This window comes from Streptomyces sp. NPDC047014, from assembly GCF_040644195.1.
GTDB lineage: Bacteria > Actinomycetota > Actinomycetes > Streptomycetales > Streptomycetaceae > Streptomyces.
Genome location: NZ_JBEYVX010000006.1, coordinates 167,896 through 213,875, shown reverse-complemented (window position 1 = coordinate 213,875; position 45,980 = coordinate 167,896). Strand labels below are relative to the sequence as shown.

The 45,980-nt window shown below is 73.6% G+C and carries 42 protein-coding genes and 1 riboswitch (1 of these 43 running past the window's edge); of the genes, 17 read left to right on the top strand and 25 right to left on the bottom strand.

Annotated elements, in window-relative coordinates; translation table 11 throughout:
• Window positions 1-316 precede the first annotated feature (316 nt).
• Window positions 317-1,822 carry a hypothetical protein gene (locus ABZ873_RS06615; protein WP_360866158.1) on the bottom strand — a complete coding sequence of 502 codons (1,506 nt, stop codon included), beginning with the start codon at window positions 1,820-1,822 and terminating at the stop codon, window positions 317-319.
• Window positions 1,823-1,948: 126 nt separating this feature from the next.
• Between ABZ873_RS06615 and ABZ873_RS06610 the strand changes: the two genes are divergently transcribed.
• The 3 genes from ABZ873_RS06610 to ABZ873_RS06600 are packed head-to-tail and all read left to right on the top strand — an operon-like array spanning window position 1,949 to window position 4,198.
• Window positions 1,949-2,716, top strand: a complete 768-nt coding sequence (locus tag ABZ873_RS06610) for a 5-oxoprolinase subunit PxpA (RefSeq protein WP_360866180.1) — start codon at window positions 1,949-1,951, stop codon at window positions 2,714-2,716.
• The gene (locus ABZ873_RS06605; RefSeq protein WP_360866155.1) at window positions 2,713-3,339 is read left to right on the top strand and encodes an allophanate hydrolase subunit 1; all 627 of its coding nucleotides are present in this window, start codon (window positions 2,713-2,715) and stop codon (window positions 3,337-3,339) included. The genes ABZ873_RS06610 and ABZ873_RS06605 overlap by 4 nt, the downstream gene beginning before the upstream one ends.
• Window positions 3,332-4,198: a biotin-dependent carboxyltransferase family protein gene (locus ABZ873_RS06600; RefSeq protein ID WP_360866152.1), complete on the top strand. Its 867-nt coding sequence runs from the start codon at window positions 3,332-3,334 to the stop codon at window positions 4,196-4,198. The genes ABZ873_RS06605 and ABZ873_RS06600 overlap by 8 nt, the downstream gene beginning before the upstream one ends.
• Window positions 4,199-4,276: 78 nt before the next feature.
• Here ABZ873_RS06600 and ABZ873_RS06595 read toward each other — a convergent pair whose 3' ends face one another.
• Window positions 4,277-5,674, bottom strand: a complete 1,398-nt coding sequence (locus ABZ873_RS06595) for a HEAT repeat domain-containing protein (protein ID WP_360866149.1) — start codon at window positions 5,672-5,674, stop codon at window positions 4,277-4,279.
• Window positions 5,675-5,994: 320 nt separating this feature from the next.
• Window positions 5,995-6,417 carry an ankyrin repeat domain-containing protein gene (locus ABZ873_RS06590; RefSeq protein ID WP_360866146.1) on the bottom strand — a complete coding sequence of 141 codons (423 nt, stop codon included), beginning with the start codon at window positions 6,415-6,417 and terminating at the stop codon, window positions 5,995-5,997.
• Window positions 6,418-6,718: 301 nt separating this feature from the next.
• Here ABZ873_RS06590 and ABZ873_RS06585 point away from each other — a divergent pair, with 301 nt between their 5' ends.
• Window positions 6,719-6,913: a hypothetical protein gene (locus ABZ873_RS06585; protein ID WP_360866143.1), complete on the top strand. Its 195-nt coding sequence runs from the start codon at window positions 6,719-6,721 to the stop codon at window positions 6,911-6,913.
• 126 nt (window positions 6,914-7,039) lie between these two features.
• Window positions 7,040-8,650, top strand: coding sequence for a hypothetical protein (locus ABZ873_RS06580; protein ID WP_360866140.1), 1,611 nt, complete (start codon window positions 7,040-7,042; stop codon window positions 8,648-8,650).
• Between the two features lie 20 nt (window positions 8,651-8,670).
• On the opposite strand, the gene ABZ873_RS06575 is transcribed toward ABZ873_RS06580, so the two are convergent.
• Window positions 8,671-10,173 (bottom strand): PLP-dependent aminotransferase family protein, encoded by a 1,503-nt coding sequence (locus ABZ873_RS06575; RefSeq protein WP_360866137.1) that lies wholly within the window; start codon window positions 10,171-10,173, stop codon window positions 8,671-8,673.
• Between the two features lie 182 nt (window positions 10,174-10,355).
• Here ABZ873_RS06575 and ABZ873_RS06570 point away from each other — a divergent pair, with 182 nt between their 5' ends.
• The 3 genes from ABZ873_RS06570 to ABZ873_RS06560 all read left to right on the top strand — a co-directional run bounded on the left by ABZ873_RS06570 (window position 10,356) and on the right by ABZ873_RS06560 (window position 13,286).
• Complete coding sequence (locus tag ABZ873_RS06570; protein WP_360866134.1) at window positions 10,356-11,126, top strand: glycerophosphodiester phosphodiesterase family protein; 771 nt, start codon at window positions 10,356-10,358, stop codon at window positions 11,124-11,126.
• Window positions 11,127-11,193: 67 nt separating this feature from the next.
• A complete protein-coding gene (locus tag ABZ873_RS06565; RefSeq protein WP_360866131.1) occupies window positions 11,194-12,597 on the top strand; it encodes an MFS transporter in 1,404 nt (467 codons plus the stop codon).
• Window positions 12,598-12,911: 314 nt separating this feature from the next.
• Window positions 12,912-13,286, top strand: coding sequence for an RNA polymerase-binding protein RbpA (locus tag ABZ873_RS06560; RefSeq protein ID WP_007262928.1), 375 nt, complete (start codon window positions 12,912-12,914; stop codon window positions 13,284-13,286).
• A 99-nt stretch (window positions 13,287-13,385) separates the two neighbouring features.
• On the opposite strand, the gene fxsA is transcribed toward ABZ873_RS06560, so the two are convergent.
• The 4 genes from fxsA to ABZ873_RS06540 all read right to left on the bottom strand — a co-directional run bounded on the left by fxsA (window position 13,386) and on the right by ABZ873_RS06540 (window position 17,355).
• The gene (fxsA, locus tag ABZ873_RS06555; protein WP_360866127.1) at window positions 13,386-13,979 is read right to left on the bottom strand and encodes an FxsA family membrane protein; all 594 of its coding nucleotides are present in this window, start codon (window positions 13,977-13,979) and stop codon (window positions 13,386-13,388) included.
• 60 nt (window positions 13,980-14,039) lie between these two features.
• The gene (locus ABZ873_RS06550; protein ID WP_360866124.1) at window positions 14,040-14,885 is read right to left on the bottom strand and encodes a polyprenol monophosphomannose synthase; all 846 of its coding nucleotides are present in this window, start codon (window positions 14,883-14,885) and stop codon (window positions 14,040-14,042) included.
• Window positions 14,886-15,215: 330 nt separating this feature from the next.
• Window positions 15,216-16,844 carry an amidohydrolase gene (locus ABZ873_RS06545; RefSeq protein WP_360866122.1) on the bottom strand — a complete coding sequence of 543 codons (1,629 nt, stop codon included), beginning with the start codon at window positions 16,842-16,844 and terminating at the stop codon, window positions 15,216-15,218.
• Window positions 16,845-16,914: 70 nt separating this feature from the next.
• Window positions 16,915-17,355: an Lrp/AsnC family transcriptional regulator gene (locus ABZ873_RS06540; protein WP_030774701.1), complete on the bottom strand. Its 441-nt coding sequence runs from the start codon at window positions 17,353-17,355 to the stop codon at window positions 16,915-16,917.
• Window positions 17,356-17,572: 217 nt separating this feature from the next.
• On the opposite strand from ABZ873_RS06540, the gene ABZ873_RS06535 reads away from it, so the two are divergent.
• Entirely contained in the window at window positions 17,573-18,043 is a 471-nt protein-coding gene (locus ABZ873_RS06535; protein ID WP_360866119.1) for a hypothetical protein, read from the top strand.
• A 93-nt stretch (window positions 18,044-18,136) separates the two neighbouring features.
• On the opposite strand, the gene ABZ873_RS06530 is transcribed toward ABZ873_RS06535, so the two are convergent.
• Window positions 18,137-19,228 carry a phosphotransferase family protein gene (locus ABZ873_RS06530; protein ID WP_360866116.1) on the bottom strand — a complete coding sequence of 364 codons (1,092 nt, stop codon included), beginning with the start codon at window positions 19,226-19,228 and terminating at the stop codon, window positions 18,137-18,139.
• A gap of 29 nt (window positions 19,229-19,257) precedes the next feature.
• A complete protein-coding gene (locus ABZ873_RS06525) occupies window positions 19,258-20,406 on the bottom strand; it encodes a hypothetical protein (RefSeq protein ID WP_360866114.1) in 1,149 nt (382 codons plus the stop codon).
• Window positions 20,407-21,391: 985 nt separating this feature from the next.
• Here ABZ873_RS06525 and ABZ873_RS06520 point away from each other — a divergent pair.
• Window positions 21,392-21,595, top strand: coding sequence for a hypothetical protein (locus ABZ873_RS06520; protein ID WP_360866111.1), 204 nt, complete (start codon window positions 21,392-21,394; stop codon window positions 21,593-21,595).
• 4 nt (window positions 21,596-21,599) lie between these two features.
• Here the strand turns inward: ABZ873_RS06520 and ABZ873_RS06515 are convergent, their stop codons facing one another.
• The 4 genes from ABZ873_RS06515 to ABZ873_RS06500 all read right to left on the bottom strand — a co-directional run bounded on the left by ABZ873_RS06515 (window position 21,600) and on the right by ABZ873_RS06500 (window position 25,338).
• Window positions 21,600-22,772, bottom strand: coding sequence for an acyl-CoA dehydrogenase family protein (locus ABZ873_RS06515; RefSeq protein WP_360866108.1), 1,173 nt, complete (start codon window positions 22,770-22,772; stop codon window positions 21,600-21,602).
• A 295-nt stretch (window positions 22,773-23,067) separates the two neighbouring features.
• Window positions 23,068-23,220, bottom strand: a complete 153-nt coding sequence (locus ABZ873_RS06510) for an SCO1431 family membrane protein (protein WP_360866105.1) — start codon at window positions 23,218-23,220, stop codon at window positions 23,068-23,070.
• Window positions 23,221-23,386: 166 nt separating this feature from the next.
• Entirely contained in the window at window positions 23,387-23,815 is a 429-nt protein-coding gene (locus ABZ873_RS06505; protein ID WP_360866102.1) for an SPW repeat protein, read from the bottom strand.
• Window positions 23,816-23,970: 155 nt separating this feature from the next.
• A complete protein-coding gene (locus ABZ873_RS06500) occupies window positions 23,971-25,338 on the bottom strand; it encodes a peptidase C39 family protein (protein ID WP_360866099.1) in 1,368 nt (455 codons plus the stop codon).
• A 199-nt stretch (window positions 25,339-25,537) separates the two neighbouring features.
• On the opposite strand from ABZ873_RS06500, the gene ABZ873_RS06495 reads away from it, so the two are divergent.
• Window positions 25,538-26,146: a hypothetical protein gene (locus tag ABZ873_RS06495; protein ID WP_360866176.1), complete on the top strand. Its 609-nt coding sequence runs from the start codon at window positions 25,538-25,540 to the stop codon at window positions 26,144-26,146.
• Between the two features lie 390 nt (window positions 26,147-26,536).
• Window positions 26,537-28,468: an AAA family ATPase gene (locus ABZ873_RS06490; RefSeq protein ID WP_360866096.1), complete on the top strand. Its 1,932-nt coding sequence runs from the start codon at window positions 26,537-26,539 to the stop codon at window positions 28,466-28,468.
• A gap of 119 nt (window positions 28,469-28,587) precedes the next feature.
• Here ABZ873_RS06490 and ABZ873_RS06485 read toward each other — a convergent pair whose 3' ends face one another.
• The 10 genes from ABZ873_RS06485 to ribD all read right to left on the bottom strand — a co-directional run bounded on the left by ABZ873_RS06485 (window position 28,588) and on the right by ribD (window position 37,409).
• Window positions 28,588-29,631: a hemolysin family protein gene (locus tag ABZ873_RS06485; protein ID WP_360866093.1), complete on the bottom strand. Its 1,044-nt coding sequence runs from the start codon at window positions 29,629-29,631 to the stop codon at window positions 28,588-28,590.
• Window positions 29,628-31,064: a hemolysin family protein gene (locus ABZ873_RS06480; protein WP_360866090.1), complete on the bottom strand. Its 1,437-nt coding sequence runs from the start codon at window positions 31,062-31,064 to the stop codon at window positions 29,628-29,630. The genes ABZ873_RS06485 and ABZ873_RS06480 overlap by 4 nt, the downstream gene beginning before the upstream one ends.
• Window positions 31,065-31,264: 200 nt before the next feature.
• Entirely contained in the window at window positions 31,265-31,729 is a 465-nt protein-coding gene (locus tag ABZ873_RS06475) for a PH domain-containing protein (RefSeq protein ID WP_360866088.1), read from the bottom strand.
• A 72-nt stretch (window positions 31,730-31,801) separates the two neighbouring features.
• A complete protein-coding gene (hisG, locus tag ABZ873_RS06470; protein ID WP_360866085.1) occupies window positions 31,802-32,650 on the bottom strand; it encodes an ATP phosphoribosyltransferase in 849 nt (282 codons plus the stop codon).
• Window positions 32,651-32,763: 113 nt separating this feature from the next.
• The gene (locus ABZ873_RS06465) at window positions 32,764-33,045 is read right to left on the bottom strand and encodes a phosphoribosyl-ATP diphosphatase (protein WP_360866082.1); all 282 of its coding nucleotides are present in this window, start codon (window positions 33,043-33,045) and stop codon (window positions 32,764-32,766) included.
• An 84-nt stretch (window positions 33,046-33,129) separates the two neighbouring features.
• Window positions 33,130-33,615 (bottom strand): 6,7-dimethyl-8-ribityllumazine synthase, encoded by a 486-nt coding sequence (gene ribH / locus ABZ873_RS06460; RefSeq protein WP_007262951.1) that lies wholly within the window; start codon window positions 33,613-33,615, stop codon window positions 33,130-33,132.
• 79 nt (window positions 33,616-33,694) lie between these two features.
• Complete coding sequence (locus ABZ873_RS06455; protein WP_360866079.1) at window positions 33,695-34,984, bottom strand: bifunctional 3,4-dihydroxy-2-butanone-4-phosphate synthase/GTP cyclohydrolase II; 1,290 nt, start codon at window positions 34,982-34,984, stop codon at window positions 33,695-33,697.
• Window positions 34,981-35,634, bottom strand: a complete 654-nt coding sequence (locus tag ABZ873_RS06450; protein ID WP_360866076.1) for a nicotinamide mononucleotide transporter family protein — start codon at window positions 35,632-35,634, stop codon at window positions 34,981-34,983. Before ABZ873_RS06450 ends, ABZ873_RS06455 begins: the two co-directional genes overlap by 4 nt.
• Window positions 35,631-36,254: a riboflavin synthase gene (locus ABZ873_RS06445; RefSeq protein ID WP_360866073.1), complete on the bottom strand. Its 624-nt coding sequence runs from the start codon at window positions 36,252-36,254 to the stop codon at window positions 35,631-35,633. Before ABZ873_RS06445 ends, ABZ873_RS06450 begins: the two co-directional genes overlap by 4 nt.
• Entirely contained in the window at window positions 36,255-37,409 is a 1,155-nt protein-coding gene (gene ribD / locus ABZ873_RS06440) for a bifunctional diaminohydroxyphosphoribosylaminopyrimidine deaminase/5-amino-6-(5-phosphoribosylamino)uracil reductase RibD (RefSeq protein ID WP_360866070.1), read from the bottom strand. It lies immediately after the preceding gene.
• A gap of 150 nt (window positions 37,410-37,559) precedes the next feature.
• A riboswitch (FMN riboswitch) is annotated at window positions 37,560-37,690 on the bottom strand.
• 380 nt (window positions 37,691-38,070) lie between these two features.
• Between ribD and ABZ873_RS06435 the strand changes: the two genes are divergently transcribed.
• Both ABZ873_RS06435 and ABZ873_RS06430 read left to right on the top strand, forming a co-directional pair.
• Complete coding sequence (locus ABZ873_RS06435) at window positions 38,071-40,434, top strand: chitinase C-terminal domain-containing protein (RefSeq protein WP_360866067.1); 2,364 nt, start codon at window positions 38,071-38,073, stop codon at window positions 40,432-40,434.
• A gap of 106 nt (window positions 40,435-40,540) precedes the next feature.
• Complete coding sequence (locus tag ABZ873_RS06430) at window positions 40,541-41,446, top strand: RNA polymerase sigma-70 factor (RefSeq protein ID WP_360866064.1); 906 nt, start codon at window positions 40,541-40,543, stop codon at window positions 41,444-41,446.
• Window positions 41,447-41,479: 33 nt separating this feature from the next.
• On the opposite strand, the gene ABZ873_RS06425 is transcribed toward ABZ873_RS06430, so the two are convergent.
• Complete coding sequence (locus tag ABZ873_RS06425) at window positions 41,480-42,622, bottom strand: ROK family transcriptional regulator (protein WP_360866061.1); 1,143 nt, start codon at window positions 42,620-42,622, stop codon at window positions 41,480-41,482.
• A gap of 74 nt (window positions 42,623-42,696) precedes the next feature.
• Between ABZ873_RS06425 and ABZ873_RS06420 the strand changes: the two genes are divergently transcribed.
• From ABZ873_RS06420 to ABZ873_RS06410, 3 genes are all read left to right on the top strand, one after another.
• Window positions 42,697-43,935 carry an MFS transporter gene (locus ABZ873_RS06420; RefSeq protein WP_360866058.1) on the top strand — a complete coding sequence of 413 codons (1,239 nt, stop codon included), beginning with the start codon at window positions 42,697-42,699 and terminating at the stop codon, window positions 43,933-43,935.
• A gap of 88 nt (window positions 43,936-44,023) precedes the next feature.
• On the top strand, window positions 44,024-45,421 hold the full coding sequence (locus ABZ873_RS06415; protein ID WP_360866055.1) for a solute carrier family 23 protein: 1,398 nt from the start codon (window positions 44,024-44,026) through the stop codon (window positions 45,419-45,421).
• Window positions 45,422-45,497: 76 nt separating this feature from the next.
• A protein-coding gene (locus tag ABZ873_RS06410; protein WP_360866052.1) for a DUF5995 family protein crosses the window boundary here: on the top strand, window positions 45,498-45,980 show its 5' portion. 159 nt of this gene lie beyond the right edge of the window; 483 of the gene's 642 nt are visible here — the first part of the coding sequence; its start codon is at window positions 45,498-45,500; its stop codon lies off the right edge, out of view.

The window sequence follows — 45,980 nt, the reverse complement described above, 5'->3', positions numbered from 1 at the left end:
CAGGGAACCCGGCTCCGCCGGGCACCGGGCTCCGCCCGGACCCGCGCCTCAAACGCCGGCGGGGCTGGATGGGACACCGGCGCCGCTGGCAGGAGCCGGGCCCGGTGCGGCATGGCCGGGGCTGGATGGGACACCGGCGCCGCTGGCAGGAGCCGGGCCCGGTGCGGCACGGCCGGGGCTGGATGGGGCGTCGGCGCCGCTGGAAGGAGCCGCCCTCGGTGCGGCATGGCCGGGGCTGAGTTCGGCCTCGGCGCCGCTGGGTCGGGCCCCGCCACGGCCGAGTCCGGCGTCGGCGCCGGTGAGCGGAGCGTGGCCCTCATGATGCCTCCGCTCTGTCCGCCGCCATGCCTGCCGCGTCCAGGAGGGCCGTGCCCACGATGAGGTCCGCGCCGCCGAATTCGGGGTCGTCCAGCTGCGTGCCGTCGTCCACCGCGAACAGGAGGCGTTCCTCGCCCTGGCGGTAGGCCGTGCCCACCGCCGGGCTCGCCGCGTGGACGGCCAGCAGGGCCACCAGGTACGGCAGTTCGGGGTCGCTGCGGCGGGCCTGCGCCAGGAGGCCCGACAGGCGGCGCGGGGCGTCGTGCGGGAGGGCCAGCAGCTCCGTCGCGGCGGCCAGCTGCTCCTCGCTGAACCGGCTGTCGTCCGGGGTGGCGATGAGGTCCGGCTCCGGCATCTCCGCGCCCAGGTGCTCGCGCTCCACGGGCGGGGTGAGCAGGATCTCCACCAGGTCGGCCACGCGTACCGAGACCGGCGTGCGCAGCCCCGTACCGGCGGCGAAGAAGGCGTCCGTGACCCGGCGGGCCTGTTCCACCGGCAGCGGCAGGACCGGCGCCACGAGCTGGCCGTAGAGGTCGATGCCGGAGCGCGGCGCCGGGGCGGCGAACGCCTGGCGGTCCTGCTCGGCCCGGAACAGCGGGCCCGCGTCCAGCAGCCGGGACTGGAGCTGGGTGTGGCGGCGGATGCAGTCCTTGACGATGTCGACCAGCTCGGCGGCGCGCCGCTTGTTCTCCGGGTCCTCCGCCTCGTCGCGCGCCTTGCGGATGTTGGTGAGGATCGCGTTCTCGTGCCGGTAGCGGTCGGCGACGTGCTCCAGGGCCTCGGCGATCATGTCGGGGACGGCCTGGAGCCAGTCCACCGCCCGGACGTTGCGCCGGGTGGCGTCGAGGGTGCGGCGCAGGGTCTCCGCGTACTGCACGGTCCGGTAGCGGGCCTGCTCGGCGGCCAGCTGGGCGTCGGCCAGCCTCCCGCGGCTGATCAGCACCTCCAGCTTGACCTCGGCGGCGATCTGCGCGCTGGTGACGTCGGTGTCGAGGGCGCCGACGAGGACGTTGACGGCCTCGTCGGTGGTGCGCAGGTAGACCACCCCGCCGTAGCCGGGGACCTCCTCGATCAGCTTGAAGTCGTAGTCGCGGCGCACGTAGACCCCGTCGGGGCCGAAGGTGCCGTAGATCGCGCGGAATCCGCGGTCCACGCTGCCGACGTTGACCAGGTTCTCCAGGACCCAGCGGGCCACCCGCTCGTGCTCGGCGGCCGGGCGGGAGGGGGCCTGGGCCGCGACGCGCGGCAGCAGCCTGGCCACTATCTGCTCGTGGTCGGCGCCGGTGTCGAAGTCCATGTTCAGCGTGACGAGGTCGATCGCGGCCAGCGCGACCTCCGCCATCGCGTAGACCCCGTACTCGCCCGCCAGATTGGCCTTGCGTACGTCGAGGTCGTGCAGCGGAGCGGTGCAGGCGAGGGCGCGCAGCCGCCGGGCCAGGCCCTCGTCGGCGGCCGGGCCCGGCGCCGGGGAGGGAAAGGTCTTGGCCGGGGCGGGGAGAGTCACGGACAAAGACTAGGCGCTGTCACGGACAACATCCCAAACGGCATGGTTCGGCCGGATCGTCCCGGCCGCCGCGGCGGCCCGCTGCTCTACGCTCGGCGCATGGATTCCATGATCGCATCCACTGCGGTGATCGACCTCAACGCCGATCTCGGCGAGGGATTCGGACGCTGGACACTCACGGACGACGAGGCGCTGCTGTCGGTCGTCACGAGCGCCAATGTCGCCTGCGGCTTCCACGCCGGGGACCCGTCCATCATGCGCCGGGTCTGCGAGCTGGCCGCCGCGCGGGGGGTGCGGATCGGCGCGCAGGTGTCCTACCGCGATCTGGCGGGCTTCGGGCGGCGCGCGATGGACGTGCCGCCGGACGAGCTCGCGGACGAGGTGGCCTACCAGATCGGCGCGCTGGAGGTGTTCGCGCGGGCGGCCGGCTCCCGGGTGTCGTACGTGAAACCGCACGGTGCGCTCTACAACCGGACCGTGCACGACGCCGCGCAGGCGGCCGCCGTGGTCGCGGGTGTCCGGCTCGCGGCCGGCTCCGGGGCCACCGGCGGGCTGCCCGTGCTGGGGCTGCCCGGCTCGCTGCTGCTGGCCGCCGCCGCGGAGGCGGGGCTCGCCCCCGTACCGGAGGCGTTCGCGGACCGCGCCTACACGCCCGCCGGGACGCTGGTGCCGCGCGGGGAGCCGGGCGCGGTGGTGCACGACCCGGACGCGGTCGTGGGGCGGGCGGTGGCCATGGCCGGCGCGGGCACGGTCACCGCGGCGGACGGGACCCCGGTGGCGGTGGCGGCGCGCTCGCTGTGCCTGCACGGGGACACCCCCGGCGCCGCCGGGCTCGCGCTGCGGGTCCGGGAGGCGCTGGGGGCCGCCGGGGTGCGGGTGGAGGCGTTCACGTGAGGACGCTGGTGGTGGGCGCGCGGGCGCTGCTGGTGGAGCTGGACACGGCGGAGGAGGTGGCCGCGCTCCACGCGGAACTGCTGCGCCGGCGGGCTTCCGGCGAGCTGGGGCCCGTAAGGGATCTGGTGCCGGCGGCGCGCACCGTGCTGCTGGACGGGGTACGGGACCCGGTCGCGCTCGGCGCGCGGATCGCGCGCTGGGAGGTGCCGCCGCTGGCCCGCGAGGAGGGGCCGCTGGTGAGCGTGCCGGTGCGCTTCGACGGGCCGGACCTGGCCGAGGTGGCACGGCTGTGGGGGGTGGGGCCGGAGGAGGTGGCGGGCTTCGTGACGGGGGCGGAGTTCCGGGTGGCGTTCTGCGGGTTCGCCCCGGGCTTCGGCTATCTGACGGGGCTGCCGGAGCGTTTCCGCGTACCGCGCCGGGATTCCCCGCGGACGGCGGTGCCGGCCGGCTCGCTGGCGCTGGCGGGCGCGTACGCGGGGGTGTACCCGCGCCCCTCCCCCGGCGGCTGGCAGCTGATCGGCTCCACGGACGTGGTGCTGTGGGATCCGGCGCGGGAGCCGGCGGCGCTGTTCGCGCCGGGGGTGCGGGTGCGGTTCGCGGAGGAGGACGGCGGGCGTGGCTGAGCTGCTGGTGGTGCGGGCGGGGGCGCTGACGACGGTCCAGGACCGGGGGCGGCCGGGCCACGCGCACCTGGGCGTCCCGCGCTCCGGCGCCCTGGACGCGGCGGCGTACGCGCTGGCCAATCGGCTGCTGGGCAATCCCCCGGACGCGGCGGCCCTGGAGACCACCCTGGACGGGGTCGGGCTGCGCGCCCTCGGCGCGGTGACCGTGGCGGTGACGGGGGCGCCCTGTTCCGTACGGGTCTCAGGGCGCCCGGCGGCCTGGGGCGCCCGGGTCGGGCTGCCGGCGGGGGCGGAGCTGGAGGTGGGCCCGGCGGAGTCGGGGCTGCGGAGCTATGTCGCGGTGCGGGGCGGCCTGGCCGTCCCGCCGGTGCTCGGCAGCCGCGCCACGGACCTGCTGTCGGGCCTCGGACCGCCGGTCCTGAGCGCGGGCGCGGTCCTCCCGGTGGGCCCGCCGGGCCCGGAGCCGTCCACCGCGGCGGATACGGCAGCCCTGCCCGGCCCGCCCGCGCAACTGGTGCTCCCGCTGCGCCTGGGCCCCCGGGCGGACTGGTTCACGCCCGCCTCGCTCGCCGCGCTCTGGAGGTCCCCCTTCCGGGTGTCCGACCGCTCCAACCGCATCGGCCTGCGCACGGAGTCCGGCCCCGCCCTGGTCCGCGCCCGCGCCGGGGAGCTGCCGAGCGAGGGCATGGTCCTGGGCGCGGTCCAGGTCCCCCCGGACGGCCTCCCGGTGCTCTTCCTGGCCGACCACCCGGTGACGGGCGGCTACCCGGTGGTCGGCGTCGTCCCCGAGGGCCCGGCCCTGGACGCGGCCGCCCAGTCCCGCCCCGGCACCCCGGTCCGCTTCACCCCCGCCCGCTGACCGCCGTACGGCGGCACGCCGCGCGCCCGGGTCCCCTCGTGGGGCCCGGGCGCGGGAGTGGGGTGGGGCGGCGGGGGGCTACACCGTCGGCTCCGGGGCGATGCGGCTGCGGACGGCGGACTGCACGTCCTCCTCCTCCGCCGGGTCCGTCGCGAGGCGGCGGAGGCGGGGGGCGACGCGGGCGTCGGCCGTTTCGGCGTGGCGGGCGGCGACCTCGCGGGTGGTCTCCTCGCAGTCCCAGAGGCATTCGACGGCGAAGCCCGCCGCGAAGGTCGGGTCCGTGCTGGCGAGGGCGCGGGCGGTACGGCCGCGCAGATGGGACGAGGACGTCTCGCGGTAGATGTGGCGCAGGACGGGCGCCGCGCAGCCGATGGCCAGCCGGCCGGCCCCGTCCACGAGGGCGAACAGGCGCGCGGTGTCGGGGCCGGAGCCGCGCACGGTGGAGCGCAGCGCGCCCAAGACCAGCCCGGCGTCCTCGGCTCCGCCCCGGGTGGCCAGGACGGCGGCGGCGGCCTCGCCGAGGGCGTCGGGGCGGTGGACCCAGCGCCGGGCCCGCTCGACGGCCTCGGGGCCGCACATGCGCTCGTACGCGGCGACGGCGGCCTCGTCGGCGGCGGCTTCGACGAGGTCCAGCACGGCCGGGTTCTCCGGCTCGGCGAGGACCAGGTGGTGCAGTGCGGTGGCGCGGGCGGCCTCGCCGTCGGCTCCGGCGGCGGCCGCGAGGATCGCGGCGCGGTCCTCGGGCTGGGCCACGGCGGCCAGGCAGCGGGCGGCGGGCACATGCAGCGGGGTGCCGCGGCGCAGGCCCTCGGCGGCCCAGTCGAAGACGGCCTGGACCCCCCAGCCGGGCCGGGGCCCGGTCGGGTTCAGCTGGCGCTGCCAGCGGTCGAAGGAGCCCTGCTGCCGGGCGGCGCGCAGACGCTCCGCGTACGGCGGCAGCTGCTCCCACAGGCACCACGGCCGGGGCTCGTAGGCGTCGCGGACCGCGGCGGCGAGCTCGGCCTCGCCCTCCGCGGTGGCGGGGAAGCGGGCCAGGACGGGGCCGGCGAGGGAGCGCAGCCCCTCGTCGTCGTCGCGCAGGGCGAGCTCGTCGAGGGCCCAGGCCCAGTTCGCCCCGGAGGCGGCGTAGCGGCGCAGCAGCATGAGCGCGTCGTCGCGGCCGTACGAGGCCAGGTGGCCCAGGACGGACAGGGCGAGGCCCGTGCGGTGGTCCGTGTCGTCGACGAGGTCGTCGGCGCTGAAGAGGTGGCTCTCGATCGCGGCCAGGGGGCCGTTGAGATCGAGGTAGAGCCGGGCGTAGTACAGCGAGCGGTTCTCGACCTGCCAGTCCTGGCGCGGGTCGCGGAGCACGCACTGATCGAGGGCCTGCAGGGCCTCCGGCCGGGGTGCCGCGAGCGCGTGCAGCGTGCCGTCGCCGCGGCCCCGCTGGAGGAGCCCGAGCAGGGTACCGCTCGGCGCTATGACTGGTTCGAACATGGGAATGGCCTCAAATCAAGCTGGGGACGCGACCGGGAATCGGGATTCACAGGGCCGTGTAACAGCATGTGAGGACGTCCGCCGTCTGGTTCCGCTCGATGTAGACCATTGCCTTCTCACTCTCGTCGGTGCTTCGTGACCAGGTGACCGGGCGGGGCCGGGACACCCTGCGTGTCCTGCCCCTCCTGCCCGGCCGCCGTGCTCGCGAATCGAATCCGACGCCATGATGACCCAGCCGGTTTGTGTGCCGCGACCACATTTACGGCCGCTGTGATCAACCTGTGAGGTCTCTGCCGGGCCGGGCCCGGCAAAAAAGCGGACTAGGCGGCTCCGAAGAGTTCCAGCAGGTCGGCCTTGGCGAACATGCGCGCCGTGTCCACGGCGGAGGGGGTTCCGGCGTGCGGGTCGGCGCCTCCGGCGAGCAGGGCGCGGATGACGGCCGTCTCGCCCTTGAAGACCGCGCCGGCGAGCGGGGTCTGGCCGCGGTCGTTGGCCCGGTCGGCCTCGGCGCCGCGGGCCAGGAGGGCCGTGACGGTGCCGGCGTGGCCGTGGTAGGCGGCGAGCATGACGAGGGTGTCGCCGCGGTCGTTGGTGAGGTTCGCGGGGACCCCGGCGTCGAGGTAGGCGGCGAGCTGCGCGCTCTCGCCCTGGCGGGCGAGGTCGAAGATCTTGGTGGCCAGTTCGATGACGTCCTCGTCGGGGGCGTCCGGGGTGCCCCCGGTGGGCTCGGTGTGCTCGCTCATCGCGCGTACCGCCTTTCACTCGCTGCTGGCATGAAGCTTCCCCGCGCCGTGCGGGCAGGGGTGCGCACGGCGCTGCGTCCGTACGGGTGAAGCGCCAGGGTAGCGCCCTGGCCTGCGGATGTCCGGGGCGGGCCGGGGCCGGGAGCCGTGGGCACAGGGGACCCGGGGCGCGCCACCCGGAGTGAGCCGGTCAAGTGAAAAACCCCAGGATTCACCCGTATGCACCTTTTTTCGCATTGATACTTCCTGTGAGCCTGGAACAACTGTTGGTGACTGTCCCCACCCACCAGGAGAAACCCTCATGGTCCTGTCCATCTCAGGCGTGGTCCTGCTCGGCATCATCTGCTTCCTCTTCTTCAAGAAGGACGGGATGAAGCTGATGCACGCGTCCGTCTGCGCGCTCTTCGGCTTCTTCCTCGCCGGCTCCGCCATCGCCCCGAGCATCACGGCGAGCACCGCGAGCCTGGCGAGCCTGCTCGGCGGGATCAAGCTTTAGGACCTGTCCGGCGGATCAGGGTCGGCCCCGGCCAAGATCCGCCGGACAGGCCCTGAGCCGGCCACAGCACAGCCACGCCAGCAGCACCCGGAACACCGCTCACCACCACAACTCCAGGAGACGCCCGTGGCCCGGCGCCCACTTCCCCGCATCCTCAGCAGCGGCACCGCGTCGCTGAACCGGGGCCGCGACCTCGCTCGCACGGCCGCCGACAACGCCACGGACGTCCTCCATCCGCTGCTCGTCATCGGACGCGGACTGCGCGTCCTGGCCGCGGCCGGGCGGCGCAGGTGGTCGGCCACCCCCAAGGACAAGCGCGGTCCCGCGCTGTTCCTGGCGGCCTCCTGCGTCCTCGTGGTCGCCCTCGTCCCCTACGGCCCGCTCCTCGCCATGATCACCCTCATGGCGGCGGCGGCCTGGCACGGCCGTGACCGCACCCCGGTGAAGACCGGCCCCAGCGAGAGCGAGGCCGAACGGCTCGGCTCCCTCTACGAGGCGCTCGTACCGTACTTCTCCATCGCGGAGGACCCGAGCCCGCTCTACGCCCACGGCGGCGAGTGGGACAAGGCGTTCAGCGACTACGCCTTCGACGACGCGGGCCGGATCACCCGGCTCCACATCCGCTACCCGGCCTACTTCACCGACGGTGAGGCCGCCTCCCGGGCCCGGATCGAGGCCCTGCTGCACGCCAAGTCCGGCCGCGGCCGCGAATACCACTTCACCTGGGACGAGGAGGGCAACCGGCTCGACCTCAGCGTGCTGGCCGCGCTGCCGACGGGCATCGCCGCGCAGCCCTTCGTCACCTCGCCGGGCGAGACCGTGCTCGGCTTCACCGACGCCGGCGCGGTGCAGCGCACCCTGCCCGTCCTGGACGGCGACGAGCCGCGCGACATGCCGCCCGTCATCTGGCGCACCGGCCCCCGCTCCACCGAACCCCACCTGCTCGCCGTCGGCCGGCCCGGCAGCGGCATCTCCACCCTGGTCCGCTCCCTGGCCCTCCAGGCCCTGCGGCACGGGGGCGACGTACTGATCGTCGACGGCGGCGGCAGCGGCGAGTACTCCTGCCTGACCGGCCGGGCCGGGGTGCTCGCCGTGGAGTGCGGGCCCGTCGGCGCGCTCGCCACCCTGGAATGGGCCGCGCAGGAGACCGAACGCCGGCTCATCGCCCTGCACCGGGCCCGCGAGGCGGGCCGCCCCGCGCCCGAGGACACCCGGCGCCCGCTGTGGATCCTGCTGGACCAGCCGAGCGTGCTCGCGCACCTCGCCGTCACCGAGGGCGGGCCCGATCCGCTGGCACAGCTCCAGGTGCCGCTGCGGCACGGGCGGGCCGCGCAGGTCACGGTGGCGGTCGCCGAGCGCTTCGAGCACCTGGAACTGCTGCCCGACGCCGTCTGGCAGCACACCCGCGCCCGGATCGTGCTCGGCCCGGCCGGTGTCCAGGAGGTGGCCGACGTCCTGGGCCTGCCGCCGCACACCACGCCGACGGCGCACGTCCCGCCCGGCCGCGGCTACGCCCGGCTCGGCACCGGCCCCGTGCACCGGCTCCAGGTACCCGCCACCCCGGACCCGTACGACGAGGCCGCGCACCCGGCGCACCGGCAGGCCGTACGGGAACTGCTGCCCGAGCGGCAGCCGGGCCCCGGCGGCCGGGACCCCCTCGCCAAGCCGCTCCCCGGGCAGCCGCCGGCCCAGGCCCCGGTTCCGGCCCTGGGCACCCCGGAGGCCGAACCCCGGTAGACCCCGCCGGAGGGGACGGCCTACGCCACGAAGGTGCGGGGCGGCTCCGCCCCGCTGCCGCCCGCGCCCGTGCTCACCAGCCGGGCGGCGGCCGCCAGCCGGACCGCGGCCTCCTCGGCCACCGGCCCGCCCACGGTGAACGGCAGCCGGACATAACCCTCGAAGGCCCCGTCCACGCCGAACCTCGGCCCCGAGGGGACCCGTACGCCGACCCGCTCCCCCACCTCCGCCAGCCGGGAGCCGGACAGCCCGCCGGCCCGCGCCCACAGGGTCAGCCCGCCGGCGGGGACCTCGAACTCCCAGTCCGGCAGCTCCCGGCGGACCGCCGCGACCAGCGCGTCCCGGTTCTCCCGGGCCTGCCGGCGGCGCAGCTCCACGGCCTCCTGCCAGCCGCCGGTGCGCATGAGCCAGTTCACCGCGAGCTGTTCCAGGACCGGGGTGCCGAGGTCGGCGTAGGCGCGGGCGGCCACCAGGCTGCGGATCACATCGGGCGCGGCCCGGACCCAGCCGATCCGCATCCCCGCCCAGAACGCCTTGCTGGCCGAGCCCACGGTGACCACGGTGCTGCCCGCCGGGTCGAAGGAGCAGACGGGGCGCGGCATCCGCAGGTCCGGTGCGAGCTGGAGCTCCACCATGGTCTCGTCGGCGACGAGGACCGTACCGGCCGAGCGGGCGGCCTCGACCATCGCCCGGCGCTGCTCCTCGGAGGCGAGGGCCCCGGTGGGGTTGTGGAAGTCGGCGACGACATAGGCGAGGCGGGGGGCCGAGTCCCGCAGCACCTGCCGCCAGACGTCCATGTCCCAGCCGCCGAGCCCGTCGGCCATGGCCACGGGCACCAGCCGGACCCCGGCGGCGCGCATCAGCTGGAGGATGTTGGCGTAGGAGGGGGACTCGACGGCGATGCGCTCCCCGCGCCCGGCGAACAGGCTGCAGATGGCGTCGATGGCGCCCATCGCGCCGGTGGTCACCATGATCTGCTCGGGCATGGTGGGGATGCCCTGCTCGGTGTAGCGGTCGGCGAGCATCCGGCGGAGCGCGGGCAGGCCCGCCGGGTAGTCGCCGTGCGTGTGGGCGTACGGGGGCAGCTCCTCCAGAGCGCCCTGTACGGCCTTGGTCAGCCAGGGCTCGGGGGCGGGCAGGGCCGCGCAGCCGAGGTCGATCATCGAGCCGAGGGATTCCGGCGGCAGCGGCTCCAGACCGCGGGCGGGCAGCGGGTTCCCGGCCGGGACGGAGGTCCAGCTCCCGGCGCCGCGGCGGGATTCCAGGAAGCCCTCGCCGCGCAGGGCCTCGTAGGCGGCGGCGACGGTGGTGCGGCTGACGGTCAGGGCCACGGCCAGCTCGCGCTCGGCGGGCAGCCGGGCGGCGACGGGGACGCGGCCTTCGAGGACGAGGAGCCGGATGCCGTCGGCGAGGCTGCGGTAGGCGGGGGCCCGGCGCGCGCCGGGGACGGCGGTGCGCTCCTGCTGCGAGGTGATCAGCCGTGCGAGCTGTGCGGCACCGACCGCTGAGGTCCATTCGGCCATGGCGTCCGGTCCACTTTCTCGGATTGGCCCGGCCGGGGACCGCCGGAGCCCTGGATTGGATTGCTGCCCGGGGCACAGCGTGCCACGAGTGGGTCCACCCGCACCAGGCAGGAGCGTCCCCGCCCGTCTCCTGTTCACCTCCGGTACCACCGGCCCCGCCCCGCAGGGTGGATACTGCGGCCGTGACGCACGTACGCCTTCGCCATCCGTATCTGGACCACCCGGCTCCGATCCCCTTCGCGCACCGCGGCGGTGCCGCCGACGGGCTGGAGAACACCGCCGCCGCCTTCCGCCGGGCCGCCGGGGCGGGCTACCGGTACTTCGAGACCGATGTGCACGCCACCCTGGACGGGAAACTGGTCGCCTTCCACGACTCCACCCTCGACCGGGTCACGGACCGGGGCGGGCGGATCGCCGAGCTGACCTGGAAGCAGGTCCGCGAGGCCCGCGTGGGCGGCAGCGAGCCCCTGCCGCTCTTCGAGGAGCTGCTGGAGGAGTTCCCGGACGCCCGCTGGAACATCGACGTCAAGGCCGAGTCCGCCCTGCACCCGCTGGTCAACCTGATCGCGCGGGCCGGGGTCTGGGACCGGGTGTGCGTGGGCTCCTTCTCCGAGAGCCGGGCGGCCCGCGCCCAGCGGCTGGCCGGCCCCCGGCTGGCGACCTCGTACGGCATGCGCGGGGTGGTCGGCCTGCGGCTGCGCTCCTACGCGATCCCGGCGGCGCTGCGCGTGGGGGCGGTGGCGGCGCAGGTGCCGGAGAGCCAGGCGGGCATCCGGGTGGTCGACCGGCGCTTCGTACGGACCGCGCACGAGCGGGGCCTCCAGGTCCACGTGTGGACCGTGAACGAACCGGAACGTATGGAGGCTCTCCTCGACCTGGGTGTGGATGGCATCATGACCGACCGGATCGACATCTTGCGCACGGTGCTGGACCGGCGCGGGGCCTGGGCCTGACTCGCCCTTCGGCCCCCGCGCGGGGTGCGGCGGCCGCGGCGGCACGGGAACAGCGGGGGGACACCGGGTGAGTGCGGACCACACCAGCAGGACCGGGGAAGCGGAACCGGGCGCCGGGGACGGCGGAGCCGCGGCGGCCGTCACCACCGAAGCGGCGGCGGAACGCAAGCGGGAGCAGCGCGGCTGGTACTTCTACGACTTCGCCGTGTCGGTGTACTCGGCGAGCGTGCTCACCGTGTTCCTCGGGCCGTACCTGACCTCGGTGGCCAAGGCCGCGGCGGACGCCGAGGGCTTCGTGCACCCGCTGGGCATACCGGTGCGGGCCGGGTCCTTCTTCGCGTACACGGTGTCGGCCTCGGTGATCCTCGCCGTGCTGCTGATGCCGCTGGCGGGGGCGGTCGCGGACCGGACGGGCCGCAAGAAGCCGCTGCTGGCGGCGGCCGCCTACCTGGGCGCGGCGGCGACGACGGGCATGTTCTTCCTGGACGGTGAGCGCTATCTGCTGGGCGGGCTGCTGCTGATCGTGGCGAACGCCTCGCTGTCCGTCTCGATGGTGCTGTACAACGCCTACCTGCCGCAGATCTCCACCCCGGACGAGCGGGACACCGTCTCCTCGCGCGGCTGGGCCTTCGGCTACACCGCCGGGTCCGTGATGCTCGTCCTGAACCTGGCCCTCTACCTGGGCCACGACACCTTCGGTGTCTCCGAGGGCATGGCGGTGCGGATCTGCCTGGCGGCCTCCGGGCTGTGGTGGGGCGCCTTCGCGGTGATCCCGCTGCGCAGGCTGCGGGACCGGGCCGTGGTCCGGGAGCCGGGCGCCGCTCCGGCCGTGAGCGGCTGGAAGCAGCTCATCGCCACCTTCAAGGACATGCGGCGCTATCCGCTGACCCTGTCGTTCCTGCTGGCGTACCTGATCTACAACGACGGCGTGCAGACGGTGATCAGCCAGGCGTCGGTCTACGGCTCGGAGGAGCTGGAGCTGGAGCAGTCCACGCTGATCGGGGCGGTGCTGCTGGTGCAGGTGCTGGCGGTGGGCGGCGCGCTGGGCATGGGCCGGCTGGCGCGGATCTACGGTGCCAAGCGGACGATCCTGGGCTCGCTGGCCGCGTGGGCGGTGACCCTCGCGGTGGGCTACTTCCTGCCGGCCCGCACGCCCCTGTGGTTCTTCGCGCTCGCGGCGATGATCGGGCTGGTGCTGGGCGGTAGCCAGGCGCTGTCGCGCTCGCTGTTCTCGCACCTGGTGCCCGCGGGCAAGGAGGCCGAGTACTTCTCCGCCTACGAGATGAGCGACCGCGGGCTGAGCTGGGTGGGGCCGCTGGTCTTCGGCCTGACCTACCAGCTGACCGGAAGCTACCGGGACGCGATCATCTCGCTGGTCGTGTTCTTCGCACTGGGGTTCCTGCTGCTGGCGCGAGTGCCGGTGCGGCGCGCGGTGGAGGCGGCGGGCAATCCTGTACCGGAACGCATCTGAGACGGGGGGTGGCGGCCGGGACCGGTCCGGATCCATGAACGAATTCCGAACGGATTTAGACGTTGAAGCGATGGGCCGGTAGTGTACGCCTTTGGCCTGCCAGGCGGACCGTTACTGCGCGCTCAAGAAGCGTGGACGTTGGGTGACATCTGCTGCCAGATGTGACAAAACGGGCACTGGTGGGTACAACAAGGGGCGGCACGACGGGCGACGCACGACCGGAGCGGGAATCTATACCGCCGACCGGACGTTGACCGGATGACGACGACAGCGACACCTGTCCTGTGGGCGACAAAGCCCGGGAGGCACGATTCATGAGTGAGCGAGCTCTCCGCGGTACGCGCCTCGTGGTTACCAGCTACGAGACGGACCGCGGCATCGATCTGGCCCCGCGCCAGGCGGTGGAGTACGCATGCCAGAACGGACATCGATTTGAGATGCCGTTCTCGGTTGAGGCAGAGATTCCGCCGGAGTGGGAGTGCAAGGCGTGCGGCGCCATGGCACTCCTGGTGGACGGGGACGGGCCCGAGGAGAAGAAGGGCAAGCCCGCGCGAACGCACTGGGACATGCTCATGGAGCGACGCACTCGCGAGGAGCTGGAGGAAGTGCTGGCCGAAAGGCTGGCGGTCCTGCGCTCCGGCGCCATGAACATTGCCGTGCATCCGCGGGACAGCCGCAAGTCCGCCTGACACCCGGACACCGCACGAAGCCGAGGGGCCCCGCCACATCAGTGGCGGGGCCCCTCGGCGTGCCCTCCCCCGCCACCGAGGTGGCGGGGTACCGGGTTGTTACGGGGCCAGCGGCGGGCGGTACGTCGTGTCCGGGCCCTGCGGCCCGGCCGGCCGGTCCTCGCGGATGACCTCGCCCTGGACGATCTTGCCGTCGGGCTGGTGGATACGGGCCTGCTGGAAGGCGTCACCGAAGCTTCCGGCGGGCGCCGCGGCCATCTTCCGCTCCAGCGAGCGGGTGAAGCGGCGCGAGACCCAGGACCGGACGGGCGGGAGCAGCAGGAGCAGACCGGCCGCGTCGGAGAGCAGGCCGGGCAGCATCAGCAGCAGGCCGGCCAGCATCGTGAGGCCGTTGCCCTGCCCGGGCTGCTGCGGGGTGGGATGCTCGCCCTGCTGGGCCCGCTGGAAGGTCTCGGTCAGGTTCTTGAAGGCCCGCCGCCCGGCGCGCTTGATCACCACCGCGCCGAGGACGATCCCGCCGATGACCAGAGCGGCCACGGTCAGCCCGCCGGCCGCCGACGCGACCAGGCCGAGCAGCCAGATCTCCAGGATCAGCCAGGCGGCGACCGCCAGGGGGAGGAAGGTACGGGCGGTCGAGCGCCGCCGGGGGGCCGTCGAGCTGCCCGTCCGCAGGGATCCAGTGCCGGTCGTCATACCCTCCAGTGTGCCTGGGACCGCGTAAAAGCGGCCTCAGCCGGAGGTACCGGACAGCCCCTAGGGGTGGCTCTGGTCCTTGGCGTCGCCGGTGGTCTTGGAGTCGCCCGCGTCCTTGGCGTGGCCCGGCTCCTTGGCGTGACCCGCGTCCTTGCCCAGCAGCTTGGCCGCCTGGGTCTTGAGGCCCCACTGGGTGACCCGCCACAGGGCCTCCACCACGATGTCCTTGCTCATCTTGCTGTCGCCGAACTCCCGCTCGACGAACGTGATGGGCACCTCCACCACCCGGTAGCCCTTCGCCACCGCCCGGCGCGCCAGGTCGACCTGGAAGCAGTACCCGGCGGAGGCCACCTCGTCCAGGCCCAGACCCTCCAGCGTTTCCCGGCGGAAGGCCCGGTAGCCGCCGGTCACGTCCCGGATCGGGACGTCCAGCATCAGCCGCGAGTAGGTCGAGCCGCCGCGCGAGAGGAATTCCCGGCTCTTGGGCCAGTTGACCACCCGGCCGCCCGGCACCCAGCGGGAGCCCAGCACCAGGTCGGCGCCGGCCAGGGCGGTGAGCAGCCGGGGCAGCTCCTCCGGCTGGTGGGAGCCGTCGGCGTCCATCTCCACGACGACGCCGTAGCCGGCCTCCAGGGCCCAGACGAAGCCCGCCAGGTAGGCGGCGCCCAGCCCCTCCTTGCCCTGGCGGTGCAGGACGTGCACGTGGTCGTCGCCGGCCGCCAGCTCGTCGGCGAGCTTGCCGGTGCCGTCGGGGCTGTTGTCGTCGGCGACGAGGACGTGGGCCTCGGGGACGGCCGCCCGGACACGGCCGACGATCAGCCCGATGTTCTCCGCCTCGTTGTAGGTCGGAATGATCACCAAGGCTGTTCCGAGCGGCCCGTAGGTCCGCTGTCCGCCGTCGCTCACTGAGTCCCCTTTGTGCTCTTGCACGTCCTGTACGTCCGGTCGCAGGGAATGACTCTAGAACATCGGCCACCGCCGCCCCCGGCGGTGCGGGTGATCGGGCCCCGCGGTCCTTCGGGCCGGCCGGACGCCCGCTGGCTGCGGGGCGCCGTGACCGTTGTCTACTGGACCGCCGGGCACCGACCTGGGGCCACCCGCCGCCCGGTGAAACCTTCCCTCGCCCCCTAGGCGCGGGCGCGCTGAGCAGACGGATCCGTCCGGCACGACGTCCGTGGTGGACCCGGCCGAACCTATCCGGGTCCGGCCGCCCGCACCGAACCGAGGCCGACCGGATCACCCCTGTGGGCGTACGAATACCTCCCGGCCGCCGACGACCGTGGCGAGGCACACCGGCAGGGCCGAACCGGGGGTCAGGTCGGGCAGCCCGGGGGTGCCCGAGCGCGGATCGGTGGACCAGCGGGCCACCCGGTCGTCGGGCGCCTGGACGATCAGCTCGCCCGTCTCCCAGACCGCGTAGTCGGCCGGGGCGCCGGGGACGAGGACACCCGCGTCGTCGCGGCCCAGCGCACGCCAGCCGCCCCGGGTGTGCGCGGTGAAGGCGGCCCGTACGGAGACGCGGTGCTCGGGCGTCCGGTGGAAGGCCGCCGCGCGCACGGTCCCCCAGGGGTCGAGCGGGGTGACCGGGGCGTCCGAGCCGAAGGCCAGCGGGACACCGGCCTTGAGCAGGGCCGCGTACGGGTTGAGGGTGCGGGCGCGCTCCGCGCCGAGCCGGTCGGCGTACATGCCGTCCGCGCCGCCCCAGGCCGCGTCGAAGGCGGGCTGCACGGAGGCGGTCAGGCCCAGCTCCGCGAAGGCGGCGATGGTGGCCGGGGTCATCATCTCGGCGTGCTCCACCCGGTGCCGGGCGGCCCGGATCCGGGCCAGGCCGACCTTCTCGGCCGCCGCCCGCACGCCCTCGACGACCGCGGTGATCGCTGCGTCTCCGATCGCGTGGAAACCGGCCTGCAGCCCCTCCTCCGTACAGGCCGCGACATGCTCGGCGACGGCGAGGGCGTCCAGGTACTCGGTCCCCGTGTGCGCGGCGTCCGCGTACGGGGCGTGCAGGCACGCGGTGTGCGAGCCGAGCGCGCCGTCCACGAAGAGGTCACCGGCGGCGCCCACGGCGCCCAGCTCCAGGGCCAGGGCCAGGTCGCGGTCCGCCCAGTAGCCGAAGACGCGCGGGCCGGGCCGTTCGGCGGCCAGCGCGAGCAGGCCCGTGAAGTCCTCCGCGGAGGAGATGTCCGGGCCGCCGCACTCGTGCACGGAGCCGATCCCGAGGGAGGCGGCCCGGTCCAGGGCCGCCCGCTGGGCCTCGGCGCGCTGGGCCGAGGTGACCGCAGCCAGGGCGGCCCGCCGTACGGCGTGGTGGTCGTCGGCGGTCAGCGGCCGGTCGCCCACGGGCCGCACGCCCGGGACCAGGTCGAGCAGGGCCGTCGTGACCACGGCCGAGTGCACGTCCACGCGGCTGAGGTAGAGGGGACGGCCGCCCGCCGCCTCGTCCAGCTCGGCGCGGAGCGGGGCCCGGCGCTCGGGCCAGCGGGCGGCGTCCCAGCCGTGCCCGAGCAGTACCCGGTCCCCGGGGCGGCCCGCGGCGTAGGCCCGTACGAGATCCAGCGCGGCGCCGAGGGACGGCGCTCCGGAGAGGTCCAGGCCGGTGAGGGCCAGACCGGTGGAGGTGGTGTGCACGTGGGCGTCGGTGAAGGCGGGCGTCACCAGCGCGCCCCCGAGGTCGACGACCTCGTCGACCCCCTGCGCGAAGGCGTCGGCCGCGCCCTCGGAACCGACCCAGGCGATATGGCCGCGCTCGACGACCATCGCCGTGGCGAAGGGGTCGGCGGGGCTGTGGACCTCGCCCCCGCGGAGGAGGACGGTCCTGGTCGGTGCTCCGGCGGCTTCGGCGGAGTGGGCGGTGCGGTCAGTCATGCCGACCAGTGTCCCGCGTGGCCCCGGCCCCTCCGACCGCCGGGTCCCCCGCGGTGGCGGGGGCGGGGGTTCAGACGCGGGGCGGGCGGGCCTCGTAGGGGGTGGAGAGCACGACCGTGGTGCGGGTCGCGACGTGGGCGAGGGCGCGCAGCCGGCCGAGCAGGTCCTCCAGCTCCAGCGGGGTGGCCACCCGTACCTTGAGGATGTAGTTCTCGTCGCCCGCGACGCTGTGGCACGCCTCGATCTCGGGGACGCCGGACAGCCGCTCGGCGATGTCGTCCGGGGCGCTCGGGTCGAAGGGCTTGACCGAGATGAATGCGGTCAGCGGCAGGCCCACGGCCTCCGGGTCGACCACGGCTGCGTAGCCGCGGATCACCCCGCGCTGCTCCAGTCGGCGTACCCGCTGATGGACTGCCGACGTGGACAGTCCCGTGGCCTTGCCCAGATCCGTGTAGCTCATCCGCCCGTCCCGCACGAGCAGATCCACGATCTGGCGGTCCAGCTCCTCCATTGCGCTCATAGCCGCACAACTTACGGCCCAACGGCACCTCAGGCACAGTGCTGTCCGCCCACTGGAGGCATCTGCGGCAGGCATGTGACGAAGGCCACAGGGGTATGCAGGTGGAGGCTGGTCTCTTGTGGTTACTCGTGACCCTCGACGGGAAGTGGTTGCTGTGGCCGAGGCCCAAGACTTTGCCCGCCCGGCCCACCCAAGGGGGAGTACATCCATGCCGAATACCACGCGCGCCGGTCGCACCGAACCGGAGCCTCTCGAACCGCTCGCGTCCGGGGACGACACCTACCCGGACGACGGTGAATACCTCGACGACAGCGAGGCGTTCGAGATCCACCACGCGACCTGCCCCGACTGCGGCCAGTCGATCGCCCTCGTCGCCGACGAGGAGTTCCTGCCGCAGCACGCGCTCTGCCTCACCCCGTGGAACCCCTTCGGCCTCACCGTCTGCGCGGGCACCGGCCGTCCCGCCACCGACGCACTGCCGACCGTCGGCGCGTTCGCCCCGCTGGAGACGCCGGACCTCGACACCCTCCTGATCCGGGCCCTGCCCCAGGGACTGGACTGGCGTACGCAGCCGTTCTCGCACGTCGGCGGGCCGGGCTCGCGCCCGATCCGCGTGGTGCGCCCGCTCCTGCCGCAGCCGCAGACGCATACGCGCCGGGAACACGCCCAGGCCGCCTGACGGTTGCCGGGGCCCACTCCCCCGGCGACCCTCCTGCCCTGTTCCCGCCGTTCCATTCCCTGTACGGCGTTTTGCGCGCATCTGCCGCTACGGCTACCAGTACGTCCCCTCCACCATGGCGGCGAGGCTGGCGTGGTGGAGGATCAGGCTGTCCGGGTCGGCGGGGACCTCGACCTCGCCGAAGTACGCCTGCCGGTAGGCGATGCGCAGCATCACGACGGCATGCCGCAGGGCCGCGTAGAGCGTGTGGAACTCCATGTCGCGCGGGGTGTGGCCGGTCAGTTGGGCGTACCGCGCCTCCAGGTCCTCGCGGCGCAGGAAGTCCGGCAGTCCGGGCTGGCCGAAGCCGACGGTGAGGTCCTGGAAGAAGCGGTGCAGATAGACCGTCCAGCCGAGGTCCACCTCGCGCGGGGCGTACGCCGCCATCTCCCAGTCCAGTACGGCCACCGGCGTGAACCCGTCGTAGACGATGTTGCCGATACGGGCGTCGCCCCAGGTGAGGACGGCGGGGCCCTCGTCCGCCGGCCACAGCTCCTCCAGCCGGCCGAAGGCCCGCTCGATGAGCGGTGAGCGGGCGAGACCGCGCACCACCCAGGCGTAGTAGGCGTGTTGGGCCTCGACATGCCGCCGCAGCGGGGTCCCCTCACCCTCGGGGAGCAGGAACTCGGCTTCCTCAGCGGGGAATTGGTCGTGCAGCCGGGCCAGCAGCGCGATGCTCGCCTCCTGCAGCGCGGCGCGCTCGGCGTCGGTGGCGGCGTGCAGCCAGTTGCCCTCGTACGTATAGGGCATGACATCGGGCGGTACGCGGCCCTCGGCGCGCTCCATCACGAAGAACGGCGCGCCCAGCGGCCCCGGATCCTCCTCCAGCCACCGCACACGGGGGACGGGCAGGTCCGTGTGGGCCGCGACCAGGCTCATCACGCGGTGCTGGCGGGGCATGTCGTAGGCGGGGAAGACGGTGTAGGCGGCCGGGTCGGCGGCGAGCCGCAGCGCGCAGGCGCGCAGCGGGGTGTCCGGGTGCTCGATGTCGAAGAGCAGGGTATCGCTGGACATCCCGTTCGAGGCGGGCACGGAGACGTTGGTGACCCGCGCGCCGGGGAGGCGTTCCCCGAGCCAGGCGGCGAGCCGGCGCCCGAGCTCGTCGGGCTCACGGGTGGAGGTCCGCGGACGGGGAGCGGTTGCCATGAATACCCCTTCTGGTGGGCCGCGTTGACCTATTGGGCGACGGAGGAGTAGTCGGCGAATCCGCTCGGGTCGTGGCGGCCGAAGCTGCCGTGCTCGAAGATCCCGTGGCCGGTGCGCCCGTCGAGCGTGAACCGGGCCGAGTGGTCGGTGACGCCGAAGGCGGCCATGGGGTGGGCCGCCGGGTCGGAGAGGTCGTAGACGCGCCGGTCGGTCCAGCCGCGCCCCTGCCAGGTGCCGTGCTGCCAGTCCGCGGCCGGGGGGTAGCCGGCGCCGACGGCGAGGGGGGAGGAGTTCAGGATCTCCACGCCCAGCTCCAGGGGCTTGCGGGAGGGGTCGGTGAGGTGGACCACGGCGCGCTCGGGGTGGCGGGTGCCGGGGCGGTAGCGGATGTCGGTGTGCGGCCAGCCGAGTTGCACGTCGTTGCGGCCACTGCCCTCGGGGAAGACCTGGAGGGCGTCGTTCAGGGTGCGGTGCCCGTCGGCGTCCTCCTGGACGAGCACCATGACGAAGCGGTCCTCGAAGCGGACGGGGATCCAGAGCCAGTGGAACCCCTCGGGCCGGTACTCCTCGGCCGCCCGGCCGCCGTCCTCACCGGGAATCGGCCGCACGCCCCAGCTCCGGTCCCGCGTGCCGGTCCACTCCCCCGCCGTGAGCACGAACTCCTCGCCGCGCGCCCGGATCCAGCCGGTGACCCCGCCCGCCTGGACGAACCGCCGCCCTTCCAGGATCAGCCGGCCCCCGCGCCGCTGGGTGTGGTGCGGCTCCCAGACGGCGGGGAACTCGCCGGTCCAGGTGATGTCGTACGAGAGCCCGCGCGGGTCGACCGGATCGGCCGCGCAGCGAAGGCGGAACCGCCGGAGCGGCGCCTCGACGCCGACGGACAACGGGCCCACGGGCGGGACGCCCAGCTGCTCCATCCGCGCGTCCCCCAGCGCATCGGACGCCCGCACGGCGAGCAGCTCGTCACCGAGCCGGAGGGTGGCGTAGGCATCGATGACGCCGGCGTTGGGATAGACACCGAGCCCGAGGATGAGGAGGGCCCGACCGGCGTGATCGAAGACGTGAAAGATGCACCGGTCGTAGGCGTTCCGGTCACCGCTGACGACGTGCTTCATGGACAGCGGGGCCTGGTGGATGGGGTACTCGTCGAGCGCGACGGGGCGGTCGGGGGGTGGCATGGGGGCTCCTGGGTCGGCCGACGGCATCGAGTATGACGGTACGTCAGAAACGCGTTGCGCGGCCAGAGTTGTGGCACGTTCTGACGGACAGGCATGACGTGCCGGGGCGCCTGCGGGGGTGGCGGGATGCACGGGGGCGGCATCACAGTGACGTTCGGGGGTTTCGACGGACTTCCGGCGCCCGTGCCCGCAGTCGCCGTCTCGGAGAGGCCCCAAGAATGCGGTGGCGGCTTATGCCCAGCCACAGGGGCTCGCGGACGCCGTCTCAGCGAACGGATCTCGCGCGTAGGGCATGGACCAGCCCCGAACAGGCCGCTGACGCGATCGACCGGAGCCCGTAGCGATTAATGGCGGCTTATGTCCAGCCACAAGCCGCCCGCTGGCGCCGTCCGACAGGAGCACGCAGCGAAATGAGGCGGCTTATGTCCAGCCCCAAATCACCCGCTGTCGCCGTCTCGGAGGAGCGCGTAGCGATTGATGGCGGCTTATGTACGGCCCAGGACGACCGGCAGACGCTGAGCCGACGGCAGCGCGTAGCGTTCAGACGCGCCCCGGGCTTCGCCCGGACGGCCGGGCCGCCCCGAGGGTCCTTCGTCCCCCCGGCCCGTTCCTTCGGGGGTTTCCCGGCAGTCTTTCGGATTTCCGTGGCGGGACGGTCGGTCAAGGGTGGCCGTAGGCCATCGCGCAGCGACGCGACCGAAGGGAGCGCCCTTGAGGGACCGGCCCGACACGGAGAGACGATAGGACTGACGGGAAACCCCCGAACATCACCGTGATGCCGCCCCCGCAGCTCCCGCCCCCGGGTACCCCTCGAACGGATCACCGGGGTGGGCGGACGTTACCCCGCGCCCGCCCCGCCCGTTGCTTCGGTATGAGCACGCTTCAGTCTTCTGCCGGCCGGCGGCGGCGGGTCGGTGGGTCGGGTTGCGAAGAATCGGTTCAGCGGGGGTATCAGCGCGAGGGATACCGGGAGGCCGCGCCTCCCGTGGCTCCCGCACCCCACGCACCCCCCACGGCCCCCACAGCCCCCGCTCCCCCCTCCGCACCGCCCGCCGATCCGCCGATCTACCGGGAGCTGCTGGCCCGGTGGGCGGATGCCGGGCTCACGCTGCCCGGGCGGCGGGATCCGGAGTGGGCGCGGGTGATGTCCTCCCCCGTCTGGCCCACCACCGGCAGCGGGCTGTACTGAGCCGTCAGCGGGTCTCCGGGCCCGCCAGGTGGCGGGCGATGACCATGCGCTGGATCTGGTTCGTGCCCTCCACGATCTGGAGCACCTTCGCCTCGCGCATCAGCCGCTCGACGGGGAAGTCCGCCGTGTAGCCGTACCCGCCCAGGACCTGCACCGCGTCCGTGGTGACGGACATCGCCGCGTCCGTGCAGAAGAGCTTGGCCATGGCCGCCTGCCGGGAGAACGGCTTGCCCGCGTCCCGCAGCCGCGCCGCCGCGAGGTACAGCGAACGGCCCGCCTCGATCTTGGTGGCCATGTCGGCCAGCATGAAGCGCAGCCCCTGGAAGTCCGCGATGGGGTGCCCGAACTGCTTGCGGTCCAGGGCGTAGGCGAGGGCCTCGTCCAGCGCGGCCTGGGCCACGCCGATGGCGCAGGCGGCGATGCCGAGGCGTCCCGCGTCGAGTGCGGCCAGGGCGATGGAGAAGCCCTGCCCCTCCTCGCCGATGCGGCGGGAGTCGGGTACACGTACGCCGTCGAAGTGCAGCTGGGCGGTGGGCGAGCCCTTCATGCCCATCTTCTTCTCCGGCACCGCCGCCGTCAGACCCTCGGCGTCGCCGGGGACCAGGAACGCGGTGATGCCCTTGGGGCCCTCGACGCCGGTGCGGGCGAGGACGGTGTAGAAGTCGGCGACCCCACCGTGGGTGATCCACGCCTTGGTGCCCGTGATGAGCCAGTCGTCGCCGTCGCGGACCGCCTTGGTGGTGAGCGACGCGGCGTCCGAGCCCGCAGCAGGCTCGGAGAGGCAGTACGCGCCGAGCAGGCCGCCGCCGAGCATGTCCGGCAGGTGCGCGGCCTGCTGCTCCTTGGTGCCGTAGCCGCCGAGGCCGTGGCAGGCGAGGGAGTGCACGCTGACGCCGAGGCCGACGGTCAGGCGGGCCGCGGCCAGCTCCTCCAGGACCTGGAGGTAGACCTCGTACGGCTGGTCGCCGCCGCCGAATTCACCGGGGTACGGGAGCCCCAGCAGGCCCGCCTCGGAGAGCAGGGTGAAAACCTCCCGGGGGAACCGGCCGGCGTCCTCCTCCTCGGCGGCCCGGGGGCGGATCTCCCGCTCGGCGATGTCGCGTACGAGGGCGAGGAGGTCGCGGGACTCCTCGGTGGGCAGCTGTCGGTCCACCGTCTGCGGGGCGCGGTCGGTCATGGCGGCGCTCTCCTCCATCTCGGGCACGGCGGCGACGCGCGAGGTGTGGGACGCGCCGCCGGGTCTCGGGCTCTGTGCAGCCGTTGCCGCCCCTCCCGGATCACGGAAGGGGCTGTTCAGCGGCTGCGGCGGCTTGAGTATGCCCGATCAGGGGCGTCCCGTCACCGGGGCAAGATCACCGACGTCGTCGAACCGTTCTGCGGGATCCGGAGGTGCCGGGCACTCCGGGACGAACCCCGCACTCCAGGGTGGTGCCTCGCGCGGCGGGGGGCCAGCCCGCGGACCGGCCCGTGGCTCAGAAGAGGCCGGCCTGGGTGACGAACATGGCCACCACGACCACGAGGGTCCAGCCGAGCACGTGCTCCAGCCAGGAGGAGTCGTCCTTGGGGCCCCCGGTACGGATGAGGTCCCCGGCGGAGGCGGTGGGCGCGGCGGCGTCGGCAGTCATGGCGTCCAATGTGCCAGCGTTTGCACCCTTCGGGTAGAGACGCGGGTCACGGGTGGCGGGGCTCACACGGCGAAGGCCGCCGCCGGAGGGTCCGGCGGCGGCAGTGGACGGGAGAGCCTTGGGCCGGGGCGGGCTCGGACCGGGACGGGCCCGGACCGGGGCGGCCTCAGACGCGGCGGTCGCGGCGGTTCGCCATGCCCGCCATGGCCAGGCCCAGGCAGAGGGCGACCGCGCCGGCGATCACATTGCTGATCACCGTGCGGGTCGTGTCCATCTCACCGGCGATGGCCCACGGGGCGATGATCGTCCAGGCTCCGAGGACGACCGCCGTCCACGCCATCGCGTGGGTGCGCTCGTAGGCGGAGCCGAGACCGCCCATGCACAGGCAGAAGGCCAGGCCGACGATCAGGTTGTTGACGGCCAGCGGCGTCAGGGTGCTGAATCCCGCGATCCAGGGCGAGGCCGCCAGGTACAGGCCCGTGATCAGGGCCAGTGCCTCGACCGCCTGGGCGGCGGGGGTGGTGGTCACCCGCTCGAACCGAGTGCGCATCTCGGCGAGGTCGGGGTGGTGCTCGATGCTGGGATGGGTCGTCATGGCCGGCCGCCTCCTGTGAGAAGCCTTTATCTGCCATTTACTCCCTAATGTTCCGCCTTCTCCTGCCTCCCGGTCAACGCCGGAATGCCCGGTTTTTCACCGCGTGCACCCCGGCCCGCCCGCACCGCACCTCACCTCACCGCATCCACAGCACCTCACAGCACCCCGACGCTCCGCAGCGCCGCGAGCTGGGCGGCCCCCGGCCGCGCGGGCCCGTAGAGGTAGCAGATCCCGCCGCTGCCCGAGGCGGTCTTGCCGCCGGCGGCCTGGCGCTTGGTGCGCAGCCAGATCGTCTCCCACTCGGCCCGCTTGTAGACCCGCCGCACCGAGGGGTTGTCGGGCGAGTTGGGGTCGTTGGCGATCACGTCCCCGGCGGCGGTGAAGCCGATGACGGTCATCAGGTGGCCCGCCGTTCCGTAGCCCGCGCCCGTCAGCTCCTCCTGGCGGAAGGACTGGGAGGTGATGACCGGGATGCCCGCCGCGATCAGCGTCTCCAGGTCGGTCAGGGAGCCGAGGCGGGTGACGAGCCCGCCGAGGCCGCGGTAGGTGGCGGCGTAGGCGGCGTTGAAGGGCCAGTTCCCGCAGCCCTTGTACGCGGCGTCGTAGGTGGAGCGGGCCGCGTGGCAGACCTGCGGGTCGGAGTAGCGGCTGTCGACCCAGGCCAGGTCGGTGGCGTCGGCCCTGCCGCCCCAGAACTCGACGACCATCTGGGAGGAGGTGGGGCTGCACCACGCCTCGCCGCCGTTGTCGTACTGCGGGTACCGGCCGGCGTGGATCTCCTGCGAGTAGCGCGGCACGGCGAGTTCGCGGGCGGCCCCGGAGGGCGTGGAGGCGGGGACGGTGAACCGGTCGGGCACGTCGGAGGCCATCGCCCCGGCCAGCCATACGGTCGGTCCGGCGGCCGCGCCGGGCTTGCGGTGGAGGGTCAGCCGCAGCTGCCAGGCGGCGAGGCGCAGGCCCCCGGCCGCGGCGGCGGGGTCGAGGGCGAGGGTGTCGGTCCAGACGGTGGACCTGCCGTCGCTCTGGCCGTCGACGGAGGTGCGCCGGATGTCGGCCTCGCCGGAGGCCCATCGCGCCATGGTGTACCAGGGGGTGGCGGTGCCGTCGGTGTAGGTGCCGCGCAGTTCGATCCGGATCCAGCTTCCGGCCGGGGTACGGGCGTTCCAGGAGGCGATGGCCTCGGTGGCGGGCACGGTGGAGCGGTGGAGGGGGGAGGTCCAGGTGGCGTACTCCCAGGTGGCCCTGCGGCCGGTGTGCGGGTCGGCGTACTCGGTGCGGCCGACGGCCGAGGCCATCTCCAGGCCGGGCCGGGTCCCGCCGACGGCGGTGGTGCCCTGGTGGGTGCCGGCCGCCCAGTGGCCGTAGGAGTACCAGAAGCGGTTGTCGACGGTACGTCCGGACGCGCGCGCGGCGGTGGCCGCGGCGGCCCGGGTCCCGCCGCCGGGGACGGTGGCGGCGGTGGCCGCGGTGGCGGCCGCGAGCGCGGCGACGAGTACGGCCCGGCGGGGCGTGGGTGCGGTCATCGCGGGGTTCCCCCAGGTGGGTCGGCGCTTCGGGTGGCCTCACCCTTCCAGTTCCCGGGGGCCGGAGGCCGAACCTCGGGGTCGTGTCGGGCCTGTCTACGCTGGTCGGGTGGAGCCGCACCCGTCACGTGAGTCCCTTGAGCCCTCTGAGCACCCTGAGCGGCTTGAGCACCCTGAGCCCCTTGAGTCCCTTGAGCCCCTGGCCCGGGAGCTCGCCGCCCTGCCGCCCTCGCTGGGCCCGGTCCGCCTGATCGCGGTGGACGGGCACGCCGGATCGGGCAAGAGCACCTTCGCGGGCCGCCTCGCGGAGGCGCTGGGCGGTGCGCCCGTACTGCACCTGGACGATGTGGCCAGCCATGCCGAGCTGTTCGGCTGGGAGGAGCGGCTGCGCGCGCAGGTGCTGGAGCCGCTGGCCGCGGGCCGGCCCGCGCACTGGGCCCCGTACGACTGGGTGGAGCGGCGGTTCGGGGCGCGGCGGGTGCTGGAGCCGGCGCCGGTGGTGCTGATCGAGGGGGTCGGGGCCGGGCGGCGGGTGCTGCGCCCGTGGCTGGCGCGGCTGCTGTGGATGGAGACGCCGCGGGCGGAGTCCTGGCTGCGAGGGCGAAACCGGGACGGGCGCGAACTGTCCGACTTCTGGGACGAATGGGAGCGCGCCGAGCGCGCGCACTTCTCCCGTGACCCTTCGCGCCCCTTCGCCGACATCCTGGTACGCCAGAGCGGTACGGGATACGAGTGGTCTTCCGGGGCCGGTGGGACCTCCGCGACCCCGCCTCCGGTGACGGAGGGTGACGGCCTCCCCCGGGCCTGAGCCGTCCTGGAACGGGCCTCCAGCGGGCCTCCGCCGACCCGCTTGACCGGGGACCGGCGGCGGCCTTACGTTCTCCGTGCACGGCCCGCACAGGCCGTAGCGGACATGAAGCCCCCGATTGTTCCCCCGTGATCGGGGGCTTCGTGCTGTCCGCGCCCTGCTCCGGCCGGCCCTTTCCGCGGGCCCGCCACTCCCCCGTTCTTCACGCTGAGTCACCGACGCGGGCCGGGGCGCACGTCCGATCCGGCTCCTCCGCGCCCTACGTATGGTGCGAAAGCGCAGGTACGATGCAGCCCTGATTTCAGCGACGCCAGTCGGGGGCACCGGGCAACTCGCGCGCTCGAAGCGGGTATTGCCACGCACCACGGGGGCAGGCTTCTGGGGGACGTGATGGATTTCGGCACGCCGGGCAGCATGCACGCCCCGGCCGAACTCGCCTGGCTGCGCGGGGTCGACGCCTGCACCATGGGCGCCTATCCGCAGGCGGAGGAGGAGTTCCGGGCGGCCGTACGGCTCGATCCCTCCATGGCCGATGCCTGGCTGGGCCTGCACGCGCTCCGGGTGGACACCGGGACCGCGTTATTGCGCATGTACGCGCACCGGGACCGCTTCGGCGAGCAGCGCACCCGGCACCGCCGGACGCTGAACTCCTGGTACTGGCTGGGCTGGTGGGTGCAGCCGGTGCTGGAGAACCGGCGGGATCTGCTGCTCGCCCACGCCTCGCACTGGCTGGACGGCCGGCACGTGCCGGAGCTGGACCAGGCGCTGGCCGCGCTGCCGCCCGTGGACACCGACCCGCAGGTCCGCTTCCTGCACGCGTGCCGGGCGTATCTGGTCAAGGACTGGGAGCAGCTGGTCCGGCACACCGAGCCGCTGGTGAACGATCCGCTGCTGGGCATCGAGTCGGGGCTGTTCGGCGGGATGGCGCGGGTCCGGCTGGAGATGTACGGGCAGGCGGAGCCGATGCTGTCGGCGGCGCTGATGCGCTGCCGGAGCGAGCAGCCGCAGCGCAAAGAGCTGCGGTACTGGCTGGCGCGGGCGCACGAGGGCACCGGGCGCAGCGCGGCGGCGCTGCCGCTGTACCGGGCGGTGCACCGGGTGGATCCCTCGTTCATGGACACGGCGGCGCGGCTGACGGCCATCGAGGACAGCGACGACACCGACGGGATGGCCGATCTGGCGGGCCTGGCCGGTTACGGCGGCTACGGGGGCTACGCGGGCCACGGCCCCGCCCCCGTCGGCGGGGACCTCGCGGCGGTCGCCCTCGGCGGGGGCCCGCCGGGCGGCGCCGGGCTCGTCCCGGACCTGGCGGAGCAGGGGCCGGTGGAGCCGGGCCCGCTGGCGCCGCCTTCGGCGGGCCGGGCGGAGGGGGTCCGGCGGAAGACGGCGGTGCCGCAGCAGGGCGCGCCGGAGGGGCTGCCGGCCGGGCCGGCGGATCCGGCGGCGCTCGCGGAGGCGCTGGCGGAGCTGGAGCGGATGGTGGGCCTGGAGCCGGTCAAGCGGCAGGTGAAGGCGCTGTCGGCGCAGCTGCACATGGCGCGGCTGCGGGCGGGTCAGGGGCTTCCGGTGCAGCCGCCGAAACGGCACTTCGTGTTCTCGGGCCCGTCGGGTACGGGCAAGACCACGGTGGCCCGAATCCTGGGCCGGGTCTTCTACGCGCTGGGCCTGCTCGGCGGGGACCATCTGGTGGAGGCCCAACGGGCCGATCTGGTGGGCGAGTTCCTGGGCCAGACGGCCGTGAAGGCGAACGAGCTGATCGATTCCGCGATCGGCGGTGTGCTCTTCGTCGACGAGGCGTACTCGCTGTCCAACTCGGGCTACAGCAAGGGCGACGCGTACGGGGACGAGGCCCTGCAGGTGCTCCTCAAGCGGGCCGAGGACAACCGGGACCGCCTGGTGGTGATCCTCGCGGGCTATCCGGCGGGCATGGACCGGCTGCTGGCGGCGAATCCGGGGCTGTCCTCGCGGTTCACGACCCGGGTGGACTTCCCGAGCTACCGCCCGCTGGAGCTGACCGCGATCGGCGGGGTGCTCGCGGACGCGAACGGCGACCGGTGGGACGAGGAGGCCCTGGAGGAGCTGCGCAGCATCAGCGGGCATGTGGTGGAGCAGGGCTGGATCGACGAGCTGGGCAACGGCCGCTTCCTGCGCACGCTGTACGAGAAGAGCTGCGCGTACCGGGACCTGCGGCTGGCGGGCTTCGCGGGCGAGCCCTCGCGGGACGACCTGGCCACGCTGCGGCTGCCGGATCTGATGCAGGCGTACGGGGAGGTCCTGTCGGGCCGGGGGCCGCAGGAACGGCCGGATCCCCCGGCGCTGTGACGGTCCCGCGTGACGCCGGTCCCGGATCGGGCCCGGTTCGGGCCCGGTTCAGGTCCCGGGCGGGCCCCAGGTCGGGTCCCGGGGTCCGGCGTCACGCGGTGGTGATCAGCTGGCTGTGCTCACGCGCCCCGTACGTACGCCCGGTGCGCCGGGTCGCGGACCTCGCCGACCAGCATCTCCAGGACGTCCTCCAGGGCGACCAGTCCGAGGACCCGGCCGCCCGGATCCGCGACCTGGGCCAGATGGGTGGCGTCCCGGCGCATGACGCCGAGGGCGTCGTCCAGCGGGACAGTGGAGCACAGGGTGGTCATCCGGCGCCAGACCCGCTGGGGCACGGCCCGCTCCCGGTCCTCCAGGTCGAGTACGTCCTTCACGTGCAGGTAGCCCATGAAGGCGCCGCTGTCCGCGCGGACGGGGAAACGGGAGTAGCCGGTGCGCACGGTGAGCTGTTCGATCTGGCGCGGGGTGACGGCGGGACCGACGGTGACCAGGCGGTCCCGGTCGAGGAGCACGTCGGTGACGGGGCGGCTGCCCAGTTCCAGCGCGTCCTCCAGCCGTTCCTGCTCGACCGGTTCCAGCAGTCCGGCCTGCCGGGAGTCCTTGAGGAGCCGGCCCAGCTGGCTGGAGGTGTAGACGGCCTCGACCTCGTCCTTGGGCTCGACCTTGAACAGCTTGAGGACGAGCTTGGCGCAGGCCCCGAGGCCGGTGGTGACCGGCCCGCACACGCGGGCGAAGGCCACCAGGCCGGGGCTGAACCACAGGGCGGTCCGCTCGGGGGCGGCCATGGCGAGGTTCTTGGGGACCATCTCGCCGATGACCAGGTGGAGGAAGACCACGGCGGCCAGCGCGAGGGCGTAGCCGAGGGGGTGGATCAGGCCCTCCGGGACGTGGGCGGCGTGGAAGACGGGCTCCAGCAGCCGGGCCACGGTGGGTTCGGCGACCGCGCCGAGGGTGAGGGAGCAGATGGTGATGCCGAACTGTGCGGCGGCCATCATGCGCGGCAGGTTCTCCAGCCCGTGGAGGACCTGCCGGGCCCGCTTGGACCCGGCGGCGAGGGGTTCGATCTGGCTGCGGCGTACGGAGACCAGGGCGAACTCGGCGCCGACGAAGAAGCCGTTGGCGAGGACGAGCAGCAGGGCGAAGAGCAGCTGGAGGGCGTTCACCGCGCGGCCCCTTCCAGCTCGGCCCGCTGCGGGACCGGTGTGGCGGTGTCAGGACCGGAGGCGAAGCCCGCGGGAGCCTGCGCGGGGGCGGTGGCGGGCCGGGAGCCGCCTGCGGCGGGCACGGCCGTGAGCCGGACCAGCCGGACCCGTTCCGCCCGGTTGCGGCCGACCCTGCGGACGGACAGCTTCCAGCCGGGCAGGTCGGCGCGGTCCCCGGGGGCGGGGATGCGGCCGAGGAGGTCGGCGACGAGCCCCGCGACGGTCTCGTAGGGTCCCTCGGGCACCTCCAGACCTATCCGGCGCAGGGTCTGGACGCGGCAGCTGCCGTCGGCCTCCCAGGAGGGGCGGCCGTCCTCGGCGGGTACGGCGGCCAGTTCGGGGACGGCGTCCTCGGCGAGGTCGTGCTCGTCGCGGACCTCCCCGACCAGCTCTTCCACGATGTCCTCCAGGGTGACCACCCCGGCGGTGCCGCCGTACTCGTCGACGACCACGGCCATCGGCTGCTCGCTGCGCAGCCGCTCCAGCAGCGGCTGCACCGGCAGGGAGCCGGGCACCAGCAGCGGGGGCACGCAGATCCGGCCGACGCTGACGCGGTCGCGCTCGGACTCGGTGACGGCGAGGGCGTCCTTGAGGTGGACGACGCCGGTGACCTCGTCGATGCGTTCGCGGTAGACCGGGAAGCGGGACAGGCCGGTGGCGCGGGTCAGGTTGAGCACGTCGGCGGCGGTGGCCGTGTGCTGGAGGGCGCTGACCCTGACCCGGGGGGTCATGACGTGCTGGGCCGTCAGCTCACCGAGGGAGAGGGTCCGTACGAAGAGGTCGGCGGTGTCCTGTTCGAGGGCGCCGGCCTGGGCCGAATGGCGGACCAGGGAGACCAGTTCGCCGGGGGTGCGGGCGGAGGCCATCTCCTCCGTGGGCTCCACGCCGAGCGCCCGCACGAGGCGGTTGGCGACGGCGTTGAGCCCGGCGATGACCGGCCGGAACAGGCGTGAGAAGGCGTGCTGGGGGCCGGCGACGAAGCGGGCCACCTGGAGCGGCCGGGAGACCGCCCAGTTCTTCGGGACGAGCTCGCCGACGACCATCTGGACGGCGGAGGCGAGCAGCATGCCGATGACGACGGCGACGCCGGAGACGGCTCCCTCCGGCAGGCCGGTGGCCGCGAGCGGCCCCGACAGCAGGGCCGCGAGGGCGGGCTCGGCGAGCATGCCGACCACGAGGGAGGTGAGGGTGATGCCGAGCTGGGTGCCGGAGAGCTGGAAGGACAGCTCCCGAAGGGCCCTGACCACCGTACGGGCACGGCGGTCTCCGTCGGCTGCGGCGCGCTCCGCCTCGGGGCGTTCCACGGTGACGAGGCCGAACTCGGCCGCCACGAAGAAGCCGTTGGCGAGGATCAGGGCGAATGCCGCCAGGAGCAGGAGTAGCGGGATGGTCATGCCGCCGCCTCCGTGGGGAGGGCGGCGCGGATATTACCGGACGATCCGTCCATTGCTGGAGGGAGTCACTCCTCGAGTAGCAGGTGCCCGCGGGCCTCGGGGTCCCGGGGCCGGTGGGCGGGGCGCACGGCGGTGCCCCGCCACCAGGGTAGTCACTGGCCTCGCGGCCGCAACGGTACGCGGCGGCGCGGGGCGTCCGCTCAGCGGTCGTTCGTCCCGGTTCCGCGGGTTTCGGCGAGGGTGCGCAGGGCGCGCGCGTCGCGGATGGCCTGCTGCTTGGCCACGCCGGGCTGGATGCCGAGGGCGGGCAGGCTGGTGCCGTCGCTGAGGTCGAGGAACACCCACGGGTCGCCGGGGCGCAGGTTGACCCGGAGGATCTGGGCCCAGGCCAGGCGGCGGGTGTTGGTGAGGTTGACGACGGTGACGCCGTCCTCGTCCGCGACCACCTTGGGGCGGCTGAGCAGGACGAGTACGGAGCTCAGCAGGACGGCGACGAGGACGAAGCTGATCCGCTCACCGGGCTGCAGGCGCTCCAGCAGGACGGCGATGCCGGTGATGGTGGCGAACATGACGGCGCCCACGCCCAGCAGGACGGCCCGGGTGCGGGTCGGCCGGAAGGTGACCGGCAGGGTGGGCGTGGCGGGCGGGGCGGCGGACTCGGCCATGATGCGGTGCCTTCTGGAGGGGCGTGCGGGGCGGGGGCGGCGCGCCGGTCGGGCGCGCCGTCCGCGCGGGGTCTAGAGGCGGCAGGCGTGGATCGAGGTGGTGAGGATCGCGCGCGCGCCGAGTTCGTACAGGTCGTCCATGATCCGCTGGGCCTCCTTGGCCGGGACCATGGCGCGGACCGCGACCCAGCCCTCGTTGTGCAGCGGGGAGACGGTCGGGGACTCCAGGCCGGGGGTGAGGGCGACGGCGCGCTCCAGGTGCTCGGCGCGGCAGTCGTAGTCCATCATCACGTAGCTGCGGGCCACCAGGACGCCCTGGAGGCGGCGCAGGAACTGCTGGACCTGCGGGTCCTCGGCGTCGGCGCCGTTGCCGCGGATGACGACGGCCTCGGAGGTGAGGATCGGCTCGCCGATGACCTCCAGGCCGGCGTTGCGCAGGCTGGTGCCGGTCTCGACGACGTCCGCGATGATCTGGGCGACGCCGAGCTGGATGGCGGTCTCGACCGCGCCGTCCAGGTGGACGACGGAGGCGTCGATGCCGTGGTCCGCGAGGTGCTTGGCGACGATCCCCTCGTACGAGGTGGCGATCGTCATGCCGGTGAAGTCCTCGGGGCCCTTCGCGGTGCCGGGGGTGGTGGCGTAGCGGAAGGTGGAGCGGCCGAAGTTCAGCGGCAGGATCTCCTCGGCGCCGGCGCCGGAGTCGAGGAGGAGGTCGCGGCCGGTGATGCCGATGTCGAGCCGGCCGGTGGACACGTAGATCGCGATGTCCTTGGGGCGGAGGTAGAAGAACTCCACCTCGTTCTCGGGGTCGACGACCACGAGTTCCTTGGACTCCTTGCGCATCCGGTAGCCGGCCTCATGGAGCATCGCCGACGCCGGTCCGGAGAGTGAACCCTTGTTGGGGACGGCGATGCGCAGCATGGGGCTTCCTTTGAGGCGTGGAGTGCGTGGAATGCGTGGAATGCGTGAGGTACGGATACTTCGGGGACTGCGGGTGCGGGCGGGGCCTGGGCCCGCGGCCCGCCGCCGGGTGTCTAGAGGTGGGCGTAGACGTCGTCGAGGGAGATCCCGCGCGCGACCATCATCACCTGGACGTGGTACAGCAGCTGGGAGATCTCCTCGGCGGCGGCTTCCTTGCCCTCGTACTCGGCGGCCATCCAGACCTCGGCGGCCTCCTCGACGACCTTCTTGCCGATGGCATGGACGCCCTTGCCCACCAGCTCGGCGGTGCGGGAGGTGGTGGGGTCGCCGGTGGCGGCCTTGTGCTGGAGCTCGGTGAAGAGCTCCTCGAAGGTCTTGGAGGTCTTGTTCGCCATGATGTCCTTAGAGTACGGGCTGACCCGGGCACCCCGGTGCCGGGGTTCACTCCTTGGACTCCTTGCGCATCCGGGGCGGAGGGTCTAGCGCCAGGGCTCGCTGACGGTGCGCAGGGTCATGGCGGTGGAGACGGCGGCGGTGACCGCTTCGTGGCCCTTGTCCTCGTTCGAGCCCTCAAGACCGGCGCGGTCGAGCGCCTGCTCGTCGTTGTCGCAGGTGAGGACGCCGAAGCCGACGGGTACGCCGGTGTCGATGGAGACCTGGACCAGGCCCTGGGTGACGCCCTGGCAGACGTAGTCGAAGTGCGGGGTGCCGCCGCGGATGACCACGCCGAGGGCGACGATCGCGTCGTAGCCGCGGCCCGCCAGGACCTTGGCGACGACCGGGAGCTCGAAGCTGCCGGGGACGCGGAGCAGGGTGGGCTCGTCGATGCCCAGCTCGTGCAGGGCCCGCAGGGCTCCGTCGACCAGTCCGTCCATGACCTTCTCGTGCCACTGGGCAGCGATCACGGCGACCCGGAGGTCTCCGCAGTTCTTCACGCTCAGTTCGGGTGCGCCCTTGCCGCTCACAGCTCTGCTCCTCGGTGGTTCGTGGATGTACGTACGGGTGGTGGTGCGTACGGATGGTGCTACGGGTGGTGGTGCGTGCCTACTGGTTGCCGCAGGCGGAGGTGGTCACGGGCCCGTCCAGCCAGGGCAGGTCGTGGCCCATCCGGTCCCGCTTGGTGCGCAGGTAGCGCAGATTGTGCTCGCCCGCCTCGACCGGCATGGACTCCCGGCTGCTGACGGTGATGCCGTGTCGCGCGAGGGCGTCGGACTTCTCGGGGTTGTTGGTCATCAGGCGGACGCTGCGCACGCCGAGGTCGGCGAGGATCTGCGCGCCGGCGGCGTAGTCGCGGGCGTCGGCGGGCAGGCCGAGTTCCAGGTTGGCGTCGAGGGTGTCGCGGCCGCGCTCCTGGAGTTCGTACGCGCGCAGCTTGGACAGCAGCCCGATGCCGCGGCCCTCGTGGCCGCGGAGGTAGACGACGACGCCCCGGCCCTCGGCCTTGATGCGTTCCATGGAGGCGTGCAGCTGGGGGCCGCAGTCGCAGCGCTGGGAGGCGAAGATGTCGCCGGTGAGGCATTCGGAGTGCACGCGCACCAGGATGCCCTCGCCGTCGCCGATCTCCCCGTGGACGAGGGCGACGTGCTCGACGCCGTCGACGGTGGAGCGGTAGCCGTGCGCGGTGAACGCCCCGAAGGCGGTGGGCAGGCTGACCTCGGCCTCGCGGCGCACGGTGGGCTCGGCGGAGCGGCGGTAGGCGATCAGGTCCTCGATGGAGATGATCGTCAGGCCGTGCTTGCGGGCGAAGGGGATCAGCTCGGGCAGCCGCAGCATGACGCCGTCCTCGCCGGCGATCTCCACGATGGCGCCGGCCGGGCGCAGGCCCGCGAGGCGGGCGAGGTCGACGGCGGCCTCGGTGTGGCCGTTGCGGACGAGGACGCCGCCGGGCCGGGCGCGCAGCGGGAAGATGTGGCCGGGGCGGACGAAGTCGCCGGGGCCGCTGGCGCCGTCGGCAAGGAGGCGCAGGGTGGTGGCGCGGTCGGCGGCGGAGATGCCGGTGGAGACGCCGTGGGCGGCGCTCGCGTCGACGGAGACGGTGAAGGCGGTCTTCATCGACTCGGTGTTGTCCTGGACCATCTGCGGGAGTTCGAGCCGTTCCAGCTCGTCGCTCTCCATGGGGGCGCAGATCAGGCCGCGGCACTCGCTCATCATGAAGGCGATGATCTCGGGGGTGGCCTTCTCGGCGGCGATGACGAGGTCGCCCTCGTTCTCGCGGTCCTCGTCGTCGACGACGACGACGGGGCGGCCCGCGGCGATGTCGCGGATGGCCTGCTCGACCGGGTCGAGGCGGAAGGTCTCTTCGGGGATGTCGGGCACGGGCTTGAGGCTGGTCATGCCGCTGCTCCTTCGAGGGCCGGGGCGGTGTCGGTGCGGGAGCGCTGGTACCAGTCGTGGGCACCCCACAGCACGAGGGCGAAGTAGACGACGTAGACGAGGCCGGAGAAGGCCAGGCCGTTGCTGAAGGCGAGGGGGACGCCGACGAGGTCGACGAGGAGCCAGGCGAACCAGAACTCCACGAGGCCGCGGGCCTGGGCGACCATGGCGACGATGGTGCCGACGAAGATGTAGGCGTCGGCCCAGGGGCTCCAGGACAGCGAGGGGTAGAGGGTGAACAGGCCGCCGACGGCGAGGGTGCCGAGGGCGGCTCCGGCGAGGAGCAGGCCGCGTTCGGTCCAGGTGGCGGTGCGCACGGCGAGGGAGCCGTCCTGCGCCTGCCGGGCGCCGCGCCGCCAGCTGATCCAGCCGAAGACGGCCACGCCGATGACGAGGAGCTGCTTGCCGACGCCGCCCGCGAGGTGGGCGGAGGCGTAGGCGGCGATGAGGATCAGGCCGGAGAGCAGCTGGGCGGGCCAGGTCCACAGGGAGCGGCGCCAGCCGAGGGCGAGGGCGGCGAGGCCCATCAGGTTGCCGATCATGTCGGACCAGATGACCTTCTGGCCGAAGACGGTGAAGGCTTCGGCGTTGAGCCAGTCCAGGGCGCTCACCGGGTTTCTCCCGTCGCGTGCAGCGGGTCGACGCCGGCGGCGAGGAGGCGTTCGACGTACTTGGCGAGGACGTCGACCTCCAGGTTGACCGGGTCGCCGGGCTTCTTGATGCCGAGGGTGGTCAGGGCGAGGGTGGTGGGGATGAGGCTGATGGTGAACCAGTCGGCCGCGGCTTCGACCACGGTGAGGCTGACGCCGTCGACGGTGATGGAGCCCTTCTCCACGACATAGCGGGAGAGGTGGGCGGGCAGGGCGACCTTGACGAGTTCCCAGTGCTCGGAGGGGGTGCGGTCGAGGATCTCGCCGGTGCCGTCCACATGGCCCTGGACGAGGTGGCCGCCGAGGCGTCCGCCGAGGGCCATGGGGCGTTCCAGGTTGACGCGGGAGCCGGCGGTCAGGGCGCCGAGGCTGGAGCGGTTCAGGGTCTCCTGCATGACGTCGGCGGTGAACTCGCCGTCGGCGGTCTCCACGACGGTGAGGCAGACGCCGTTGACCGCGATCGAGTCGCCGTGCTTGGCGTCCTCGGTGACGACGGGGCCGCGCAGCCGGAAGCGGGAGGCTTCCGCCAGCTGCTCGACGGCGGTGACCTCGCCCAGTTCTTCGACGATTCCGGTGAACACTCAGTGCTCCTTGGGGGCTGTGGGGACGGGCGTCGTCGCGGGGACGGCGGTGATGCGCAGGTCGGTGCCGATGCGGTCGGTGGCGGTGATCCGCAGCCGGAGCGCTTCGGTGAGGGTGCCGATGCCGGCGTCGGCGAGGGCGGCGGGCCCGGCGCCGAGGAGGACGGGGGCGAGGTAGCCGACGACGGTGTCGACGGCTCCGGCGGCGACGAAGGCGCCGGCCAGGGTGGGGCCGCCTTCGAGGAGGACGGAGCGGACGCCGCGCCGGTGCAGTTCGGCGAGGAGGGCGCGGACGGAGAGGCCGCCGCCCTCGCGCGGCAGCCGGGCCAGGTCGCGGCCCGCGAGGTGGCGGGTGGCGGCGGCGTCGAGGTCGTCGGCGACGGCGATCAGGGTGGGCGCGGCCCCGTCCAGGACCCGGGCGCCGGGTGTGACGGTGGCCCGGGTGTCCAGGACCACGCGCAGCGGCTGGGTGGCGCCGTCGATGCCGCGGACGGCCAGGTGGGGGTCGTCGGCGCGCAGGGTCCCGGTGCCGACGACGACGGCGTCGGCCTCGGCGCGCAGCCGGTGGACGTCGGCGCGGGACTCGGCGCAGCTGATCCAGCGGCTGCTGCCGTCGGCGGCGGCGATCCGGCCGTCGAGGGTGGCGGCGTACTTCCACAGCACGTGGGGGCGGCCCAGGCGTACGGAGGTCAGCCAGGCGGTGTTCCCGGCCTCGGCCTCGTCGGCGAGGAGCCCGGCCGTGGTGGCGATCCCGGCGGCGCGCAGGGTGGCGCCGCCGCCGCTGGCCTGCGGGTTCGGGTCGGGGACGGCGTAGACCACGCGGGTGATCCCGGCCTCGGCGAGGGCTTGGGCGCAGGGGCCGGTGCGGCCGGTGTGGTTGCAGGGTTCGAGGGTGACGTACGCGGTGCCGCCACGGGCCGCTTCGCCGGCCGCGCGCAGGGCGTGGACCTCGGCGTGGGGGCCGCCGGCCCGCTGGTGCCAGCCCTCGCCGACGACGGCGCCGGAGGCGTCGGTGATGACGCAGCCGACGACGGGGTTGGGGCTGGTGTGGCCGAGGCCGCGGGCGGCGAGCGCGACGGCTCGGCGCATGGCGCGGGTGTCCGCGTCGGGTGCGGTCTGCGCGGCGTGGTGCGCCACCGGGTCCTCCTGCCTCATCGGGCACGGACTCCGGGGCCTGTCGGGATACGACAGATGGAGCGGAACAGCGCACAGGGGACGCCGAGGCCGGAAAAACGGCTCGACCGGGCGGCACCCGCGAGGGTGCGCCGACGAACCGCCGACGGCGGCGTACCGGTGACTGGCCCGCCGCGCACTGCCTCCCATCCGGACTTTAACCGTCGGTCCAGGAATCTCACCTGGTCAACCGGCCGCTGGCTGCGGACGGGTCGCGGACTATAACCGCCGGTTCGGAATTGCACCGACCCCGGAGTGCGCTGCTACTGGTACTCCAGCCAGTTTGCCACGCGCGATCCACCGCCATGCGGGTGATGCGGTGTGGCCTGGCTCACAGCGAGTGCCCGGAGGGTGACGCGGACGGGTGGAGCGCGGCGCGGCGCACGGGGGGGGCGTACGGGGAACCGCGCAGGGAGCCGCACGGACAGCCGCACGGGCAGCCGCACCCCGCCTTACCGGCTTTGGTCCAGACCTATTGACGGGTTGGTCTAGTCCTCTTAACGTTCCCTTCATCTCCCCGGGAACAGCCCGTCAGATGTGCGCACGTCACGGGCCGACGCGCTTCAACGAGCCTCCGTACACGTCACGTTGCTTCATGTTGTGTCCACTTGTGTCCTGCATCCTCCCCTCCCCAGGAGGCACCATGCTGTCCCCCACACGTACGAGAGCGATGCTCCTGGCATCCGGCGCCGCGATCGCCGGACTGCTGGTCGGCGGCCTCTCGGCGGGCGTCTCGCACGCGGCAGACAACGAGAGCTGCCGTCCCGACGGGCTCTACAAGACGGCCGGTGTGGACGTCCCGTACTGCTCGGTCTACGACACCGAGGGCCGCGAGAAGATGGGCGCCGACCACCAGCGCCGCGTCATCGGCTACTTCACCGGCTGGCGCACCGGCAAGAACGGCCAGCCGTCGTACCTGGTCAACAACATCCCGTGGGACAAGGTCACCCACATCAACTACGCCTTCGCGCACGTCGGCGGCGACAACAAGATCTCGGTCGGGGCCGACAGCGCCACGAACGAGGCCACCGGAATGACCTGGCCGGGCGTGGCCGGGGCCGAGATGGACCCCTCGCTCCCCTACAAGGGCCACTTCAACCTGCTGACGAAGTACAAGAAGCAGCACCCCCAGGTGAAGACGCTGATCTCCGTCGGCGGCTGGGCCGAGACCGGCGGCTACTTCGGCGCGGACGGCAAGCGCGTGGCCTCCGGCGGCTTCTACAGCATGGCCACCAACGCGGACGGCTCGGTCAACCAGGCGGGCATCGACACCTTCGCGGACTCCGCCGTCGCCTTCATCAAGAAGTACGGGTTCAACGGCGTCGACATCGACTACGAGTACCCGACCACGATGAAGGACGCGGGCAACCCGCTGGACTGGCAGATCGCCAACGCCCGCCGCGCCGGCCTGGTCAAGGGCTACGACGCCCTGATGAAGAGCCTGCGCCAGAAGCTGGACACGGCCGGCGCCGCCGACGGCAAGCACTACATGCTGACCGTCGCCGCCCCCTCCTCCGGCTACCTGCTGCGCGGCATGGAGACGTTCCAGATGCAGCGGTACCTGGACTACGTCAACATCATGTCCTACGACCTGCACGGTGCCTGGAACGAGTACGTCGGCCCCAACGCCTCGCTCTTCGACGACGGCAAGGACGGCGAGCTCGCCGCGGCCGGGGTCTACGGCTCCCAGCAGTACGGCGGCATCGGCTACCTGAACACCGACTGGGCCTACCACTACTTCCGCGGCTCCATGCCGGCCGGCCGGATCAACATCGGCCTGCCGTACTACACCCGCGGCCACAAGAACGTGCAGGGCGGCACCGACGGCCTGTGGGGCAAGGCGTCCGCGACCAGCTGCCCGGCCGGCTCGGGGCTGACCAAGTGCGGTGACGGCGCGGTCGGCATCGACAACCTGTGGCACGACAAGGACGACAACGGCAACGAGTCCCCCGCGGGCTCGAACCCGATGTGGCACGCCAAGAACCTGGAGAAGGGGATCGTGGGCGACTACGTCACCCAGTACGGCTTCCCGGCGAACACCGCGCTGAGCGGCACCTACGCCCGCAAGTACGACTCGACCCTGGTCGCGCCGTGGCTGTGGAACGCGCAGAAGAAGGTCTTCCTCTCCACCGAGGACGAGCAGTCGGTGGCCGCCAAGGCCGACTACGTGGTGGACCGCGGCATCGGCGGCACCATGGTCTGGGAGATGGCCGGCGACTACGGCTGGAACGCGGCCAAGGGCCAGTACGAGATGGGCTCCACGCTCACCTCGCTGATGTACGACAAGTTCAAGGCTGCCACCCCGTACGGGGCGAAGAAGGCGGGCGCCACCGCGCTGCCCACCCAGGCGGTGGACATCAGGACCGAGTTCACCGAGTTCAAGCTCGGTGACTCGAACTACCCGATCACCCCGAAGATCAAGATCACCAACAACACGAAGACCGCGCTGCCCGGCGGCACCGAGTTCCAGTTCGACTACGCGACCTCGGCCCCGAACAATGCCTCCGACCAGTCCGGCTTCGGTACGAAGATCATCAGCAGCGGTCACACGGGCAGCAACGTGGGCGGTCTGAAGGGCGACTTCCACCGGGTGTCGCTCAAGCTCCCGGCCTGGCAGTCGCTGGCCCCGGGCGCCTCGGTCGACCTGGCCTTCAACTACTACCTGCCGGTGTCCACCCCCACCAACTGGACGGTGAACATCTCCGGTACGACGTACGCCCTCGCCGGGGACCTGGCGCGCGGCACCACGGTCGGTGAGCCGGGCGGCGGCAGCACCCCGCCCACCACTCCCCCGACCACCCCGCCCACGACCCCGCCGACCACGCCCCCGACCACCCCGCCGGGCGGCACCTGCACCAGCCCGGCGTATGTGGCGGGCACGGTCTACAACAGCGGGAACCTGGTCTCCCACAAGGGCCGCACCTGGAAGGCCCAGTGGTGGACGCAGAACGAGGAGCCCGGCACCACCGGCGACTGGGGCGTCTGGAAGGACCAGGGCGCCTGCTGACCGGCCGGCCCTGACAGCCGTACGTACGTGAGGACCCGGTGGCCCGGCGGCCACCGGGTCCTCGCCCGTTCCGCCACCCCCGTACGGGCCCTCGTAGGGTGGCCGGGTGATCTCACCCGGCCCCGCCCCCGCAGCGGAATTCGAGCGGCACCGGCCGCGCATGTTCGGCATCGCCTACCGCATGCTGGGCTCCGCCACCGAGGCCGAGGACATCGTGCAGGACGCCTATCTGCGCTGGGACTCCGCCGACCGCGCCGCCATCGAGCACCCCGGCGCCTGGCTGGCCAAGGTCGTCACGAATCTCTGCCTCAACAGCCTGACCTCGGCGCGCGCCCGGCACGAGGCGTACACCGGGCCCTGGCTCCCGGAGCCCGTGCTCACCGCGGACGGCACCCTCGGCCCGCTGGAGTCGGCGGAGCAGCGGGACGGGGTGTCCCTGGCGGCGCTCCTGCTGCTGGAACGGCTCACACCGGTGGAGCGGGCGGTGTACGTACTGCGCGAGGCGTTCGCCTACGGCCACCGGGAGATCGCCGCCCTGCTGGACCTCACCGAACCCAACTGCCGCCAGCTGTACCGGCGGGCGGCCGCCCGGCTGGCGGCGGACCGGGGAGACGCGGCGCGGCGGTTCACGGCGGATCCGGAGCGGGTGCGCGGCTTCGTGGAGGGCTTCCTGACGGCGGCGCGCGACGGGGACCTGGCCCGGCTGGAGGGCCTGCTGACGGCCGACGTGCGGTACGTGGCGGACGGCGGCGGGATCGTCGGCGCGGCCCGGCGGCCGGTCCTGGGCCGGGACAAGGTGGCCCGGTTCGCGCTGGGCGCGATGGAGCGCTACGTGGCCGGCGTCCCGGTCGGCATGGCAGAGATCAACGGCTCGCCCGCGCTGGTGTTCGGGGAGGCCGGCGAGGTGGCGGTGCTGGCGCTGGAGTTCGACGGGGAGCTGGTCAGCGCGGTGAACGCGGTGATCAACCCGGAAAAGCTGGCCTTCCTGCGACGGCAGTTGTCCCCTTCCTGAGGACCGCCGGGGACTCCCCCGGCTTTCCGCGCCTCAGCGGGCCACCGGCGCCCCGAACAGGAGTTCCTGGGCAGCGGCGCGGGCAGCGAGGCGGGCGCCCGCGAGGATGGCCGGGTCACCGAGCTCCGTGGCCCGGACCGCGGTCGGGACCGGGGTGAGGGCGCCCAGGCGGGCCGCCACGCGGTCGGCCAGGGGCGGGCCGCCCGCCCGGCCCAGGCCGCCGGCGAGGATCACGCAGCCCGGGTCGAGGACGGCGGCGACGGCGGCCGCGCCGAGGGCCAGGCGTTCGGCCAGGGCGTCCAGGAAGCCCTCGCCGGCCGCGCCCGCCACCGCCTCCTCCGGGCTCCCGGCGAAGCCGTGCTCCGCGGCGAGCGCGGCCACCGCGCCCCGGCCCGCCAGGGCGTGGAATCCGCCCTCGCAGCCGGTGGCCGAGGGCAGGCCGCCGGTGCCCGGGACCGGGAGGAAGCCGATCTCGCCCGCCCCGCCGGAGGCGCCCCGGCGCAGCCGGCCGTCCAGGACCACCGCCGCGCCGACCCCCGCGCCCAGCCAGAGCAGGACGAAGGAGTCGAGGTCGCGGGCGGCCCCGAGGCGCTGCTCGGCGACGGCCGCGAGGTTGGTCTCGTTCTCGACGAGGACCCGCGCGGGCAGTTCGCGCTGGAGGAGGGCGACCAGGTCGCGGTGCCAGGCCGGGAGGCCACTGGTGTCGCGGAGTTCGCCCGTGGCGGGCGCGACCAGCCCGGGGGCGCCGACCATCACGGTGTGCAGGGCCTCGGCCCCGGCCTCGCGGGCCGTGCGGCGCAGCACGGCGAGCGCGTCGGCCGGTGCGCCCACGGGCAGGGCGGCTTCCGCGAGGGGCCGCCCGAGGAGGTCGGTGACCACGGCGGTGGCGCTGTCCGTGCGGACGTCGAGGGCCGCGAGATGGGCGCGGCGGGCGACGATCCCGTACAGCTTGGCGTTGGGGCCGCGGCGCTGCTCGGCGGACTCCCCGACGATCTCGATCAGGCCGGCGGCGGCCAGCCGTTCGACGAGGTCGGCGACGGACGGCCGGGACAGTCCGGTGAGCGCCTTGAGCCGGCTCGCCGTCAGCGGGCCCTCCTCCTGGAGGAGGGTGAGGGCCAGCCGGTCGTTGATGGCTCGGGCCGTGCTCGGGGAGGCGGGCGAGAGGGCTGAGGTCACGCGCTCATCCTAGGGAGTGATGGGTGGAACATACGTCTTATCTATCAGGCAGGGTTCCTGATAGTTTAAGGCGCATGACCGGGGACCCCCATTTCAGCCCGGCGCGGCTGCGCCGTGCCCGTATCGCCATCGCCGCCGTGTTCTGCGTCCACGGCGCCGTCACCGGCTCCTTCGCCACCCGTATCCCGTGGATCCAGGAGAACGCGGGCCTCGGTGCGGGCACCCTGGGGCTCGCGCTGGCCGCCCCGGCCCTGGGCGCCGCGCTCGCGATGCCGCTGGCCGGGCGGATCAACCACCGCTTCGGCGCCCGCCCCGCGCTGCGCGGGCTGCTCGTCCTGTGGACCCTCTCGCTGATCCTGCCGAGCCTCGCCCCGAACCTGCCCGCCCTGTGTCTGGCCCTCTTCGTCTACGGGGCCACCGCGGGCATGTCGGACGTGGCGATGAACGCGCTCGGGGTGGAGACCGAGAACCGGCTCGGCCGCTCGATCATGTCCTCCCTGCACGGCATGTGGAGCGTCGGCGCCCTGCTCGGCTCGGCCGCCGGTACGGTCGCCGCGCACGCGGAGATCGACGCCCGGCCGCACCACCTCGTCGCCGCGCTGTTCCTGACCGCGGCCGGGCTGGTCGCCGTACAGGGGGTGCTGGACCTGCGCAGCGAGGAGGACGCGCAGGCGCCGCCGCATTTCGCGCTGCCGCCGCGGTCCGCGCTGCTCATCGGCGCCATCGGCTTCTGCGCGGTCTTCGCCGAGGGCGCGAGCCTGGACTGGTCCGCGGTGTACCTGCGGGACGTGCTCGACTCCGACGCGGGCCTCGCGGCCGCCTCCACCACCGCCTTCGCGCTCACCATGGCCGTGGCCCGGCTCGTGGGCGACCGCGTGGTGGACCGCTTCGGGCCGGTGCGCACGGTCCGCGCGGGCGGCGTACTGGCCACCCTCGGCGGGCTGCTCGTCGTCGGCGTCCGGCATCCGGCGGGGGCGCTGGCCGGCTTCGGGCTGATCGGGCTCGGCATCGCGGTGGTGGTGCCGCTGGCCTTCGCCGCGGCGGGGCGCAGCGGGCCGGCTCCGGCGCAGGCCATCGCGGGCGTCGCGACGATCACGTACACCTCGGGGCTGATCGCGCCCTCGGCGATCGGCGCGGTGGCGGACGCCACCTCGCTGGTGGTGTCCTTCGGGCTGGTGACCGTCCTGGCGTTCGCGCTGGTCCTGGGGGCCTCGGTGCTGCGCCCGAAGGGGCCGGTGGGGCAGGCTGGGGGCGGGATCGCCGGGGAGGCCGGGCCGGCCGACCGCGACGAACCCGTAGATATACGGCCGTAATATGTCGACCGGCCGCAGCGGCATCCCGTGCGCTGCGGCCTCGACGTGTGCGCAGCCGGAGCTGTGATCCGGAGAACAGGAGTGGAACATGGGCCTCGGCGTGGGCTGGACCCTGCACGGAGACGGGCGGACCCCCGCCCCCGGCGCGGTGGTCCGGCCGGAGGAGCGGCTGTCGTGGCCGCGGACCGCCGGGCTGGGCGCCCAGCACGTCGTGGCGATGTTCGGGGCGAGTTTTGTCGCGCCGGTGCTGATGGGGCTGGACCCGAACCTGGCGATCATGATGTCCGGGATCGCGACGGCCATCTTCCTGCTGGCGACGCGCGGCCGGGTCCCCTCGTACCTGGGCTGCTCGCTGTCCTTCGTCGGTGTCGCGGCCGCGATCCGGGCCTCGGGCGGGGACAGCTCGGTGGTGACGGGCGCGGTGTTCGTCGTCGGCGGGGCGCTGTTCCTGGCGGGGCTGGCCGTCCAGCGGTTCGGGGCGCGGATCATCCACGCGGCGATGCCGCCGGTGGTGACGGGCGCGGTGGTGATGCTGATCGGCTTCAACCTGGCGCCGGTGACGGCGAGCACGTACTGGCCGCAGGACCAGTGGACGGCGCTGCTGACCATGCTGTTCACCGGCTTCGCGGTGGTGTGCCTGCGGGGATTCTGGTCGCGTATCGCGATCTTCCTCGGGCTGGTCTTCGGGTACCTGCTCTCCTGGCTCTCCGACCTGGTCTTCGGGAAGATCCACTCGACGGTGGGCGGGGAGGCGGCCGTCGACCACTGGCGGCTGGACTTCTCGGCGGTCGGCAAGGCCGACTGGATCGGGCTGCCGTCCTTCCACGGGCCGACCTTCGACTGGTCGGCGATCCTGATCGCGCTGCCCGTGGTGATCGCGCTGATCGCGGAGAACGCGGGGCACATCAAGGCCGTGGGCGAGATGACCGGCGACCCGCTCGACGACAAGCTGGGCACGGCCATCGCGGCGGACGGCGCGGCGTCGATGCTGTCCACGGCGGTGGGCGGCCCGCCGAACACCACGTACTCCGAGAACATCGGCGTGATGGCGGCCACCCAGGTCTACTCGACGGCGGCGTACTGGGCGGCGGCGGGCTTCGCGCTGCTCTTCGGGCTGTGCCCCAAGTTCGGCGCGGTCGTCGCGGCGATCCCGGGCGGGGTGCTCGGCGGCATCACGGTGATCCTGTACGGGATGATCGGCCTGCTCGGCGCGCAGATCTGGCTGAACGGGCGGGTGGACCTGCGCAATCCGCTGAACCTGGTGCCGGCCGCGGCGGGCATCATCATCGGCATCGGCGGGGTGAAGCTCCAGATCACCGACAGCTTCGAGCTGGGCGGGATCGCGCTGGGCACGATCGTGGTGATCGGCGGCTACCACGCGCTGCGGGCCCTCGCCCCGGCGCACCTCAAGACGCAGGAGCCGCTGCTCGACGCGGGCACGTCCGCCTACGACGACGGCGGGGAGGCTCAGGGCAAGCCCCGTTGACGCGGTTTCGCCCGAACCGGGGAAGCGTACGGCCAAGTTCCCCGGATCGGCGGCGGCGCCTGCGACTGTTCCTCCCATGGATGCGGTGCTGGCGCGGATGCGCGCCCTGGAGGAGCGGCTTCCGCCGCAGGACGGCGTCGCCGTCTTCAACCGGGTCTACCTGACGGTCACGGAGGCCCTGCACCGGCGCATCGAGGCCGGGGACTTCCCCGCGCCGCGGCGGGCCGAGACGCTGGGCGTCCGCTTCGCCGAGCACTACCTGACGGCGGTGGAGGCGGACCGGGCCCCGGCCTGCTGGCGGCCGCTGCTCCAGTACCGCCGCCACCCCGGGATCCGCCCGCTCCAGCACGCGCTGGCCGGGATCAACGCGCACATCGGCCACGACCTGGCGCTGGCGGTGGTGGCCACCTGCGGTGAGCTGGACTGCGAACCGCGTTCCCTGGAGGCGGACTTCGACCGGGTCGGCGACACCCTGGTCGCCCTGGAGGAGCACATCCGGGAGGACCTGATGCCGGGCCCGGACCTGCTGGAGATCGCCGACCCGCTGACCCACCTGGTC

Bases quoted from the DNA above. Each gene is read 5' to 3' on its own strand.
- ABZ873_RS06595 (WP_360866149.1), bottom strand. From the start codon at position 5,674: ATGTTCGAACCAGTCATAGCGCCGAGCGGTACCCTGCTCGGGCTCCTC.
- ABZ873_RS06590 (WP_360866146.1), bottom strand. From the start codon at position 6,417: ATGAGCGAGCACACCGAGCCCACCGGGGGCACCCCGGACGCCCCCGAC.
- ABZ873_RS06585 (WP_360866143.1), top strand. From the start codon at position 6,719: ATGGTCCTGTCCATCTCAGGCGTGGTCCTGCTCGGCATCATCTGCTTC.
- ABZ873_RS06575 (WP_360866137.1), bottom strand. From the start codon at position 10,173: ATGGCCGAATGGACCTCAGCGGTCGGTGCCGCACAGCTCGCACGGCTG.
- ABZ873_RS06560 (WP_007262928.1), top strand. From the start codon at position 12,912: ATGAGTGAGCGAGCTCTCCGCGGTACGCGCCTCGTGGTTACCAGCTAC.
- fxsA (WP_360866127.1), bottom strand. From the start codon at position 13,979: ATGACGACCGGCACTGGATCCCTGCGGACGGGCAGCTCGACGGCCCCC.
- ABZ873_RS06545 (WP_360866122.1), bottom strand. From the start codon at position 16,844: ATGACTGACCGCACCGCCCACTCCGCCGAAGCCGCCGGAGCACCGACC.
- ABZ873_RS06540 (WP_030774701.1), bottom strand. From the start codon at position 17,355: ATGGAGGAGCTGGACCGCCAGATCGTGGATCTGCTCGTGCGGGACGGG.
- ABZ873_RS06535 (WP_360866119.1), top strand. From the start codon at position 17,573: ATGCCGAATACCACGCGCGCCGGTCGCACCGAACCGGAGCCTCTCGAA.
- ABZ873_RS06530 (WP_360866116.1), bottom strand. From the start codon at position 19,228: ATGGCAACCGCTCCCCGTCCGCGGACCTCCACCCGTGAGCCCGACGAG.
- ABZ873_RS06525 (WP_360866114.1), bottom strand. From the start codon at position 20,406: ATGCCACCCCCCGACCGCCCCGTCGCGCTCGACGAGTACCCCATCCAC.
- ABZ873_RS06515 (WP_360866108.1), bottom strand. From the start codon at position 22,772: ATGACCGACCGCGCCCCGCAGACGGTGGACCGACAGCTGCCCACCGAG.
- ABZ873_RS06510 (WP_360866105.1), bottom strand. From the start codon at position 23,220: ATGACTGCCGACGCCGCCGCGCCCACCGCCTCCGCCGGGGACCTCATC.
- ABZ873_RS06505 (WP_360866102.1), bottom strand. From the start codon at position 23,815: ATGACGACCCATCCCAGCATCGAGCACCACCCCGACCTCGCCGAGATG.
- ABZ873_RS06500 (WP_360866099.1), bottom strand. From the start codon at position 25,338: ATGACCGCACCCACGCCCCGCCGGGCCGTACTCGTCGCCGCGCTCGCG.
- ABZ873_RS06490 (WP_360866096.1), top strand. From the start codon at position 26,537: ATGGATTTCGGCACGCCGGGCAGCATGCACGCCCCGGCCGAACTCGCC.
- ABZ873_RS06480 (WP_360866090.1), bottom strand. From the start codon at position 31,064: ATGACCATCCCGCTACTCCTGCTCCTGGCGGCATTCGCCCTGATCCTC.
- ABZ873_RS06475 (WP_360866088.1), bottom strand. From the start codon at position 31,729: ATGGCCGAGTCCGCCGCCCCGCCCGCCACGCCCACCCTGCCGGTCACC.
- hisG (WP_360866085.1), bottom strand. From the start codon at position 32,650: ATGCTGCGCATCGCCGTCCCCAACAAGGGTTCACTCTCCGGACCGGCG.
- ABZ873_RS06465 (WP_360866082.1), bottom strand. From the start codon at position 33,045: ATGGCGAACAAGACCTCCAAGACCTTCGAGGAGCTCTTCACCGAGCTC.
- ABZ873_RS06455 (WP_360866079.1), bottom strand. From the start codon at position 34,984: ATGACCAGCCTCAAGCCCGTGCCCGACATCCCCGAAGAGACCTTCCGC.
- ribD (WP_360866070.1), bottom strand. From the start codon at position 37,409: ATGAGGCAGGAGGACCCGGTGGCGCACCACGCCGCGCAGACCGCACCC.
- ABZ873_RS06435 (WP_360866067.1), top strand. From the start codon at position 38,071: ATGCTGTCCCCCACACGTACGAGAGCGATGCTCCTGGCATCCGGCGCC.
- ABZ873_RS06420 (WP_360866058.1), top strand. From the start codon at position 42,697: ATGACCGGGGACCCCCATTTCAGCCCGGCGCGGCTGCGCCGTGCCCGT.
- ABZ873_RS06415 (WP_360866055.1), top strand. From the start codon at position 44,024: ATGGGCCTCGGCGTGGGCTGGACCCTGCACGGAGACGGGCGGACCCCC.